The 57,195-nt window shown below is 73.1% G+C and carries 54 protein-coding genes and 1 tRNA gene (1 of these 55 only partly in view); 19 read left to right on the top strand and 36 right to left on the bottom strand.

Going from position 1 to position 57,195, the window contains the following annotated elements; translation table 11 throughout:
• From ACFQ46_RS13510 to argS, 19 genes are all read right to left on the bottom strand, one after another.
• A protein-coding gene (locus tag ACFQ46_RS13510; RefSeq protein WP_380259938.1) for a F0F1 ATP synthase subunit delta crosses the window boundary here: on the bottom strand, positions 1 to 448 show its 5' portion. 383 nt of this gene lie to the left of the window's left edge; 448 of the gene's 831 nt are visible here — the first part of the coding sequence; the start codon lies at positions 446 to 448; its stop codon lies beyond the left edge, outside the window.
• Positions 445 to 1,014 (bottom strand): F0F1 ATP synthase subunit B, encoded by a 570-nt coding sequence (locus ACFQ46_RS13505; protein WP_380259937.1) that lies wholly within the window; start codon positions 1,012 to 1,014, stop codon positions 445 to 447. The genes ACFQ46_RS13510 and ACFQ46_RS13505 overlap by 4 nt, the downstream gene beginning before the upstream one ends.
• Before the next feature lie 45 nt (positions 1,015 to 1,059).
• Positions 1,060 to 1,281: an ATP synthase F0 subunit C gene (gene atpE, locus ACFQ46_RS13500; RefSeq protein WP_380259936.1), complete on the bottom strand. Its 222-nt coding sequence runs from the start codon at positions 1,279 to 1,281 to the stop codon at positions 1,060 to 1,062.
• A 65-nt stretch (positions 1,282 to 1,346) separates the two neighbouring features.
• On the bottom strand, positions 1,347 to 2,135 hold the full coding sequence (gene atpB, locus ACFQ46_RS13495; protein ID WP_380259935.1) for a F0F1 ATP synthase subunit A: 789 nt from the start codon (positions 2,133 to 2,135) through the stop codon (positions 1,347 to 1,349).
• Positions 2,136 to 2,223: 88 nt separating this feature from the next.
• On the bottom strand, positions 2,224 to 2,463 hold the full coding sequence (locus ACFQ46_RS13490; RefSeq protein WP_380161464.1) for a hypothetical protein: 240 nt from the start codon (positions 2,461 to 2,463) through the stop codon (positions 2,224 to 2,226).
• Entirely contained in the window at positions 2,460 to 2,897 is a 438-nt protein-coding gene (locus ACFQ46_RS13485) for a hypothetical protein (RefSeq protein ID WP_380259934.1), read from the bottom strand. Before ACFQ46_RS13485 ends, ACFQ46_RS13490 begins: the two co-directional genes overlap by 4 nt.
• Positions 2,898 to 3,043: 146 nt before the next feature.
• The gene (locus ACFQ46_RS13480) at positions 3,044 to 4,228 is read right to left on the bottom strand and encodes an MraY family glycosyltransferase (RefSeq protein WP_328292248.1); all 1,185 of its coding nucleotides are present in this window, start codon (positions 4,226 to 4,228) and stop codon (positions 3,044 to 3,046) included.
• Entirely contained in the window at positions 4,225 to 4,965 is a 741-nt protein-coding gene (locus ACFQ46_RS13475; RefSeq protein WP_380259933.1) for an L-threonylcarbamoyladenylate synthase, read from the bottom strand. The genes ACFQ46_RS13480 and ACFQ46_RS13475 overlap by 4 nt, the downstream gene beginning before the upstream one ends.
• 67 nt (positions 4,966 to 5,032) lie before the next feature.
• The gene (gene prmC, locus ACFQ46_RS13470; RefSeq protein ID WP_380259932.1) at positions 5,033 to 5,893 is read right to left on the bottom strand and encodes a peptide chain release factor N(5)-glutamine methyltransferase; all 861 of its coding nucleotides are present in this window, start codon (positions 5,891 to 5,893) and stop codon (positions 5,033 to 5,035) included.
• A gap of 20 nt (positions 5,894 to 5,913) precedes the next feature.
• Positions 5,914 to 6,990, bottom strand: coding sequence for a serine hydrolase domain-containing protein (locus ACFQ46_RS13465; RefSeq protein ID WP_380259931.1), 1,077 nt, complete (start codon positions 6,988 to 6,990; stop codon positions 5,914 to 5,916).
• 4 nt (positions 6,991 to 6,994) lie between these two features.
• Positions 6,995 to 7,480 carry an ArsR/SmtB family transcription factor gene (locus tag ACFQ46_RS13460; RefSeq protein WP_380259930.1) on the bottom strand — a complete coding sequence of 162 codons (486 nt, stop codon included), beginning with the start codon at positions 7,478 to 7,480 and terminating at the stop codon, positions 6,995 to 6,997.
• A gap of 62 nt (positions 7,481 to 7,542) precedes the next feature.
• The gene (gene prfA / locus ACFQ46_RS13455) at positions 7,543 to 8,610 is read right to left on the bottom strand and encodes a peptide chain release factor 1 (protein ID WP_380259929.1); all 1,068 of its coding nucleotides are present in this window, start codon (positions 8,608 to 8,610) and stop codon (positions 7,543 to 7,545) included.
• A 93-nt stretch (positions 8,611 to 8,703) separates the two neighbouring features.
• Positions 8,704 to 8,919, bottom strand: coding sequence for a 50S ribosomal protein L31 (gene rpmE, locus ACFQ46_RS13450; protein ID WP_328292254.1), 216 nt, complete (start codon positions 8,917 to 8,919; stop codon positions 8,704 to 8,706).
• Between the two features lie 136 nt (positions 8,920 to 9,055).
• Positions 9,056 to 11,224, bottom strand: a complete 2,169-nt coding sequence (gene rho / locus ACFQ46_RS13445; protein ID WP_380259928.1) for a transcription termination factor Rho — start codon at positions 11,222 to 11,224, stop codon at positions 9,056 to 9,058.
• Positions 11,225 to 11,569: 345 nt separating this feature from the next.
• Entirely contained in the window at positions 11,570 to 12,508 is a 939-nt protein-coding gene (thrB, locus tag ACFQ46_RS13440; RefSeq protein WP_380259999.1) for a homoserine kinase, read from the bottom strand.
• Positions 12,509 to 12,570: 62 nt separating this feature from the next.
• Positions 12,571 to 13,662 (bottom strand): threonine synthase, encoded by a 1,092-nt coding sequence (gene thrC / locus ACFQ46_RS13435; protein WP_380259927.1) that lies wholly within the window; start codon positions 13,660 to 13,662, stop codon positions 12,571 to 12,573.
• The gene (locus ACFQ46_RS13430; RefSeq protein ID WP_328292258.1) at positions 13,662 to 14,969 is read right to left on the bottom strand and encodes a homoserine dehydrogenase; all 1,308 of its coding nucleotides are present in this window, start codon (positions 14,967 to 14,969) and stop codon (positions 13,662 to 13,664) included. Before ACFQ46_RS13430 ends, thrC begins: the two co-directional genes overlap by 1 nt.
• Positions 14,970 to 15,053: 84 nt before the next feature.
• Positions 15,054 to 16,445 (bottom strand): diaminopimelate decarboxylase, encoded by a 1,392-nt coding sequence (gene lysA, locus ACFQ46_RS13425; RefSeq protein ID WP_380259926.1) that lies wholly within the window; start codon positions 16,443 to 16,445, stop codon positions 15,054 to 15,056.
• Positions 16,446 to 16,459: 14 nt separating this feature from the next.
• Positions 16,460 to 18,124 (bottom strand): arginine--tRNA ligase, encoded by a 1,665-nt coding sequence (argS, locus tag ACFQ46_RS13420; RefSeq protein ID WP_380259925.1) that lies wholly within the window; start codon positions 18,122 to 18,124, stop codon positions 16,460 to 16,462.
• A 117-nt stretch (positions 18,125 to 18,241) separates the two neighbouring features.
• On the opposite strand from argS, the gene ACFQ46_RS13415 reads away from it, so the two are divergent.
• Together ACFQ46_RS13415 and ACFQ46_RS13410 are read left to right on the top strand one after the other, a co-directional pair.
• Positions 18,242 to 18,313, top strand: a tRNA-Arg gene (locus tag ACFQ46_RS13415).
• 132 nt (positions 18,314 to 18,445) lie between these two features.
• Positions 18,446 to 19,135, top strand: a complete 690-nt coding sequence (locus ACFQ46_RS13410; RefSeq protein WP_380259924.1) for a SprT family zinc-dependent metalloprotease — start codon at positions 18,446 to 18,448, stop codon at positions 19,133 to 19,135.
• Positions 19,136 to 19,145: 10 nt separating this feature from the next.
• On the opposite strand, the gene ACFQ46_RS13405 is transcribed toward ACFQ46_RS13410, so the two are convergent.
• Both ACFQ46_RS13405 and ACFQ46_RS13400 read right to left on the bottom strand, forming a co-directional pair.
• A complete protein-coding gene (locus ACFQ46_RS13405; RefSeq protein ID WP_380259923.1) occupies positions 19,146 to 19,637 on the bottom strand; it encodes a glutathione peroxidase in 492 nt (163 codons plus the stop codon).
• Between the two features lie 37 nt (positions 19,638 to 19,674).
• Positions 19,675 to 20,727, bottom strand: a complete 1,053-nt coding sequence (locus ACFQ46_RS13400; protein WP_380259922.1) for an FAD-dependent oxidoreductase — start codon at positions 20,725 to 20,727, stop codon at positions 19,675 to 19,677.
• 126 nt (positions 20,728 to 20,853) lie between these two features.
• On the opposite strand from ACFQ46_RS13400, the gene ACFQ46_RS13395 reads away from it, so the two are divergent.
• Positions 20,854 to 21,363 (top strand): phosphoribosyltransferase, encoded by a 510-nt coding sequence (locus tag ACFQ46_RS13395; RefSeq protein ID WP_380259921.1) that lies wholly within the window; start codon positions 20,854 to 20,856, stop codon positions 21,361 to 21,363.
• On the opposite strand, the gene hrpB is transcribed toward ACFQ46_RS13395, so the two are convergent.
• The 3 genes from hrpB to ACFQ46_RS13380 are packed head-to-tail and all read right to left on the bottom strand — an operon-like array spanning position 21,355 to position 26,347.
• Positions 21,355 to 23,856 carry an ATP-dependent helicase HrpB gene (gene hrpB / locus ACFQ46_RS13390; RefSeq protein WP_380259920.1) on the bottom strand — a complete coding sequence of 834 codons (2,502 nt, stop codon included), beginning with the start codon at positions 23,854 to 23,856 and terminating at the stop codon, positions 21,355 to 21,357. The genes ACFQ46_RS13395 and hrpB overlap by 9 nt on opposite strands.
• A gap of 4 nt (positions 23,857 to 23,860) precedes the next feature.
• On the bottom strand, positions 23,861 to 24,691 hold the full coding sequence (locus tag ACFQ46_RS13385; RefSeq protein WP_380259919.1) for a hypothetical protein: 831 nt from the start codon (positions 24,689 to 24,691) through the stop codon (positions 23,861 to 23,863).
• Between the two features lie 24 nt (positions 24,692 to 24,715).
• The gene (locus tag ACFQ46_RS13380) at positions 24,716 to 26,347 is read right to left on the bottom strand and encodes a DEAD/DEAH box helicase (protein ID WP_380259918.1); all 1,632 of its coding nucleotides are present in this window, start codon (positions 26,345 to 26,347) and stop codon (positions 24,716 to 24,718) included.
• A gap of 286 nt (positions 26,348 to 26,633) precedes the next feature.
• Between ACFQ46_RS13380 and ACFQ46_RS13375 the strand changes: the two genes are divergently transcribed.
• Genes ACFQ46_RS13375 through ACFQ46_RS13360 form a run of 4 tightly spaced genes read left to right on the top strand, consistent with a single transcriptional unit; the run spans position 26,634 to position 30,655 of the window.
• Complete coding sequence (locus ACFQ46_RS13375) at positions 26,634 to 27,704, top strand: FecCD family ABC transporter permease (RefSeq protein WP_380259917.1); 1,071 nt, start codon at positions 26,634 to 26,636, stop codon at positions 27,702 to 27,704.
• Positions 27,705 to 27,724: 20 nt separating this feature from the next.
• The gene (locus tag ACFQ46_RS13370; protein WP_380259998.1) at positions 27,725 to 28,798 is read left to right on the top strand and encodes a FecCD family ABC transporter permease; all 1,074 of its coding nucleotides are present in this window, start codon (positions 27,725 to 27,727) and stop codon (positions 28,796 to 28,798) included.
• Complete coding sequence (locus ACFQ46_RS13365) at positions 28,798 to 29,706, top strand: ABC transporter ATP-binding protein (RefSeq protein ID WP_380259916.1); 909 nt, start codon at positions 28,798 to 28,800, stop codon at positions 29,704 to 29,706. The genes ACFQ46_RS13370 and ACFQ46_RS13365 overlap by 1 nt, the downstream gene beginning before the upstream one ends.
• 10 nt (positions 29,707 to 29,716) lie before the next feature.
• Positions 29,717 to 30,655, top strand: coding sequence for an NAD(+)/NADH kinase (locus ACFQ46_RS13360; protein WP_380259915.1), 939 nt, complete (start codon positions 29,717 to 29,719; stop codon positions 30,653 to 30,655).
• A 27-nt stretch (positions 30,656 to 30,682) separates the two neighbouring features.
• Here the strand turns inward: ACFQ46_RS13360 and ACFQ46_RS13355 are convergent, their stop codons facing one another.
• Positions 30,683 to 31,552 carry a hypothetical protein gene (locus ACFQ46_RS13355; RefSeq protein ID WP_380259914.1) on the bottom strand — a complete coding sequence of 290 codons (870 nt, stop codon included), beginning with the start codon at positions 31,550 to 31,552 and terminating at the stop codon, positions 30,683 to 30,685.
• Between the two features lie 119 nt (positions 31,553 to 31,671).
• On the opposite strand from ACFQ46_RS13355, the gene ACFQ46_RS13350 reads away from it, so the two are divergent.
• Positions 31,672 to 32,034, top strand: a complete 363-nt coding sequence (locus ACFQ46_RS13350; RefSeq protein ID WP_380259913.1) for a PRC-barrel domain-containing protein — start codon at positions 31,672 to 31,674, stop codon at positions 32,032 to 32,034.
• Between the two features lie 51 nt (positions 32,035 to 32,085).
• On the opposite strand, the gene ACFQ46_RS13345 is transcribed toward ACFQ46_RS13350, so the two are convergent.
• From ACFQ46_RS13345 to ACFQ46_RS13325, 5 genes are all read right to left on the bottom strand, one after another.
• Positions 32,086 to 33,138, bottom strand: a complete 1,053-nt coding sequence (locus ACFQ46_RS13345) for a hemolysin family protein (RefSeq protein ID WP_328292274.1) — start codon at positions 33,136 to 33,138, stop codon at positions 32,086 to 32,088.
• Complete coding sequence (locus ACFQ46_RS13340) at positions 33,135 to 34,493, bottom strand: hemolysin family protein (protein ID WP_328292275.1); 1,359 nt, start codon at positions 34,491 to 34,493, stop codon at positions 33,135 to 33,137. Before ACFQ46_RS13340 ends, ACFQ46_RS13345 begins: the two co-directional genes overlap by 4 nt.
• 188 nt (positions 34,494 to 34,681) lie before the next feature.
• Positions 34,682 to 34,897 carry a hypothetical protein gene (locus tag ACFQ46_RS13335; protein ID WP_380259912.1) on the bottom strand — a complete coding sequence of 72 codons (216 nt, stop codon included), beginning with the start codon at positions 34,895 to 34,897 and terminating at the stop codon, positions 34,682 to 34,684.
• Between the two features lie 125 nt (positions 34,898 to 35,022).
• Positions 35,023 to 36,849 (bottom strand): putative bifunctional diguanylate cyclase/phosphodiesterase, encoded by a 1,827-nt coding sequence (locus ACFQ46_RS13330; protein WP_380259911.1) that lies wholly within the window; start codon positions 36,847 to 36,849, stop codon positions 35,023 to 35,025.
• Positions 36,846 to 37,739: an alpha/beta fold hydrolase gene (locus ACFQ46_RS13325; RefSeq protein WP_380259910.1), complete on the bottom strand. Its 894-nt coding sequence runs from the start codon at positions 37,737 to 37,739 to the stop codon at positions 36,846 to 36,848. The genes ACFQ46_RS13330 and ACFQ46_RS13325 overlap by 4 nt, the downstream gene beginning before the upstream one ends.
• A gap of 210 nt (positions 37,740 to 37,949) precedes the next feature.
• Here ACFQ46_RS13325 and ACFQ46_RS13320 point away from each other — a divergent pair, with 210 nt between their 5' ends.
• On the top strand, positions 37,950 to 40,259 hold the full coding sequence (locus ACFQ46_RS13320) for a putative bifunctional diguanylate cyclase/phosphodiesterase (RefSeq protein WP_380259909.1): 2,310 nt from the start codon (positions 37,950 to 37,952) through the stop codon (positions 40,257 to 40,259).
• A 1-nt stretch (position 40,260) separates the two neighbouring features.
• On the opposite strand, the gene ACFQ46_RS13315 is transcribed toward ACFQ46_RS13320, so the two are convergent.
• Positions 40,261 to 40,974: a haloacid dehalogenase type II gene (locus ACFQ46_RS13315; protein WP_380259908.1), complete on the bottom strand. Its 714-nt coding sequence runs from the start codon at positions 40,972 to 40,974 to the stop codon at positions 40,261 to 40,263.
• A 226-nt stretch (positions 40,975 to 41,200) separates the two neighbouring features.
• Between ACFQ46_RS13315 and ACFQ46_RS13310 the strand changes: the two genes are divergently transcribed.
• Positions 41,201 to 41,356: a hypothetical protein gene (locus tag ACFQ46_RS13310; protein WP_328292282.1), complete on the top strand. Its 156-nt coding sequence runs from the start codon at positions 41,201 to 41,203 to the stop codon at positions 41,354 to 41,356.
• A 95-nt stretch (positions 41,357 to 41,451) separates the two neighbouring features.
• Here ACFQ46_RS13310 and ACFQ46_RS13305 read toward each other — a convergent pair whose 3' ends face one another.
• A complete protein-coding gene (locus ACFQ46_RS13305; RefSeq protein ID WP_380259997.1) occupies positions 41,452 to 42,267 on the bottom strand; it encodes an alpha/beta fold hydrolase in 816 nt (271 codons plus the stop codon).
• Positions 42,268 to 42,277: 10 nt separating this feature from the next.
• A complete protein-coding gene (locus ACFQ46_RS13300) occupies positions 42,278 to 43,723 on the bottom strand; it encodes a GuaB1 family IMP dehydrogenase-related protein (protein WP_380259907.1) in 1,446 nt (481 codons plus the stop codon).
• 117 nt (positions 43,724 to 43,840) lie between these two features.
• On the opposite strand from ACFQ46_RS13300, the gene ACFQ46_RS13295 reads away from it, so the two are divergent.
• The 4 genes from ACFQ46_RS13295 to ACFQ46_RS13280 all read left to right on the top strand — a co-directional run bounded on the left by ACFQ46_RS13295 (position 43,841) and on the right by ACFQ46_RS13280 (position 50,487).
• Complete coding sequence (locus ACFQ46_RS13295) at positions 43,841 to 44,608, top strand: response regulator transcription factor (protein ID WP_380259906.1); 768 nt, start codon at positions 43,841 to 43,843, stop codon at positions 44,606 to 44,608.
• Between the two features lie 122 nt (positions 44,609 to 44,730).
• Entirely contained in the window at positions 44,731 to 45,780 is a 1,050-nt protein-coding gene (locus tag ACFQ46_RS13290; protein WP_380259996.1) for a sensor histidine kinase, read from the top strand.
• Positions 45,781 to 45,869: 89 nt separating this feature from the next.
• Positions 45,870 to 49,712, top strand: a complete 3,843-nt coding sequence (locus ACFQ46_RS13285; protein WP_380259905.1) for a multifunctional oxoglutarate decarboxylase/oxoglutarate dehydrogenase thiamine pyrophosphate-binding subunit/dihydrolipoyllysine-residue succinyltransferase subunit — start codon at positions 45,870 to 45,872, stop codon at positions 49,710 to 49,712.
• A gap of 172 nt (positions 49,713 to 49,884) precedes the next feature.
• Positions 49,885 to 50,487, top strand: a complete 603-nt coding sequence (locus tag ACFQ46_RS13280; RefSeq protein WP_328292287.1) for a GDSL-type esterase/lipase family protein — start codon at positions 49,885 to 49,887, stop codon at positions 50,485 to 50,487.
• A 16-nt stretch (positions 50,488 to 50,503) separates the two neighbouring features.
• On the opposite strand, the gene ACFQ46_RS13275 is transcribed toward ACFQ46_RS13280, so the two are convergent.
• Positions 50,504 to 51,145, bottom strand: coding sequence for an ATP-binding cassette domain-containing protein (locus tag ACFQ46_RS13275; RefSeq protein ID WP_380259904.1), 642 nt, complete (start codon positions 51,143 to 51,145; stop codon positions 50,504 to 50,506).
• Positions 51,146 to 51,251: 106 nt separating this feature from the next.
• On the opposite strand from ACFQ46_RS13275, the gene ACFQ46_RS13270 reads away from it, so the two are divergent.
• The 4 genes from ACFQ46_RS13270 to ACFQ46_RS13255 all read left to right on the top strand — a co-directional run bounded on the left by ACFQ46_RS13270 (position 51,252) and on the right by ACFQ46_RS13255 (position 55,721).
• Complete coding sequence (locus ACFQ46_RS13270) at positions 51,252 to 52,937, top strand: alkaline phosphatase D family protein (protein ID WP_380259903.1); 1,686 nt, start codon at positions 51,252 to 51,254, stop codon at positions 52,935 to 52,937.
• 101 nt (positions 52,938 to 53,038) lie between these two features.
• The gene (locus ACFQ46_RS13265) at positions 53,039 to 53,974 is read left to right on the top strand and encodes an ABC transporter substrate-binding protein (RefSeq protein WP_380259902.1); all 936 of its coding nucleotides are present in this window, start codon (positions 53,039 to 53,041) and stop codon (positions 53,972 to 53,974) included.
• Complete coding sequence (locus ACFQ46_RS13260; protein ID WP_380259901.1) at positions 53,971 to 54,933, top strand: amino acid ABC transporter permease; 963 nt, start codon at positions 53,971 to 53,973, stop codon at positions 54,931 to 54,933. The genes ACFQ46_RS13265 and ACFQ46_RS13260 overlap by 4 nt, the downstream gene beginning before the upstream one ends.
• Positions 54,930 to 55,721, top strand: coding sequence for an amino acid ABC transporter ATP-binding protein (locus tag ACFQ46_RS13255; RefSeq protein WP_380259900.1), 792 nt, complete (start codon positions 54,930 to 54,932; stop codon positions 55,719 to 55,721). Before ACFQ46_RS13260 ends, ACFQ46_RS13255 begins: the two co-directional genes overlap by 4 nt.
• On the opposite strand, the gene ACFQ46_RS13250 is transcribed toward ACFQ46_RS13255, so the two are convergent.
• Entirely contained in the window at positions 55,709 to 56,539 is an 831-nt protein-coding gene (locus ACFQ46_RS13250) for an alpha/beta fold hydrolase (RefSeq protein WP_380259899.1), read from the bottom strand. The genes ACFQ46_RS13255 and ACFQ46_RS13250 overlap by 13 nt on opposite strands.
• A 52-nt stretch (positions 56,540 to 56,591) precedes the next feature.
• Between ACFQ46_RS13250 and ACFQ46_RS13245 the strand changes: the two genes are divergently transcribed.
• Entirely contained in the window at positions 56,592 to 57,062 is a 471-nt protein-coding gene (locus ACFQ46_RS13245; RefSeq protein WP_380259898.1) for a hypothetical protein, read from the top strand.
• Positions 57,063 to 57,072: 10 nt separating this feature from the next.
• Here the strand turns inward: ACFQ46_RS13245 and ACFQ46_RS13240 are convergent.
• A partial coding sequence (locus tag ACFQ46_RS13240; RefSeq protein ID WP_380259995.1) for a Fe-Mn family superoxide dismutase occupies positions 57,073 to 57,195 on the bottom strand: 123 nt, incomplete at its 5' end.

Here is a 57,195-nt window from a genome sequence, read left to right as displayed (position 1 = left end):
TGCGGTCGGCCAGCGCGTCGCGCAGGGCCGCGTTGCCGGCGATGGTCCGCGAGAACCGGAAGAGCTCGTCCTCCAGCGCGTCCAGGTGCCCCGACTTCTCGGCCTGGGTGACGACCGCGACCACGGCGAGCCGTTCGGTGGCGTCGGACAGGTCGCGACCCGCCGTCCAGCGGGCCGAGGCCAGCGCGACGACGGTCTCGAGAGCAGCCGGGGTGATCCGGCCGGACAGCGTGCGGCGGACGAAGTCCGCCTTGGCCGAACCCTCGCGGGAGGGGTCGGTCAGCGCCCGGCGCAGGCCGACCGAGGAGTCGAGCAGGCTGGTGACGGCGAAGAGGTCCTCACCGGTCTTGCCCGCGTCGGCCCCTTCGGCCGCCAACTGCTGGTCGAGCACACGCTGCGCGGCGGCGAGGCTCGCCTTCGCGACGCCGGAGTCGAGCTCACCACTCATCGGGAGGTCACTCCCGACTCGTTGCGCTCGAGGTCGGCCAGGAACCGGTCCACGACACCGCTCTGACGAGCGGTGTCCTGCAGCGACTCCCCGACGATGCGACCCGCGAGGTCGGTCGCGAGGCGACCGACTTCCGCGCGCAGCTGCGCCGTGGCCTGGACGCGCTCGGCCTCGATGGTCACGCGCGCCGCGGTGGTGATGCGTTCGGACTCGGCCTGAGCCTGCTCGCGCATCTCGGCGAGGATCTGCGCGCCCTGCTGGCGCGCCTCCTCACGGATGCGGTTGCCCTCGACGCGGGCGTCGGCGAGCTGAGCCTTGTACTCGGCGAGAGCGGCGGCAGCTTCTTCCTGCGCCCGCTCCGCCTTCTCGACGTTGCCCTCGATGGCGGCACGCCGTTCCTCGTACATGGCCTCGAGGCGCGGGACGATCTTCTTGGCGACCACCGCGTAGATGATGATCGCGAAGATGATGCCGACGATGAGCTCGCCGAGGTGCGGCAGGATCGGGTACGTCGGGTTGCCCTCGACGACCTCTTCACCAGCGGCAGCGAAGGCTGCTACGAGCACGATTCCTCCTTCGGACTCAGTGGGGCGGACGGGTCCTGACCGAGATCAGGACGGCGCGTTGCCCGAGAACACGAAGGCGAGGGCGATGCCGAAGATCGCGAGCGCTTCGGCGAGGACGAACCCGAGGATGGCGATGCTCTGGAGCATGCCGCGGGCTTCGGGCTGACGGGCGGCGCCGTTGATGTAGGCCGCGAAGATCAGGCCGATGCCGATGCCCGGGCCGATGGCGGAGAGACCGTAACCGACGATGGCGAGGGAGCCGTACATGGTCCTCTGTCATTCCTTTCGTAGCCGGTGCGCACGTTCGCGCCCCGGGGTCTGGGTGGGGCGGTTCAGTGCTCGTCAGCGAGGGCGCTGGCGATGAAGGAGGCGGCGAGCATCGTGTAGACGTACGCCTGGAGGAACTCGACGAAGAGTTCGAAGAGGGTGAGGACGAAGGCCATGACGATGGTCGGGATGCCGACGATCTTCAGCCCGATCCCGCCGTCGATGAACATGTACTCCGCGCCGGAGATGAAGAGCACCAGGATGAGGTGACCGGCGAACATGTTCCCGAAGAGTCGCAGCGTGATCGTCACCGGCTGGATCACGAGGATGGAAAGCACCTCGAGGAAGAACACCAGCGGGATGATCGGCTTGGGCAGCCCGTGCGGCACGACGCCGGCGAAGTAGGCGGCGAAGCCCTTCTTGCGGATGCCCACGACGTGGTAGGTCAGGTAGAGCATGATCGTCAGCGCCAGCGGGAAGGCGATGCGCGACATCGTCGGGTACTGGATCGGCGGGATGACGCCGAACAGGTTGTTGACGAGGATGATCGAGAAGAAGGTGAAGAGCAGCGGGACGTACTTGCGGAAGTCCTTGCTGCCGATCCACTCCCGGGCGATCGAGTTGCGCACGAAGCCGTAGGCGGCCTCGACGACCATCTGCTTCTTGCCCGGCACGACGGCGAGGCGCTTGGTACCGGCGAGCAGCAACCAGATGATCAGCACGGCCGACAGCGCGAAGACGATGGCCGGACGCGTGATCGCGAACGGACCGCTCCCGATCAACGGCTGCCAGAACATCTCCGCGTCGGGCGCGGTGTAACCGTGCTCGGCGGCAGCCAGCAGGGGCAGGCTCACGTCAACTCCTCCGTGCGAACTTCATCGTGGGTACGGGGCCGGAGTGCCGGCCGCGTGGCCCCCTGAACAGTGATCGGGCGTCTCGCGGTCAGTGCGTACCGTACCGGAGCCACACGTAGTACAAAGTCAACGCCTTGCCGACGACGAGGCCGATTCCCACGATGAAGTGGGTTCCGAGCAGGTGGTCGAGACCCCAACCCGCCATCGCGCCCATGAGGGCACCGGAGATCAGGTACGACGTGATGCTCCAGGCGATCTTCTCGGTGATGCCGTTGCCCGCGTCCGTGGGCATGGCCGACGGCGCGTCGGAGGGCTTGGCGAGGCTCACTTCTCGACCTCGTCCGTCATGAAGATGGGGATCCGCAGCTTCATGAAGCCGCGGAGTTCGGCGGCCAGCCACACGACCGCCGTGATGATGACGGTGAACCCCAGCGCGGGACCGGAGATCCCGTCGACCCGGGTGAGCAGCAGCATCGCGATCCCGAGCAGGACCACCTTGACCGAGTAGACGACCATCGCGGTCATCATGATCAGCTGCGGGCGAGACCGCGTGACCTTGCGCATGACCACCAGGCGGGCTCCGAAGAACCCCACGACGATGGCCCCGCCGATCAGCGCGGAGAGCCCCGAGGCGCTCCCCTGCCAGATCCAGGCGACGACGACGCAGACCAGAGCAACCGCACCCGACACCGCGGACGCGCGGCGAAGCAGGATGCCGAAGGCCTCGGCGGCCTGGACTCCTGCGTCGGTGCTGGTGCTCAAAGGTTTCTCTTCCGTCGTCGGCGGGTCGTCCGGTGGGACAGGCTCACTGGCGGCAACCCCGGGTTGTTGGTCACGTTCCGGGGAGACTTCGTGAAAGCTATCACGAGCGGAAGGGTCTCCTACGTCACGTCGTGGACCGTCCGCGCTCACGTGCGGGAAGTCTCGGACGTGGGTGCCGCAACGGCACTCTGCGTGGGTTCCTCGTCGCTCACCGTCGGGTTCACGGGGTCCACCGTCCGTCGGTTGCGTCGCCAGTACACGGGCAGGAACGTCAGGGCCAGCACGACGCAGCCGGCCGCGAAGGCCACGGCGAAGGCCTGGGTCAGCGGGAGGAAGGCCGAGGAGGCCACCCCGAAGCTCAGGAACGCCGCCCACGAGTACATGACGAGGACGGCGACGCGGTGGGAGTGGCCGAGCTGCAGCAACCGGTGGTGCAGGTGCTTCTTGTCGGGGTGCCAGAACGCCTTGCCCGCCCGCGTGCGGCGGACCACGGCCAGGACCATGTCGCTGAACGGGACCAGCAGGACCGCGATGGGCAGCAGCAACGGGAAGAACGCGGGCGCGATCTTCTCGCTGGCCACGGCCTCGGGATCGACCGTGCTCGTCGCCGCGATGGTCGAGCTGGCCATCAGCAGACCGAGCATCATCGACCCGGAGTCACCCATGAAGATGCGCGCCGGGTGGAAGTTGTGGGGCAGGAAGCCGAGGCACACCCCCACGGTGATCGCGGCGATGAGCGTGGCGAGGGAGGAGAAGTCGTCGGGCGCGCTGCCCCGCTGCAGGGCGTAGGAGTATCCGAAGAAGGCGATCGAGCCGATCCCGACGATGCCGGCGGCGAGACCGTCCAGGCCGTCGACGAAGTTCACCGCGTTCACTGACACGAGCACCACCAGGATCGTGATGATCATCATGGTCCGGCCCGAGAGCAGGGTGACCCCACCGATCGGCAGCTGCAGCAGGCTCACGCCCTGCCAGCCCATGATCCCGGCGGCGAGCACCTGACCGGCCAGCTTGGTGACGGCGTCGAGCTGGACGATGTCGTCGGCGACGCCGACGGCACAGACCACCCCGGCGCCGACGAGGACCCACAGCGGTCCGGGGTCGGCGTGGAAGACGCGGGAGAGGAACGGCACCTGGCTCGCCACGACCAGGGCGGCGACCATCCCGAAGAACATCGCCACCCCGCCCATCCGCGGCACGGGCACCGAGTGCACGTCGCGGTCACGCAGCGGGGTGATCGCGCCGACGCGCTGGGCGAGGCGCCGCACCAGGGGTGTCGTCAGGTACGTGACGGCCGCGGCCACGACGATGACGAGGAGGTAGGCCCTCATCCGCTCGTCTGCGGTGCGCTCGCTCCGGTTCCCTCGGTCTCGAGCTGAGGCTCGGGGTCAGCCTCGGGATCGGCGTTGCTGTCGGGCTCGTCGAGCTCGGCCCAGCCCTTGGGCACCGCGGCGCGCAGCTCCGCCTCCGAGATCGCCCCGACGCGCAGGACCCGCAGCGGTCCGTCGGAGGCGTCGACGATCGTCGAGGGCGCCCCCTTCGTCGCCGGACCGCCGTCGAGGTAGACCCGGACGGACTCCCCCAGCTGCTCGACGGCCTCGGTGACGAGGTTCGCGGCGGGGTGGCCGGAGAGGTTGGCGCTCGAGACGGCCATCGGGCCGGTGCGCTTGAGCAGCTCGAGGGCGACGGGGTGCAGCGGCATCCGCAGCGCGACCGTGCCGTTGGTGTCCCCGAGGTCCCAGCTCAGCGAGGGCTGGGCGCGGCAGACGATGGTCAGGGCACCGGGCCAGAACGCGTCGATCAGCTCGCGGACCGCGAACGGGATGGACGACGCCAGGCCGTCGATGGTGCGGGTCTCGGGCACGAGGACGGGTGGCGGCATGTTGCGTCCACGTCCCTTGGCCTCGAGCAGGCGCTGCACCGCGGCAGGGTTGAACGCGTCGGCGCCGATGCCGTAGACGGTGTCGGTGGGCAGCACGACCACCTCACCGCGCTTCACGGCGTTGTGCGCTGCGGACAGACCGCGCTCTCGGATGACGGGGTCGGCGCAATCGAACGGGGGCCTCACACGCAGGAGTCTCCCACTGTCGGCCACGGGGAGGACGACAGCGGCGGGATCGGCGGGGTGTCGACGCTCAGCGACGACGGGCCGTGGTCGTGCGGGGACGGCCGGTGAGGTCGCGGTGGCTGCCGACGTCCTGCCACAGCGACGCCGAGAACATCTCCCGCGCCGAGCGTTCCTGCACCTCGGCGTGCTCGACCACCACGTAGCCCCCGGGCCGCAGCAACCGGGCCGCGGCCGCCACGACCCGGCGCGGGACGAGCAGTCCGTCGTCGCCGAGGCCGTAGAGCGCGATCTCCGGATCGTGGCGCGCCACCTCGGCGTCGACGGGGACCGCACCCGGCGGGACGTAGGGCGGGTTGCTCACGACGACGTCCACCTCGCCGTCGAGGTCGGCGAAAGCGGACGCGGCGTCCCCTTCGCGCAGGTCCACCCGCGGGGCGAACTCGTCGACGTTGCGCCGCGCCCAGGCGTGCGCCATGGGATCGAGCTCGACGGCGTGCACGGCGCACCGCGGCACCTCCGTCGCGACGGCCAGGGCGATCGCGCCGGACCCGGTGCAGAGGTCGACGACGGTGGGGAACTCCCCCGCCGCCACCAGACGCCTCGTCTCGTCGACGGCGAGCTGGGCGACGGTCTCGGTCTCGGGGCGCGGGACGAACACCCCGGGCCCGACGTGCAGGTCCAGCTCGCGGAACCCGGCGCGGCCCGTGAGGTGCTGCAGCGGAACGCGCTGCTCGCGCTGGTCGAGCAGGTGCTCGAAGGTCCCGGGCTCGACGCTCTCGCGCAGCGCGAGGAGGACCCCGAGGCGGGAGCGGTCGACGCGCAGCGCGTGGGCCAGGAGGACCTCGGCGTCCGCGCGGGCGGACACCACCCCCGCGGTGGCCAGTCGCTGCTCGGCGTCGCGCAGCAGTTCCCTCACGTCGCTCGGCACGTTCCGACCCTACGGGCAGGTCAGACGTCGATCCCGAGCAGCCGGAACGCGATCGTCTGGGTGTCCACGCCGGCCGACCCGCTGGGCGAGGTGACCGCGACCCAGCGGCCGGAGGAGGGTTCGAGCCAGATCGAGCTCTGGACCCCGTACGTCGCCCCGTTGTTGCCGAGCAGCGTCCGACCGTCGACCTCCGCCGGGAACCAGCCCCACCCGGCCAGCGCGGCCGAGCCGGGCACGTCGCCGGAGACCGCCGCGGCGGCGAGCCGCCCCAGGTCCGCAGCGGTGGAGTAGACGCCGATCCCCGCCGGGACGCTGCCCGTGGAGCTCCAGGGGGTGGTCCGCCGCCCGTCGGCAGCCCGTTCCAGCGCCCGACCGGCGGGGAGCGGGTCCGGCGCGGCGACGGTGGCGGTCATCCCCAGCGGCGCGAGGACGCGGTCGGTCAGCAGCTGCGGGTACGGGGCACCCGCCCGCACGGCCAGCGCCTGCCCGAGCAGGGCGTACCCGAGGTTGGAGTAGGAGAACTCCCCGCGCGGCGTCCGCAGCCACGTGGAACCGGCGTCGGACAGCAACGACCCGGGGGTGTCCCACTCGTACGGATTTCCGTAGGTGAGGTTCGTGACGAGGCTCCGCAGCTGCGCGCGGGTGCTCAGGCGCGGCAGACCCGACGTGTGGGTGGCGAGTTCGGTCAGGGTCGTGACCGCCAGTTCTCCCGGGAGACCGGGGTAGAGCTCCCCCAGCGTCGTCGCGGGGGTCACCTCCCCCCGCTCGACGGCGTCGGCGAAGAGCAGACCCGTCATCGACTTGGTGACCGAGCCGATCTCCTGCGGCGTGGTGGCGGTGAGGGGACGACCCGGCGAAGCCTCCCCGATCGCCGCCTGCGCCGACGTCAACCGGTCCCCCGCGGCCGCGGCGAACCCCTGACCCGGGAGGTCCCCGACGGCGAGCCGCAACCGCCGGGCGAGCGCGGGATCCCCCGTGCTGTCGGCCGTGGGCGTCGGTGGTGTCGCCGGGGTGAAGGCGCTCAGACCGGCGACGAGCGCCGCCGCGAGGACGACGAAGAGGGTGGGACGGGAACGGCGTGACACGTTGAGGGGCATGGGGTCATCTCAATCCGGCCGTGGCGAGCAGGGTCACGAGCGGGACGACGCGCGCCGGCGGGACGTCGTAGACGCCCCGCCCCGAGGTGGCCAGCCAGCCTTCGGCGACCAGCTGACGCAGGTGGTGGTACAGCTGCCCGGACGTGCCGAGCCCCTCGGAGAGTTCCGCGACGGTGCGTCCGCCGTGCAGCACCCGGTGCAGCAGCTGCAGGCGGACGGGGTGCGCGAGCGCGGACAGCACGGCGACGGCCCCCGTCGGGTCCGCCGCAAGCAGGGAGGAGACCTCGACGGTCTCCTGCCACTCGTAGTGCGCACCCGTGGGCAGCGTGAGGCTGCCGGTGAAGAGGACGTGGGACCGTCCCTCCGCCCGCCGCTTCAGCTCGCGCAGCGCCCAGAACTCATCGGTCTCGCGCAGGTCCGCACCGTCGGCCACCCGGGCTTCGAGGGCCGCGATCCGCTTCTCGAGGACGTCCCACCGTTCGTCGTCCATACGCAAATCCTACGCACTTCCGTACTCAGTGCAAGAGATCCGTAGTCACATCTCGCGGGGTGTCAGACGTCGGAGACGGCGAGCTGCGCGGCTTCGTCGGCGTCGATGGCCGACTGGATGACCGGGTCGAGGTCGCCGTCGAGGACGGTGTCGAGGTTGTAGGCCTTGAAACCCGTCCGGTGGTCGGCGATGCGGTTCTCGCCGTAGTTGTAGGTCCGGATGCGCTCGGAGCGGTCGACGGTGCGGACCTGGGACCGGCGCGCCGCGGAGGCCTCGACGTCGGCGGCCTCCTGGGCCGCGGCGTGCAGGCGGGCCCGCAGGATCCGCATCGCGGACTCCTTGTTCTGCAGCTGCGACTTCTCGTTCTGGCAGCTGGCGACGACCCCCGTCGGCAGGTGCGTGATGCGGACGGCGGAGTCGGTGGTGTTGACGCTCTGCCCGCCCGGGCCGGAGGAGCGGAAGACGTCGATGCGCAGGTCGTTGGCGTCGATGGTGACCTCGACCTCCTCGGCCTCCGGCATCACGAGGACCCCGACGGCGGAGGTGTGGACGCGGCCCTGGGACTCCGTGGCGGGGACGCGCTGGACGCGGTGGACCCCGCCCTCGTACTTCAGCCGGTGCCAGACCCCTTCGGCCGCCGCGCCGCGCGTCTTCAGCGCCACCGAGACGTCCTTCCACCCCCCGAGGTCGCTGGGGGTGCCGTCGATGACCTCGGTGACCCAGCCGTGCTTCTCGGCGTAGCGCAGGTACATCCGCAGCATGTCGGCGGCGAACAGCGCGGACTCCTCCCCGCCCTCCCCCGCCTTGATCTCGAGGATCACGTCGCGGGTGTCGTCGGGGTCCTTCGGCAGCAGCAACCGGCGCAGCCTCTCGGCGGCCTCGTCCGCGGCCTCCTGCAGCGCGGGCAGTTCGGCGGCGAAGGCGGCGTCCTCCGCGGCGAGCTCGCGGGCGGCCTCGGCGTCGTCGAGCGCGGTGCGCCAGGTGGCGTGCGCCTGGACGACCGCCCCCAGCTCCGCGTAACGGCGCCCGAGCGTGCGGGCCAGTCCGGCGTCGGCGTGCACGGACGGGTCGGCCAGCCGGCGTTCCAGCTCAGCGTGCTCGTCGAGCAGTGGGGTCACGGCTTCGAACACGCAGGAGCTCCAGGGGTCAGGGGCGGACGGGAACGCGACAGCGCCGGCCCCTCCGCGTCTCGTGGAAGCGGTGGGACCGGCGCTGAGGTGATGCTACTTGGCGTCCTTCTTGCCGTAGCGCTGCTGGAAGCGCGCCACGCGGCCACCGGTGTCGAGGATCTTCTGCTTGCCCGTGTAGAAGGGGTGGCAGGCGCTGCACACGTCGGCGCGCATCTCGCCGCTCTTCTCGGTGCTGCGGGTGGTGAACGTCGCGCCGCAGGTGCAGGTGACCTGGGTCTCGACGTAGTCCGGGTGGATTCCGGCCTTCATGGTGATCTCCTCATAGCGCTCAGTCGGTGCCGGGTCGCCGTTCGTGCTGGCGTGAGCCGGTACCTGCGGTGTCGAAGCAGTCTCCCACAGGAGCCGCCGGGTAGTGGAACCCGGCGGCCCCGGAGAGCATTCCCGATCAGTCCTTGTTCACCAAGGGGGTCGAGCTCTGGACCTGCTGCAGGAACTCGAGGTTGCTGCGGGTCTTCTTGAGGCGGTCGAGCAGGAGCTCGATGGAGGCCTGCGCGTCGAGCGCGGTGACGACGCGACGCAGCTTCCAGACGGTCGCCAGCTCCTCGCGGGACATGAGGATCTCCTCGCGACGGGTACCGGAGGCCGGCACGTCGACCGCGGGGAAGATGCGCTTGTCCGCCAGCTGGCGGGACAGGCGCACCTCCATGTTCCCGGTGCCCTTGAACTCCTCGAAGATGACCTCGTCGGCCTTCGAACCCGTCTCCACCAGGGCGGAGGCCAGGATCGTCAGCGAGCCGCCGTTCTCGACGTTGCGGGCCGCACCGAAGAAGCGCTTCGGCGGGTACAGCGCCGAGGCGTCGACACCACCGGAGAGGATCCGGCCGCTGGCGGGCGCCGAGATGTTGTAGGCGCGGGACAGGCGGGTCAGCGAGTCGAGCAGCACGACGACGTCGTTGCCGAGTTCCACGAGGCGCTTGGCCCGCTCGATGGCGAGTTCGGCGACCGCGGTGTGGTCGGCGGCGGGACGGTCGAAGGTGGAGGCGATGACCTCACCCTTGATCGTCCGCTGCATGTCGGTGACCTCTTCAGGACGCTCGTCCACGAGCACGACCATGAGGTGGCACTCGGGGTTGTTCGTCGTGATGGCGTTGGCGATGGCCTGCATGACCATCGTCTTGCCGGCCTTCGGCGGGGCCACGATGAGGCCGCGCTGGCCCTTCCCGAGCGGCGACATCAGGTCGATGATGCGCGTCGTCAGGACGTTGGGCTCGGTCTCCAGGCGCAGACGTTCCTGCGGGTAGAGCGGCGTGAGCTTGGCGAAGTCCGGCCGGTTGCGGGCCTGCTCGGGCGGGGCACCGTTGACGGTGTCGACGCGGACGAGCGCGTTGTACTTCGACCGCGCGCCGGTCTGCTCGCCCTCGCGGGGCTGACGGACGGCACCCGTGACGGCGTCGCCGGGGCGCAGGTTGTTCTTCTTCACCTGGCCGAGCGAGACGTACACGTCGTTCGCGCCGGCGAGGTAGCCGGAGGTGCGGATGAACGCGTAGTTGTCGAGGACGTCGAGGATCCCCGCGACGGGCAGCAGGACGTCGTCCTCGTTGACCTGCTCGTCGATCTCGGGAGCGCCGGGTGCGCCCTCACGGCCGCCCCGGCGACCCTTGCGGTCGCGGTAGCGGTTGCGACGGCCACGACGGCCACCGGCCTCGTCGTCGTCGTAGCCCGAGCCGGGGCCGTTGGTCGACGCCGCCTGGGGTTCGGGACGGTTCTCGGTGCGCTCGGGACGGTCGGTGCGCTCCTGGCGCTCCGGACGGTCGGTGCGCTCGGAGCGCTCCACGCGCGGCTCGCGGTCCGCCCGCGGTTCGCGGACTTCGCGGTTCTCGCGCGGCTCGCGGTCCACCCGCGGTTCCGTGCGGGCCTCGGACCGGGCGCGCTCGGGGCGCTGCTCGGCCTCGGGGGCGCTGTTCTCGCCGCGGCGGGGCATGTTCGGCAGCTCGACCTGCTGGTCGGGCTCGCGCACCCGGTCACGACGGGCCCGCTCGCGGCGGGACAGGCGCGGGGTGCCGTCCTGGGACTCGGTGCGCTCCTGGCGCTCCGGGCGGCTCTCGCCGCGAGACCCGACGAAGTCGTCCAGCGTCGGCTCGTTGCGCGTGGCGGGCACCTCGACGGCCGGCTGCGCGGGCGCCTCGGACGGCACGGGAGCAGCGGGCTCGGCGACCGGCGGAGCACCGGCGGAGGAGCTCGCACGACGGGACCGTGTCCGCGGCGGGCGGGTGGCGGGAGCTTCCTCCGCCACGGGGGCCTCGACCGCAGCAGCGGCGGGGACCTCGGGTGCCGCAGCGGCGACCGGGGCCTGCGGCGCACTGGCCTGGGTGGTCTGGGTGCTCGTCTCGGCGGCGGCGGCCGGACGGCCCCCGCGCTGCGGCACGACGGACTGGTGCTCGCGGATGGCCGCGAGCAGGTCCACCTTGCGCATCCGGGCGGTGCCCGAGATGCCGAGTTCCGCGGCGAGCGACTGCAACTGCGGCAGTCGCAGGGCGGAGAGGCTGCCGGTACGGCGCGCAGGCGCGTCGGCGGTCGCGCCGTCGGTGGCAGCGATGTCTGTGGTGTCGGTCACGAAGGTCCTTCCCCCTCGTCGGAGCGACTGACCTGCAGAGCCGGCCGAACCGGGTCCGGGGTGTCGCGATGACTGCCCGATCGGGCAGGAATGGGAATCCACGGTCGCGCGGAGGGGCGCACATCAGACGTGGAGACGCGCTCGAGAGCAGGGAGGAGATGAAACTGCAGACGACCCGACAACGAGGTGCGAAGTGGGTACGACTCCAGTGCCCTGCCCGTGAGTGCTGTCCACGACTCTAACACCGTGGGGCCGCCAGACGTTCCACGTCCCCCGTTCGGACGCGTCGGCGGGTCGTGCGCACGAACCGAGCCGACGTCTGTACCCGTTGTCCCGCAGCGCGTCTCAGTCCACGCGCCACTGCACGCCGCGCTGGTGCACGGGGCGGTCGTGCACGTCCCAGCCTCCCCGCGACGCCGCGATGCGCTCGACGTCGGCCACCCGGTCGGCTGTCGTCAACGTCAACGCGCTGGGCCCGGCCCCGGAGACGACACCCGCCAGTCCCTCGGCGCGCAGGGCGGCGAGGAGCTCAGCGGTGCGCGGCATCGCGGGTGCGCGCTGCGCCTGGTGCAGGCGTTCCTCGGTCGCGTCGAAGAGCAGCGACGGGTCCGAGGTCAGGGCGTGCACCAGCAGCCCCGCACGACCCGCGGTCAGCGCGGCGTCGGCGTGCGGCACCGTGGCGGGCAGCAGCGCCCGGGCCCGCGACGTCGCGAGCTCCTCGGCGGGCACGCAGACCACGGCCCGCACGTCGGGGTGCACGGGCAGGCGGACCGAGGAGACGGCGTCCGGGTGCGTCGGGTCCTCGCCCCGCGTCCAGGCGATGGTGAACCCGCCGTGCACGGCGGGGGCGGCGTTGTCGGGGTGCCCCTCGCGGCGCGTCGACTCGGTCAGCAACCGCTGCCGGGTCTGGACGTCGCTCTCCTGCACGACCCCGGCGGCGCGCAGCAGGGCGCGGGCCGCGGCAAGGCCGGCGACGATCGCCGAGGCCGACGAGCCCAGACCCCGGCCGTGCGGGATCACGTTGCGGCAGAACAGGTCCAGCCCGGGAGCGGAGAAGCCGGCGGCGGCCAGCTCCTCGAGCAGGACCCGCGCCACCAGGTGCCGGCCGTCGGTGGGCAAGGCCTCGGCGCCCTGGCCCTCGACGCGCACCCGGACCCCGGGGGCCCCCACCTCGGCGCGCACCTCGTCGCACAGGTCCAGAGCCAGGCCGAACGCGTCGAACCCGGGGCCCAGGTTCGCGCTGGTGGCCGGGACCTCGACGAGGACGGCCGTGCCCACGGGCAACGGGGTGAGCGCACGCGTCCGGGTGGGGACGGACGCCCGTGGGGAGGTCGACACCCGCGCGCTCAGACGTCCAGGCCCATGGCCCGGGCGATGGTGACGGCGTCCGGCTGCACCCGGACCGGCTGCACGGCGTGCCGCTTGCCGTCGGCACCCTCGCCGGCGAGCTCGAGGGCCCACTGGGGGTCCTTCAGGCCGTGCCCGGTGACGGTGATCACGATGGTCTGGTCCGGTTCGACCTCGCCGGCCTCGATCGCGGCGAGCAGGCCGGCGACACCGGCGGCGGACGCCGGCTCGACGAACACGCCTTCGCGAGCCGAGAGCCAGCGGTGCGCGGCGAGGATCTGGTCGTCGGTGACGGCGCCGATGCGCCCGCCGGAGCTGTCGCGGGCGGTGGTCGCCCCTGTCCAGGACGCGGGGTGACCGATGCGGATCGCGGTCGCGATCGTCTCGGGCTCGTCGACGGGGTGACCGTTGACGATCGGCGCGGCGCCGGCGGCCTGGAAGCCCCACATCTTCGGGGTCTTCGTCGCGATGCCGTCGGCGGCGTACTCGGTGTAGCCCTTCCAGTACGCCGTGATGTTGCCTGCGTTGCCGACGGGCAGCACGTGGATGTCCGGGGCGTCACCCAGGACGTCGACGACCTCGAAGGCGCCGGTCTTCTGCCCCTCGATGCGGTACGGGTTGACCGAGTTCACCAGCTCGACGGGGTAGGCCTCGGCGAGCTTGCGGGCCTGGGTCAGGCACTCGTCGAAGTTGCCGTCCACCTGCAGCAGGGTCGCTCCGTGGGCCACGGCCTGCGAGAGCTTGCCGAGGGCGATCTTGCCGTCCGGCACGAGCACGGCGCAGCGGATGCCCGCGGCGACGGCGTAGGCCGCCGCCGAGGCGGAGGTGTTGCCGGTGGAGGCGCAGACGACGACCTCGGCCCCGAGCTCCTTGGCCCGGGTCATGGCCATCGTCATGCCGCGGTCCTTGAAGGAACCTGTCGGGTTGCAGCCCTCGACCTTGAGGTAGACCCGGCCCTTGGCCTTCTCCGACAGCACCAACGCTGGCACGAGCGGTGTGCCGCCCTCGCCGAGGGTGACCACCGGGGTCGAGTCGGTCACCGGCAACCGGTCCCGGTACTCCTCGATGAGTCCCCGCCACACGTGCGCCATCAGGCGTCCCCTCCTTCGACCCGCAGCACGCCGGCCACGGAGTCCACGATGTCCAGCTGCTCGAGCTCGTCGACGGTCGTCGACAGGGCGGCGTCGGGTGCGCTGTGCGTCACCACGACCAGGACGGCACGACCGCCGTCCTCGGTGGGCACCTGGCGCTGCTGCACGGCCTCGATGGAGACGTCGTGCTTGGCGAAGACGCCGGCCACCTGGGCCAGGACGCCCGGCTTGTCGGCCACGTCGAGGCGCACGTGGTAACGCGTCACGGTCTCGGACATCGGCTGGACGGGGAGCTGGGCGTAGGCCGACTCCCCCGGCCCGCGACCCCCGACGACCTTGTGCCGCGCCACGGCGACGACGTCGCCCATGACCGCGCTGGCGGTGGGCTGACCACCCGCGCCGGGGCCGTAGAACATCAGCTGACCGGCGGACTCGGCCTCGACGTAGACGGCGTTGAACGCGCCGCGCACGCCGGCGAGCTGGTGCCCGCGCGGCAGCATCGCCGGGTGCACGCGCACCGAGACGGCCTCGTTGCCCTCGGCGTCGACGCCGCGTTCGCAGATGGCCAGCAGCTTCACGACGCAGCCCTGGAGCTGGGCGGCCCGCACGTCGGCGGCGCTGACCTCGGTGATCCCCTCGCGGTGGACGTCGTCGAGGCTGACGCGGGTGTGGAAGGCCAGCGAGGCCAGGATGGCGGCCTTGGCGGCGGCGTCGAAGCCCTCGACGTCGGCGGTCGGGTCGGCCTCGGCGTAACCCAGGGCCTGCGCCTGCTCGACGGCCTCGGCGAAGCCCATGCCGGTGGTGTCCATCTGGTCCAGGACGTAGTTCGTCGTCCCGTTGACGATGCCGAGCACGCGGGTCACGCGGTCACCCGCGAGCGACTCCTTCATCGGGCGCAGCAGCGGGATCGCCCCCGCGACGGAGGCCTCGTAGTAAAGGTCGACGCCGTTCTTCGCCGCCGCCTCGTACAGCGTGGGGCCGTCGGCGGCGAGCAGCGCCTTGTTGGCCGTGACGACCGAGGCGCCGTGCTCCATCGCGCGCAGGATGAGCCCGCGGGCGGGTTCGATCCCGCCGATGACCTCGATGACCACGTCGGCGCGGGTGACGAGCTCCTCCGCGTCGGTCGTGAACAACGAGGGGTCGATCGGGAGACCGCGGTCGCGGCCGAGGCGGCGCACCGCGATCCCCACGAGCTCCAGCGGTGCACCGACGCGCGACGCGAGTTCGGCGGACTGCGTGCTCAGCAGTCGCGCGACCTCGGTGCCCACGACACCGCACCCGAGCAGCGCGACCTTCACCGGCTCCACCGCAGCAGTCCCCTCAGTTCGTCCAGCACGTTCCGGCCCCACCCTCTCACCTGCGCCGGACCGGGCGGTCCGGGCGACCGCCGCTCACCCGGCATCGAGCGCGAGCAGGTCCTCGGGCGTCTCGCGGCGCACCAGGACCTTCGCGGCCCCGTCGCGCACGGCCACGACGGCCGGGCGGGGCACCTGGTTGTAGTTGCTCGCCATGCTCCGGCAGTAGGCCCCGGTGCCGGGGACCGCGAGCAGGTCGCCCGCCGTGGTGTCCTCGGGGAGGAACTCGTCCCGCACGACGACGTCGCCGCTCTCGCAGTGCTTCCCGACGACGCGTGACAGCACGCCCGTGGCGGTGGAGGCGCGCGAGGCGACGGTCGCGGAGTAGTCCGCGTCGTAGAGCGCGGTGCGGATGTTGTCGCTCATGCCGCCGTCGACGGAGACGTAGCGACGACGGGTGCCGCCCTCGAGCTCGACCTCCTTGGTCGTGCCGACCTCGTAGAGGGTGAACGTGCTCGGCGCCGCGATCGCGCGACCGGGTTCGACCGAGACGCGCGGGACGGCGATGCCCTGCACGAGGCACTCACGGGCGACGATCTCGGCGAGGCGGCCGGCGATCTCCACCGGCTGCAGCGGTTTGTCCTCGGAGGTGTAGGCCACCCCGTAGCCGCCACCGAGGTCGATCTCGGGCAGCTCCACCCCGTGGTCGCGTTCGACCTTCTGGTGCAGTTCGAGCAGTCGACGGGCCGAGACCTCGAACCCGCCCATGTCGAAGATCTGCGAGCCGATGTGGCTGTGCAGGCCCAGCAGGTGCAGCTCCGGACGGGCCAGGATCTTCGCGACCGCGGCCTCGGCCCGGCCCGAGGCCAGCGACAACCCGAACTTCTGGTCCTCGTGGGCGGTCGCGATGTAGGAGTGCGTGTGCGCCTCCACCCCGACGGTGATGCGCAGCATGACGGGCGCGACGACACCGCGCTCGCGGGCCATCTCGGCCACGAGGTCGATCTCCGCGAGGGAGTCCAGGACGATGCGCCCCACGCCGGCCTGGAGGGCGGCGGAGATCTCGGCGCGCGACTTGTTGTTGCCGTGCAACGCGATCCGGCCGGGCAGGATCCCGCCCCGGAGGCCGAGGTCCAGCTCTCCGGCGGAGGCGGCGTCGAGGTGCAGCCCGTCCTCGGCGATCCAGCGGGCGATGCCCGTCGCGATGAACGCCTTCGACGCGTAGTAGACGTCGGCGCCGCCGCAGAGGTCGGCGAAGGCGTCGGCGAAGGCGTCGCGGAAGGCGACCGCCCGGGAGCGGAAGTCGAGTTCGTCGACCACGTAGAGCGGCGTCCCGTAGGTCCGGGCGAGGTCACCGACCGCGGTGCCCCCCACGTGCAGGGCCCCCGCCTCGTCGCGACCGACGGTGCGCGCCCACAGCTGCGGGAGCAGTTCGTTGACGTCCGCGGGCGGCGTGAGCCAGGCCGGGACGACGGCGATGTTCGCCACTCAGATCCTCTCCATCACATGCGGTCCGGCGCCGAGACACCGAGCAGGGTCAGGCCGTTGGCCAGCACCTGCCGGGTGGCGTCGTTGAGCCACAACCGCGTCCGGTGGACGTCGGTGACCTCTTCGTCGGCGCGCGGGGTCACCCGGCACGCGTCGTAGAACTTGTGGAACCGCCCGGCGAGCTCCTCGAGGTAGCGCGCCACGCGGTGCGGTTCGCGCAGCTCCCCCGCCCGGGCCACCACGGCGGGGAACTCCGCGAGGGCGGCCAGCAGCAGCGACTCGGTCTCGTCGGTCAGCAGCGAGGGCTCGAAGGCGTCCTCGCGGCGCACCCCGGCGGTGGCCGCGTTGACCGCGACGTTGGCCGTGCGGGCGTGGGCGTACTGGACGTAGAAGACCGGGTTGTCGTTGCTGCGCCTCGTCAGGACGTCGAGGTCGATGTCGATGCTGGAGTCCACGCTGGAACGCACCAGCGAGTAGCGCGCGGCGTCGACGCCGACGACCTCCACGAGGTCCTCCATCGTCACCACGGTCCCCGCCCGCTTGCTCATCCGCAGCGGGACGCCGTCCTTGACGAGGTTCACCATCTGGCCGATGAGGATCTCGAGGTTGACGCCCGGGGTGTCCCCGAACGCGGCGCACATCGCCATCATCCGGTTGACGTAGCCGTGGTGGTCGGCCCCGAGCATGATCACGCAGCGGTCGAACCCGCGCTCGCGCTTGTCGAGGTAGTAGGCGAGGTCCCCGGAGATGTAGGCCGGGTTGCCGTCGCTCTTGAGGACGACGCGGTCCTTGTCGTCGCCGAAGTCGCTGGTGCGCAACCAGGTCGCACCGTCGGACTCGTAGATGCGGCCCAGGTCGCGCAGCTTCTGCACGGCGCGGTCGACGGCCCCGGAGGCGTGCAGGGAGTCCTCGTGGAAGTACACGTCGAACTCGACGCCGAACTCGGCGAGGCTCGCCCGGATCTCGGCGAACATGAGCTCCACGCCCTCGCGGCGGAAGGTCTCCTGCTGCTCCTCGCGCGGGAGGTCCATCGTCCCCGGCACCTTCGCCACCACCGCGGCGGCGATATCGGAGATGTAGCCGCCGCCGTAGCCGTCCTCGGGAGCGGGTTCGCCGTTGGCGCGGGCCAGCAGCGAGCGGGCGAAGCGGTCGATCTGGGCGCCGTGGTCGTTGAAGTAGTACTCGCGGGTGACGGTCGCGCCGCCGGCCTCGAGGACGCGGGCCAGGGAGTCGCCGACGGCGGCCCAGCGGGTCCCGCCGAGGTGGATGGGGCCCGTCGGGTTCGCGGAGACGAACTCGAGGTTGATCCGCTCCCCGCTCGGGGTGGCGGCACGGCCGAAGGCCGCACCGGCGGTCACGACGCCGCGGGCCAGTTCCCCGGCGGCCGCGGCGTCGAGGGTGATGTTGAGGAAGCCCGGACCGGCGATCTCGACGGCCTTGACGCCCTCGACGGTGAGCAGTCGCTGCTGGACCAGCGTGGCGACGTCGCGCGGGGGCACGCCGGCCTTCTTGGCCAGCTGCAGGGCGACGCTGGTCGCCCAGTCCCCGTGGTCGCGGTTCTTCGGACGCTCCACGCGGACCTCGGCCGGCACGTCGGCGGGGTCGAGGGACAGCTCTCCGGCGGTCACGGCCGCGGTCAGGGCGTCCCTCAGGGCAGCTGAGAGCTCGGCGGGAGTCACGGGGGTCAAGCCTACCGGCGTGTGGCGTCCCCCCGGTCCGCCCCGTTCGGCGCAGGGGGTCCGGGGCGTGGTCGGAGCGGGCCCGGAGGCGCTGGTAGTGTTCGCAGGGCACCGCGGGCCCCCGTAGCTCAGCGGATAGAGCATCGCCCTCCGGAGGCGTGTGCGCAGGTTCGAGTCCTGCCGGGGGCACAGCAGCAGAGGACCTCGCACTGACGTGCGGGGTCCTCTTCGTCGTTCTGATGCGTCGTTCCAGCCGCCGAGCCGGTCGTGTCGGAGCTCCGTGCTCGGATGCCTCCCCGGGTCGAGGGAGAGGATGCGCGGGTGGACGTGGAGGACGCGGTGGTGGTGGCGCGGGGGCTGCTCGCCGAACACGGACTGACCGGCTGGAGCGTCGTGCTGGACCGCGCGAAGACGCGGGCAGGGGTGTGCCGGGCGGACCGGCGCGAGATCGGGCTGAGCGCGCCGCTGACCGCGCTGCACTCGCCCGAGGAGGTCCGGGACACGATCCTGCACGAGATCGCGCACGCCCTGGTGGGTCCGCGCCACGGTCACGACGCGGTGTGGCGGGCGACGGCCCGACGCATCGGCTGCTCGGCCCGGCGACTGTCCTCCGCGCCCCGGCCCGACGGCCCCTGGTCGGGGACCTGCCCCGCAGGGCACGTCGTGACCCGTCACCAGCGGCCGAGCCGGGTGGTGGCGTGCGGGAGGTGCGCGGGGGGTTTCGACCCGGCCAACGTGCTGCGCTGGAGCCACCGCGGCCGCGAGGTCCCGCTGACGGAGATGACGCCCGGCTACCGGCAGGAGTGGAGCCGCCTGCAGGCCGGTCCGTCGTCTCCCGTTGCGCCGCAGCACCTGTCCGTGGGCACCGTGGTGCAGGTCGGCGGCGCCGGGAGGTTCGCCGGAGCCACCGGCCGCATCGTGAAGCTCGGTCGGACCCGGTACCACGTGCAGGTCGGAGGCCGCGTGCTCACCGTCCCGTTCCCGCTGGCGCAGCCGGTGCGGGGACGGTGAGGGAAGGAGGTCAGGCGGGGAGCTGGGCCTCGACGGCGGAGCGCAGGGCGGCGTCCTCGGGCGTGGTCCGCGAGCGGAACCGACCGACGACCTCACCCGCGGGCGAGACGAGGAACTTCTCGAAGTTCCAGGCCACGTCGCCGGCGGCGCCCTCGGCGTCGGGGACGTCCACCAGCGCGGTGTAGAGCGGGTGGCGCTCGGCGCCGTTGACCTCGACCTTGCCGGTCATCGGGAAGGTGGTCCCCCAGGTCGCGGAGCAGTACTCCGCGATCTCCTCCTCCGACCCGGGCTCCTGGCCCTTGAACTGGTTGCAGGGCACTCCGAGCACGGTGAACCCGCGGTCGCCGTACTCCTTCTGGAGGTTCTCCAGCCCCTCGTACTGCGGGGTGAAACCACAGCGGGAGGCGACGTTCACGACGAGCACGGCCTTGCCGGCGAACTGGGCGGTGTCGAGCGCGCCACCGGTGAGCGAGGTGAGGGGGGTGTCGAAGGGCGAGGTCATGGCCGGAACGTACCCCGCGGTCGGCGACCGCCGGTCCTCACCGGCCGGCGAGGACCTCGCGGACGGCCTCACGGGCCGCCCGGCTCGCGCCGATCGTGCTGGCCGAGGGTCCGTAGCCGACGAGGTGCAGCCGCGGTTCACGGACCGCGCGCGTGCCGTCGACGAGGATGCCGCCGCCCGGTTCCCGCAGCTTCAGGGGGCGCAGGTGGTCGACCGCGGGCCGGAACCCGGTGGCCCACAGGATGACGTCGGCGGCCTGCTCGGAGCCGTCGGCCCAGCGGACCCCGTCGGGGACGACGCGGGCGAACATGGGGTGGCGCTTGAGGACGCCGCGGTCGCGCAGCGCCGCGACCTCCGGGGTGAGCAGCAACCCGGTCGCCGAGACGACCGAACCGGGCGGCTCCCCCGCCGCCACCCGCTGGGCCACGACCTCCACGGCCGCCCGACGGGCCTCGACGTCGAAGTCGTCGCGGAAGTCCGGTTCGCGCCGGGTGACCCAGGTCGTGGCGATCCCCAGACCGGAGAGGTCCTCGAGGTGCTGGACGGCGGAGATCCCGCCGCCGACGACGACGACGTGCTGCCCCAGGAAGTCCCGCGGGCCGGGGTAGTCGGCGGTGTGCAGCTGCCGGCCGCGGAAGGTCTCACGCCCGGGGGCGGTGGGCCAGAACGGTTTCGTCCAGGTACCGGTGGCGTTGATCACCGCACGGGCGGCGAAGCTGCCCGCCGTGGAGTCCACGACGAGGCGGGCCCCGGCCGGTCGCACCTCTTGCACGGCGACGGGTCGACGGACCGGCTGCCCGAGCCGGAGCTCGTACTCGGCGAAGTAGGCGGGGACGACCTCGCGGGCCGGTGCGGTCGGGTCGACGGCCCCCAGCGGGAAACCCGGCAGGTCGTGGACGCCGTTGACGCGATCCATGGTCAGGCCGGACCAGCGGTGGCGCCAGGCGCCCCCCGGTTCGTCGTCGGCGTCGAGGACGACGTAGCCGCGACCCGGGTCGAGCCCGGCCCGGTCGAGGAAGAAGGCGGCCGAGAGCCCGCCCTGCCCGGCACCGATGACGACGACGTCGACCGTCGACAGCGCGGGGCTCACCCGCCACCCACCCGGTCTCGAGTCGTCACAGTCAGTGATCGTATGCGCCGGGGCCCGTTCTGCGCTCGCCATCGGCCCGGGCAGCGGCGCCCGGGCCGGGTGAGGGGGTCGACTAGCCTTTCCCCGGTGACGTCCGACGCCTCCGCCCGCGAAGTGCTCACCTGGTCGACCTTCGGGGAGGCCGTGCGGGAACTCGCCTCCACGATCGCCGCCGACGGGGACTACCGCCCCGAGGTGATCCTCGGCATCGCCCGCGGCGGGCTGCCGCTGGCCGCCGGGCTGGCCTACGCGCTCGAGGTCAAGGAGACCGCGACCATCAACGTCGAGTTCTACACCGGCGTCGACTCCCGCCTGCCCGAACCGGTCGTGCTGGCCCCCTCCGTGGACCTGGCCGAACTGGCCGGCCGCGAGGTCCTCGTCGTCGACGACGTCGCCGACACCGGCCGGACCCTCGCCGTCGTGGTGGGGATGTGCGCCGACGCCGGGATCAGGGCCCGTTCCGTCGTCGTCTACCGCAAGCCCACCACCCGGCTGGCGCCGGAGTACTCCTGGCGCGAGACCGACCGGTGGATCGACTTCCCGTGGTCCTCGGAGGGGCCGGTCCCCGAGGTCGCGCGGCGCTCCGCATCAGCCTGAGCGGGGTTTCGTCCGCGCGGTCGGGACGGCGGTGAGCGGGTCCTCCGGCCAGGGGTGCTTGGCGTAGCGAGCCCGGTTCTCGGCCCGGACCGACGGGTAGACGTTGCGCCAGAACGACTCCAGGTCGGCGGTGACGGCCAGCGGCCGACCGGCGGGTGAGAGCAGGTGCAGCACCACGGGCACCCGGCCCTCGACCAGGCGTGGCGTGGCCGTCCACCCGAAGGCCTCCTGCAGCTTCAGGGCGAGCACCGGGGCGGCCGGGTCGGTGTAGTCGAGTCGCACCGACCGCCCGCTCGGCACGGGCAGGTCCACCGGGGCGAGCTCGTCGAGGCGGGCGGCCTGCGGCCAGGGCAGCTGCGCCCGCAGGGCTACGACGACGTCGATCCGGGCGAGGTCGCGCCGCGAGCGGACACCCGCGAGCTGGGCGCCGAGCCACTGGTCGAGGGTGGCGAGCAGGCGCTCGTCGCCGAGGTCGGGCCAGGGACCGCCCTGCGCGGCGCGGCAGCACGCCACCCGGGAGCGCAACGACGCCGCCCCCGCCCCGAAGGACAGCAGACGCAGCCCCTCCCGGCGGATCCCGGCAGCGACGGCCGCGGCCACGAGCTCGGCCGGCGGGTGCGGCAGCGGCCGGGCGGCCAGTTCCACCGCCCCGACCCCCTCGACCCGGCGGGCCACGACGTCCCCGTCGCGCCAGACGACCTCGTCACGGACCTCGACCCCCACGACGGAACGGGCGAGGTCCTCGGTCAGCGGCGCCGCCGAGCGGACGCGGGCGGCGGCCCGCCCGGGGGCGCGGTCGGCGACGGCGACCGCGAGCCACGGGGCGGCGCGCAACCCGCTGCCCGGGGCGACCTCGACCCCCGTCCCGCCCGTCGTCGCGTACGCCACACCGTCCGGGGTGCGTTGCCGGGCAACGCGTTCCGGGTGGGCGAGGGCGACGACGACCGCCGCCGCGAGGTCGCGGGGCAGACCGGCGGAACCGCCGCGCCCGGACGCCGGGGGCGTCGAGGGCACCGAGGAGCGCAACCGGGACACCTCCCGCCGCCACACCGGGTCCCCCTCCGCCGTCCGCCACGACGCGACGAGGTCGTCACCGCCGCGCAGCAGCGCGTCCTCCGAGAGCAGCGCGACGACCTCGGCCGCCGTGCGGGGCCCGACCCACCCGGCCCCGTCGAGCAGGGCCCGGGCCAGGCGCGGGTGCAGCCCGACCTCGGCCATCGCCCGGCCCGAGGGGGTGATCCGTCCGCCCGCGAGCGCCCCCAGCCGTTCCAGCGCCTCCCGGGCCGCCGCGAGCGGGCCGGCGGGCGGCGGGTCGAGCAGGGGCAGCCCGTCGGTGTCGCCCCAGCCCGCCGTGAGCAGCGCGAACCCGGTGAGGTCCGCGGTCGCGATCTCCGGTGGGGTGTGGGCGAGCAGCAGTCCGTGGTCGGCGGCGGACCAGGCGCGCAGCACCGTGCCGGGGGCCTCGCGGGCCGCGCGACCGGCCCGCTGGTCGGCCGAGGCGCGCGAGACCCGGACCGTGTCGAGACCGCCGAAGCCCCGGGCGTGGTCGATGCGCGGGACGCGGGCGAGTCCCGCGTCGACGACGGTCCGGACCCCCGGGACGGTCAGCGACGACTCGGCGACGGCGGTCGAGAGCACGACCCGACGTCGGGGACCGGGCCGCAGCGCGGCGTCCTGCTCGGCCCCGGACCGGCCGCCGCTGAGCTCGACGAGGTCGACGTCCGCGAGGGAGGCGCTGCGCTGCAACCGGTTGATCACCGCACGGATCTCCCCGGCCCCCGGCAGGAAGACCAGCACGTCACCGTCGCGTTCCAGGGCCCGCCCCACGAGCCCGCCGACGTGGTCGAGCAGCGCCGGGTCGACGCGCAGGCCCTCGGGCGGTCGCACCGGCCGCGGCGGCGGGCACCAGGACACCTCGAGCGGGTGGACGGGTGCGGTCGCGGTCACGACGGGACCGTCCAGCAGTGCGGCCAGGCGCGGCACGTCGAGGGTGGCCGAGGCGGCCAGCAGCCAGAGGTCCTCGCGGAGCAGGTCCCGGGCCTGCAGGGCGAACCCGAGCGCGAGGTCGGCGTCGAGCTGTCGTTCGTGGACCTCGTCGAGCAGGACGGTGGCGACACCGGGCAGTTCGGGGTCGTGCAGCATGCGCCGCAGCAGCAGTCCCGTGGTGACGACCTCGACGCGGGTGTTCGCGGAGACCTTGCGCTCACCGCGGACCGCGTAGCCCACGGTGGCCCCGACCGGCTCGCCCAGCAGCGAGGCCATCCGGGCCGCGGCCGCGCGGGCGGCGACCCGACGGGGTTCGGCGACGACGACCTTCCCGGTGCGCGCGTCGGCCAGCGCGAGGGGCACCAGCGTCGTCTTGCCCGTGCCGGGCGGAGCCTGCAGGACGGCGGTCCCCCGGGAGCGCAGCGCGTCGATCAGTTCGGGCAGGACCGCCGCGACGGGCAGGGCCGAGAGCAGGTGGTGGGGGATCGACGGGACGAGGGGCGGCACCCGCTCATCCTGCCCGCCGTGACCGCACCCCTCGGAGCAGCACCCGCCGGAGCGGCACCGCCCCCAGGGCGAGCCCGACGACGACGAGCGCGACGACCTGACGGCCCCCCAGGACGGGTCCGTGGCCGACGTCGACGTAGCCCCCGAGCTCGAGACCGGCGAGGCGCTCGAAGTGGTTGCGGGCCCCGGGGAAGAAGAAGTCGTCGACGCCGTAGGCGACCGGGAAGCCGGCCGGGCCGGCGAGCAACGTGGCGACCGCCCACTGCGGTCGGTGGTGCGACTCGTGCTCGGCGAGGTTCGCCGCGTCGGAGGGGACCGTGGGGAAGCGCGGGGAGATCACCATGTCCCCGAAGTTCACCGTGCGCTTGCCGGCCACCGCCTTCGAGACGACCCCGACGTAGTAGTCGGCGGCCGCGTAGCGGCACACGGTGAGCCCGCGGGCGTCGGCGTAGAGCATGGCCAGGCCCGTCTCGGGCCAGGTCGCGACCTTCTGCGCGAACAGCGACGGCGTGAGGTCGGGAACGTCGGCGGTGGAGCCCCACTCCTCCCCCGGCGGCGCGGCGCAGACGGGAGCGGCACCGAGGTCGGTGACGCTGCGCCAGGCCGTGCCGAGCAGGATCGAGGTGACGGCCAGTCCGGCGACGACCCCCTGCAGGATGCGGACCGCCGCCGGCCGGACCGGCGCGTGCCGGCCCTTGAACCACCACCAAAGGGCCCCGAGCACACCGGCGACGAGGAGCCAGAAGAACAGGTGGGCCGCGGCGCGGCTGTGGGGGTGGCTGTAGCCCCACCAGCTGGGCGACCCCGGCCTGCCCACCCCACCCGTCCCGCCCACCTCAGCAATCTAGGGCGGGAAGCCTCAGTTCGCCGGACCGCCCGTGGCGGGTCCGCGACCGTGACCACCGCGACGGCGACGGCGGGGAGCCCCGGTCGCCTCCGCGGCGGGTGCCGCGCCCCGACGGGCCGCGGGCTGGCGCGTCGGGGTCTTGGCCCGACGCTGCGGCTGGGGCTGGGCCGGGGCGGTCGGCACCGGCGAGTCCGCCGGGTCGACGTGCGCCGCGGCCGGGCCGACGAGACGGCCGACGAGCTCGTGCTGGGCGGAGACGTTCGTCCACTGCGGCGAGATGCCGGCCTGGCGGGCCAGGGTCCGGACGTCACCCCGCTGGTCGGGCGTCGCGACGGTCACGACGAGACCACCGGCACCGGCGCGGGCGGTGCGCCCGGAGCGGTGCAGGTACGCCTTGTGCTCGGTCGGCGGGTCGACGTGCACGACGATGCTGACGTCGTCCACGTGGATGCCGCGGGCGGCGATGTCGGTGGCGCAGAGGACCTTCACCGAACCGTCGGAGAACGCACCGAGGTTGCGCTCGCGGGCGTTCTGGCTGAGGTTCCCGTGCAGGTCCACGGCGGGGATCCCGCTCGCGGTCAGCTGCTTCGCGAGCTTCTTGGCCGCGTGCTTCGTCCGCGTGAAGAGGACCGTGCGGCCCTCCCCCGCCGCCAGTTCGCGCACCAGGGAGTTCTTCCCGTCGGCGGCGACCTCGAGGACGTGGTGCTCCATGGTCGAGACCGGCGCGACGGCCGGGTCGACGGAGTGCACGACGGGCTCGGAGAGGTAGCGCTTGACCAGGACGTCGATGCCGTTGTCCAGCGTCGCCGAGAACAGCAGGCGCTGACCGACCACGGGGGTCGCGTCGAGCAGGCGCTTCACACCGGGCAGGAAGCCCAGGTCGGCCATGTGGTCGGCCTCGTCCAGGACGGTGACCTCGACGGCATCGAGCTGGCAGTGCCCCTGGCGGATGAGGTCCTCGAGCCGGCCGGGGCAGGCGATGAGGACGTCGACACCGTCGCGCAGCGCGTTGACCTGCGGGTTCTGCCCGACGCCACCGAAGACGACGGTGGTGCTGAGGCCGAGGGCGTGGGCCAGCGGCGTCACGGTCGCCGACACCTGGTTGGCGAGCTCGCGGGTCGGGACCAGGACGAGCGCGCGCGGGCGCTTGCTGCGGCGCGGGCGGGTCGAGGCGGCGAGACGGGTCACCAGCGGCAGCGCGAACGCGATGGTCTTGCCGCTGCCGGTGCGACCGCGACCGAGGACGTCGCGACCGGCCATGGAGTCGGGCAGCGTCGCGGTCTGGATCGGGAACGGGCTGACCACGCCGGTGCTCGCGAGGACGTCGACGAGGGGCTGGGGGACGAAGAGGTCGGCGAAGCTGCGCCCGTCCTCGACGATCTCCACGGCCGTGTCGGAGAAGCCTTCGGCCCCGCTCGAGGCCTGGACGGGGCGCTGGGCCGGGACGCGCTCGGCGGGCGCCTGACGCGGGGCCTGGTTCGCGCTCTGGTTCGGGTTCTGGCGACTGCGGGACTGCTGCGCGGCCTGGTCGGTCGCGGTGCCCGAACCGCTGGCGCGACGACGCCGGCGCGGCGGCGGCACCGAACCCTCGGTGCGGGGGGTGGAGCTGGACGTGCGGGGGCCGCGGGACGCGGACGAGTTCACAAGGAGCCTCTCGGGGACGGACACGACGGGAAGTGGCCGTGGTGCCCGACCACACCCGCCGGCCCGGAGGCCGTGCGAGGGACCTGCGCTCCGGCCCCTGGGGCTCGGTGCTGAACACTCGACCGCGGACGCACTGGCGTCCGCCGACGACCATCTTACCGACCGTCGCCCCCTCCCATCGGCAGCGCCCCCCGCGATCACAGGGAGGGAGCGTCACGATCCGGGTTCGCACGGGGTCGGGGACACACGTTTCGGGCCCGAGGGTGGAGAGGCTAACCTCACTTCCGTGTCCACCTCGTCCACCTCCACGAGTGCACCGCCGCCGGCGGCCGCGCGCACCGGGCCGGCTCCGGCGAAGCGGCGGGTGAACCGCCCGCTCGCCCTGCTCCTCGCCTGCGCCCTGCTCGGCCTGGCCGTGCTCGCGAGCCTCGCGATCGGGTCGCGCGAGATCCCGCTGGGCACCGTCCTGCGCGCCCTCACCGACGGCAGCGGTGGCTCCCAGGACGTCCTCGTCGTCCGGGAGCTGCGGATCCCCCGCACGCTCCTCGGCATCGTCGTCGGCGCCGCCCTGGGCCTGTCCGGGGCGCTCATGCAGGCGTTGACGCGCAACCCGCTCGCCGACCCGGGCCTGCTGGGCGTGAACTCCGGCGCCGCCGCCGCCATGGTCACGGCGCTCGCCGTGTTCGGCCTGACCTCACGCCTGCAGCTGGTCTGGGCCTCGATGCTCGGCGCCGCGGTCGTCTCGGTCGCGGTCTACCTGCTCGGCGCCACCGGCCGGGGCGGGGCGACCCCCGTCCGGCTCGCCCTGGCCGGCACCGCCATCTCGGCCGCGCTGTACGCCTACACCAGCGCGCAGGTGCTGCTCGACACCACGACCTTCGACCGGTTCCGGTTCTGGCAGGTCGGCTCGCTGGCCGGGCACGACATGACGACCTTCTGGCAGATGCTGCCGTTCTTCGCGGTCGGGATCCTGCTGGCCCTCACCCAGTCCCGGGCCCTCAACGCCCTCGCGCTGGGCGAGGACTCGGGGCGGGCGCTGGGTGCGAACGTCACCCGGACCCGGGTGCTCACGGCGCTCGCCGTCACCCTGCTCTGCGGGGCCGCCACGGCGACCGCGGGCCCCATCGCCTTCGTCGGTCTCGCCGTACCGCACGTCGTGCGCGCCCTGACCGGACCGGACCAGCGCTGGGTCCTCCCCCTCTCCTGCGTCGTCGCGCCGGCGCTGCTGCTGTTCGGCGACGTCCTGGGCCGGATCGTGGTCCGGCCCGGGGAGCTGGAGGTCAGCATCGTCACCGCCGTGCTCGGGGCGCCCGTCCTCGTCGCGCTCGTCCGGCGTCGTCGGCTGGCCCAGCTGTGAGCGCGGGGACGTCGGAGAGACTGGCGAGCGTGCCCCCGCTGCGGACCGCCGACCAGGCCCGGAAGGGTCGCACCGTCCGGGCCGGCCGCGGGATCTCGCTGCGGATCGAGGGACGCAGCCTGCTGGTCTGCCTCGGCCTGCTCGTGGCGCTCGCCGGCGTGGTGACGCTCAGCCTCACCACCGGCGACTACCCGATCTCGGTGCCGGACGTCGTCCGCACGCTCCTCGGCCAGGGCAGCCGGGCGGACGGGTTCATCGTGCTGGGTCTGCGGCTGCCGCGGGTCGTGACGGGGCTGCTCGTCGGTCTCGCCCTCGGGATGGCCGGTGCGGTGTTCCAGCTCGTCACGCGCAACCCGCTCGGGTCCCCCGACGTCATCGGCTTCACCTCCGGCGCCGTGACCGGGGCCCTCGTCGTCCTGCTGGTGATCGGCGGCAGCGGCAGCCAGACCGCGTTCGGCGCCCTGATCGGGGGCGGGGTGACGGCCGTCGCCGTCTACCTCCTCTCCCGCCGCGGCGGGGTCCAGGGCTACCGGCTGATCCTCGTCGGGATCGGCGTCACCGCGGTGCTGCAGGCCGTCAACGACTACCTGCTGACCCGCTCGCGCGTCGAGGACGCCCAGCAGGCGCAGGTCTGGATCACGGGGTCGCTCAACGGCCGCGGCTGGGAGCAGGCGACCCCGTTGGGCCTCGGACTGGCGGTCCTGGTCCCGCTCGCGCTGCTGAGCAGCCGTTCGCTGACCATGCTGGACCTCGGCGACGACGCGTCGCGCGCCCTCGGGGTGGACGTCGGCCGCACCCGGTCGACCGTCCTGGTCGTCGCCACCGCCATGACGGCGCTGGCCGCGATGGCCGCGGGCCCGATCGCCTTCGTGGCCCTCGCCGCGCCGCAGGTGGCCCGGCGACTGACCCGCGCCGTCGGGTCCGGACTGGTGGCCGCGGGGCTCACCGGGGCGCTCATGGTGCTGGTCAGCGACTTCGTGGCGCAGCGCCTCTTCGCGCCGACCCAACTGCCCGTGGGGGTGGTGACCGGCGCCGTCGGTGGCCTCTACCTGGCGTGGCTGCTGGCCACCCAGTGGCGACGGGGCCGCGGCTGATGACCCCGACTGCGAGAGAACGGAACGACGTGACCCGGAACCGTCTGCGCGGCGAGAACCTGACCCTCGCCTACGACGATCGCACCATCACCGAGGACCTGGGGATCGAGATCCCCGACGGGTCCTTCACGGTCATCATCGGCCCGAACGCCTGCGGCAAGTCCACGCTGCTGCGGGCCCTGGCCCGGATGCTGAAGCCCCGGAAGGGCACCGTGTTCCTCGACGGTGAGCAGATCCACTCGCTGCCCAGCAAGGAGGTCGCCCGCCGGCTCGGGCTGCTGCCGCAGACCGCGACGGCCCCCGACGGCATCACCGTCGCCGACCTGGTCGCCCGCGGCCGCTTCCCGCACCAGAAGTTGTTGCGGCAGTGGTCGAAGGACGACGAACGCGCCGTCGACGCGGCGATGGCCTCCACCCAGGTCAGCGACCTCGCCGAGCGCAGCGTGGACGAACTGTCCGGCGGGCAGCGCCAGCGGGTCTGGATCGCGATGGCCCTGGCCCAGGAGACCCCGATCCTGCTGCTCGACGAGCCGACGACGTACCTCGACATCGCCCACCAGATCGAGGTCTTGAACCTCTGCGCGCGCCTGCACGAGGAGCAGGACCGCACGATGGTCGCCGTCCTGCACGACCTCAACCACGCCACCCGCTACGCGACCCACCTCGTGGCGTTGAAGGAGGGCCGGGTCGTGGCCCAGGGCGACCCGAACGAGATCGTCACCAGCGAGCTCATCGAGGACGTGTTCGGCCTGCCCTGCGTCGTCATCCCCGACCCCGAGACGGGCACCCCGCTGGTCGTCCCCCGGGCCCGGACGAGCCGGCTCGGCCAGGACGCCGCCACCCGCGGCCACGTCGCCGGGTCGCCCGAGGCACGCCCTGCCGGACGTGTCGGGGGCGCAGGCGTTTAGCGTGTCGGGGATGCAGCCCGCAACGGTCGGACGACTCGGCCTCGTCGTCCACCCCGTGCGCGACACCTCCGCCGAGGCCGACCTCGTGGTGGCCTGGGCCGCGGAGCACGGCAAGGAGGTCGTCGGGCTGCGGACCGACGTCACCCGGCTGCCCGCGGGAGTCCTCGGGGTGGGCGAGGACGAGTTCGCCTCCACCGTCGACGCCGTCGTCAGCCTCGGCGGGGACGGCACGATGCTGGGCGCGCTGCGCCTCGTCGTCGCCCGCGGGGTGCCGGTGCTCGGGGTGCACCTCGGTCACCTGGGGTTCCTGGTCGAGCTCGAGCCCCGCGAACTGCCCGGCGCGCTGGAACGCATCGCCGCCGGGGACTTCACCGTCGAACCGCACCTGTGCCTGCGCACCGAGCTGCGGACGGGCGACACCCTCGAGCAGGCCGTGGCCTTCAACGACATCGCCCTGGCCCGCACCCCGGGGCGGGGGACGGTGACGGCCGCGCTGTCGGTCGCCGGCCAGCGCATCGGCTACCTGCGCTGCGACGCGATCGTCCTCGCGACCCCGACGGGCTCGACGGCCTACAGCTACGCCGCCGGCGGGCCGGTCGTCTCCCCCGGCGCCGACACCCTGCTGGTGACGCCGGTCGCGCCGATGTCCGGCATCGCCCGGCCCATCGTGCTCGGGGTGGAGGAGACCGTCCGGATCGAACTGCTGGAGTCCTCCGGGCCGCCCGTCGTCGAGATCGACGGGATCGCCTCCGGGGAGCTGCTGCCGGGGTCGGTCATCGAGGTCCGCGCCGAGCGCGACGCGGGGCACGTCATCCGCTTCGACGCCGCGGGCCACGGGCGCCGGTCCCGGGTGAAGCTCAGCCTGCTCGACCTGCCGCTGCTCCCGGACGAGATGCTCGAGCTCGTCCCCAAGGAGATGCGGCCCAACGAGTCCACGCGTTCCCGCTGACCCGCGCCGCGGCCTCCCCGGCCCGCCTCAGCCGGCGGTGGGGTCGGTCGTGGGGATCCCGCTGGGCCGGCTGAGGGCGGCGTCGGAACTGTCCGAGGTCGGTGTCGCCACAGCGGCGTCCTGCTGAGCGGTCGCCTCGCCCGAGGACGAACTGCTCGAGGAACTGCTGGACGACGACCCGCTGCTGGTCGGTGACGAGGAACTCGTCGCCGTGCTCCTCGAGGTCGGGTCGTCGGTGGCGGTCCCGGAGCTCATCGGGTCGTCGGTGGCCGTCGCGGTGCTCGTCGCGGTGTCGGTGCTGGTCGCGGTGTCCGTGCTCGTCGCGGTCTCGGTCGGCGACGGGGTCTCGGTGGGGGTCGAGGGCGTGTTGGTGATCTCGTTGCCGAACAGCCCGGGGTTCACCGTGGCCGTCGACCCCTGGCGCTCCGCGGCGACGCTCTGCCCGCTCAGCTGCTCGAAGACGAAGATCCCGCCCACGCTCAGCACGAACGCCACGACCCCGAGGAGCACCGCGTGGGCCGGCCGGAACCGCTTGCGGGGCGGGGGAACCGGCGCCGGAGGCGGTGCCGGGTCGTCCTCGCCGGGTACGGGCGGGGCCGGGTTGTCGGGGTGCTCGTCCTGGGCCGGGGGCACCGGGGAGGGGCCGGGGTGGCGCCCTCGCGCGCGACGGGCGGCCTCCGCGAGCCGGGCCCGGCTCACGTTGAGGTAGTGCCCGTAGATCGCGGCGGCCGTCGAGGCGATGACGCTGCCCATCGCCGCGCCGACGAGGGTGCCGTAGGAGCCGAGGCTCTTCAGCCCGGCCAGCAGGAACGCCGAGGTGACGGCCGCGAGGGCGCCGCCGGCGATCTGCGCCCAGTTGATGGTCAGGGTGGTCCGCTCAGGGGTCTGTTCGCTCATGCCGTGACCCATCGTCCCACCCGGTTCCGGTGGGTCCTGGCAAGCCCCGGGGTGAGTCCTGTGAAGGCTCGGCCCGCCCCCCGGTAGCGGTCGTGATCGCCGTCGGCCAGAGTGTGGCCATGAGCATCCTCGTCCAGGACCTGAACCAGTGGAAGGGCGCTCCCGTCCTCGACGTCAGCGACGCGAAGATCGGCACCCTCGCCTCGGTCTACGTCGACGCGGCCACCGACGAGTGGCTGTTCGCCTCCGTGGAGACCGGTCTGATGGGCTTCAAGAAGGCCGTCCTGATCCCGTTGGACGGTGCGGCCGTCGGTCGCCACGACATCCGGGTCGCGTTCTCCAAGGAGAACGTCAAGGCCGCCCCGTCGTTCGGCACCGACGAGGAGCTCGGTCCCGACGACGAGCCGAAGATCTACGTCCACTACGGGATGGACTACGTGCCGCTGGACACCCCCAGCGGCCGCCGCCTCGCCCGCCGCTGACGCCCCTGGTCCGTGGTCCCGCGGTGAACGACTGCGGGACCACGGACCGGCTCACACCCGGGCGCGCTGCATGGCGTCGCTGACCTCGCCGACGAGCTCCTCGAGGACGTCCTCGAGGAAGACGATGCCGGTGACGGTCCCGGCGGCGTCCACGACCCGCGCGAGGTGGGCGCCGCTGCGGCGCATGGACGCCAGGGCGTCCTCGACCTCCTCGGCGTCCCCCAGGGTGCCGAGCTGACGGATCCGCTTCTCGGGCACGGCCTGGTGGTACCGCTCCGGGTGCTCGTGGGGGTCGGCGTAGAGGATGTCCTTGAGGTGCAGGTAGCCGTGCAGCTCCCCGTCGTGGTCCAGCACCGGGAAGCGCGAGTACCCCGTCCGGGCCACGAGCGCCTCGACGTCGGCCGGTGACGCGCCGAGCGAGAGCGTGCGCAGCTGCGCGAACGGGACGGCGATGTCGCCGACCGTGCTCTCGGAGAACTCCAGGGCCCCGGCCACCAGACCGCCGCTGTCGTCGAGGGTCCCCTCGCGGCGGCTCTCGGCCACGATGGACTGCACCTCCTCGACGGTGAACGCGCTGGCGACCTCGTCCTTGGGTTCCACGCCCAGCGCCCGCAGGGCCGCGTTGGTCAGGCCGTTGAGGGCGCGGATGACGGGGCCGATGACGCGCCCGAGGGTCACGAGCGGCGGCGCGAGCAGCAGCACCGCGCGGTCGGGACCGGCGATGCTGAGGTTCTTCGGGATCATCTCGCCGACGACGACGTGCAGGTACGTCACGATCGAGAGGGCGATGACCAGCGAGACCGGGTGCAGCAGGAACTCCGGCAGGTGCACCGCGTGGAACAGCGGCTCCAGCAGGTGCGCGAGCGCCGGTTCGGCGACCGCACCGAGGCCCAGCGAGCACAACGTCACGCCGAGCTGGCAGGTGGCCAGCATGAGCGAGACGTGCTCCATGGCCACCAGGGCGGAGCGGGCCCGGGCGCTGGTCTGGGCCAGGGGTTCGATCTGGCTGCGCCGGGCGGAGAGGACGGCGAACTCGGCACCGACGAAGAACCCGTTGCCCAGCAGCAGGACGACGGCGAGGAGCAGCGAGGCCTGGGCGCTCACCGGGCACCTCCCGCGGCGATGCCGGCGTCGGCGGCCTGGACGGCGTCCGCCAGGGTGATCTGGCGGGTGCGCAGGCGCAGCCGCTCGACGCGGCGGCCCTCCATCCGCGCGACGCGCAGGACGGCGCCGTCGAGCTCGATCTCGTCGCCGACGGTGGGGATCCGGCCGAGGCGGGACATGACGAACCCTCCGAGGGTCTCGTAGGCGGGGTCGTCGGGGACCTCGACCCCGGTGGCGTCGCGGACCTCGTCGGGTCGGGCCAGACCGGGGACGGTCCAGGACGCGTCGCGGTGCTGGCGCAGGCCCCCGCGGTCGCGGTCGTGCTCGTCGGAGACGTCGCCGACGATCTCCTCGATGAGGTCCTCCAGGGTGACGACCCCGGCCGTGCCGCCGTACTCGTCGACGACGATCGCGAGCTGCAACCCCTTCTGCCGCAACTGCACCAGCAGCGGTTCGAGGGTGAGGGAGTCCGGGACGCGGCGCGCGTCGGCCATCAGCGCGGCGGCCGGGACGTCGTGGCGGCGGTCCGGCGGGACGGCGACGGCGGCCTTGACGTGCACGACGCCGCGGATGTCGTCGTCGTCGTCCCCGGTGACCGGGAAGCGGGAGTGGCCCGTCGTCCGGGCGCGGGAGACGACGTCGGCGGCGGTCTCGTCGAGGCGGATCGCCTCCATCCGCACCCGCGGGGTCATGACGTCGGCCGCGGTCTGGTCCCCGAAGAGCAGGGACCGGCTGATGAGGTTCGCGGTCCCCTCGTCGAGGGTCCCCATGTCGGCGGAGCGGCGGACGAGGGCCGCGAGCTCACGCGCGGACCGCGCGCCGGAGAGCTCCTCCTGGGGTTCGACCCCGATGCGGCGCAGGAACCAGTTCGCGCTGCCGTTGAGGACCTTCAGCAACGGCCCGGTGGCCCAGGTGAAACCGCGCTGGAGCGGGGCGACGACGCCGGCCGTCGCGAGGGGGACGCTGAGGGCGAGGTTCTTGGGGATGAGTTCCCCCACGACCATCGAGAACGCCGCCGCGACGACGACGCTGACGACGCCCGCGACGGAGTCGGCGAGCGTCTCACCGAGGCCGAGGGAGGTCAGCGGCCCGTTCAGCAGAGAGGCGAGCGAGGGTTCGGTGAGGTACCCGACGAGCAGGGTGGTGAGGGTGATCCCGACCTGGGCGCCGGAGAGCTGGGTGGAGAGCGTGCGCAGCGCGGGGAGGACACCGGCCGCGCGCTTGTCGCCGTCCTCGACGGCCTTCTCGACGGTGAACCGGTCGAGGGTGACGAACGCGAACTCGGCCGCGACGAAGACCGCGGTGCCGAGGGTGAGGACGACCCCGACGAGCAGGAGGAGCCATTCGGTCAGCACGGGTGGTCCCCGCACGGCTCTCCGGGCGACGCCGGGTGTGGATGGTGACTGGTACTGGGAGGGTCGGAATCGACCCGGGCATCTGAACTCATGGCACTACGAAGCGTAGACGAGGGACCCCCGGCCCGCGGCTGGAGCGGCGGGGCGGATTCGCGGTCACGGCCGGGAGCCGAGAGGCCCGGAGGCGGCTAACCGGCGTCCTCCGGCTCCCGGGAACGCCGGACGTACCAGGCGGCGAGGAAGTAGAGCCCCGCGACGGTGAAGGCGATCTTGACGAGCAGCACGAAGGGGCCGCCGTCGTGGGTCACCGTCCACGCCAGCGCGGCGAGGGCCAGGTACACGATCCCGGACCGCTTGGACTGCTCGAGGGTCTTCGTCGCCCGCCACCACGGTTGTCGCGCCATGACGACAGTGTGGCGCGTGCCCGGGGCCGCGACGACCCCGCGACGGTGCGGCTCCCCGCGACGGGACCCCGAACCGGGCTCGACGCGGTGGTCGACGTGGTGGTCGACGTGGTGGTCGACGCCGCTCAGGGGTGGGCGCCCGCGGGTCGGGGCCGGCTGAACAGGTACCCCTGCGCCAGGTCGCAGCCGAGCTCGAGGAGGACGTCGCGCTGCTCGGCGGTCTCGACCCCTTCCGCCACGCAGTCCAGCCCCAGGGCACGCGCGAGGTGCACGCAGGCCCCCGCGATCGCCCGGTCGGCGGGACGCTCGACCAGGGACTCGACGAAGGAGCGGTCGATCTTCAGCTCGTGCACCGGGAAGCGCTGCAGGTAGGTCAGGCTGGCGTAGCCGGTGCCGAAGTCGTCGATCGCGATCCGGACGCCCAGGGCCGCCAGGGCGCTCAGCGTGATCTCGGCCGCGACCGGGTCGGTCATCAGCGCCGTCTCGGTGATCTCCAGGACCAGTTGCGAGGCCGGCACGCCGTGGCGGGCCAGCGCCGAGGTCACCAGGAGCATGAGGTCGGGGTCGCTCAGCTGCCGGGCCGAGATGTTGACGCTCATCTGGACGCCCGCGCCGCTCGAGGTCCCGGCGCTGGACTCCGCAGTGGACTCGGCGGTGGACTCCGCGGTGGACCCGGCGTTCCACACCGCGGCCTGCGCGACCGCGGTGTCGAGCACCCAGGCGCCGATCTCGCGGATCAACCCGGCGTTCTCGGCGACGTCGATGAACGCGGCCGGGCCGAGCAGCCCCCGGGCGGGGTGCTCCCACCGGATCAACGCCTCGACCCCGGTGGTCACCCCGTCGACGAGGCGGACGCGGGGTTGGTAGTGCAGACGCAGCTGCCCCTCGGCCAGGGCCGCACGCAGTTCCTGCAGCAGCCGCAGACGGTCCGCAGTCGCGTCACCGGCCTGCGGGTCGTGCACGGCCCAGCCGCTGCGGCCGTTGTCCTTGACCCGGTACATCGCGGTGTCGGCCCGGCGGAGGACGTCGTCGGCCGCTCGCGCGGCGTGCCCGTCGGTGGGCAGGGGGTCGGCGAAGGCGATGCCCGCGCTCGCGGAGAGGACGACCTCCACCCCGTGAACGACGACCGGTGCCGCGAGCTCGGCCAGCAGGCGGCGGCACAGGGCGACCGCCTCGTCCTCCTCGCGCAGGTGTTCCAGGACGACGAACTCGTCCCCGGCGAAGCGCGCCACGACCGCGCTCTCGCGCACCGCGGCCCGCAGCCGAGCGCCGAGCACCTTCAGCAGTTCGTCGCCGCCGGCGTGCCCGACGCTGTCGTTGACGGCCTTGAACCCGTCGAGGTCCAGGAACAGCACCGTCGCTCGACCCGGCTCGTCCCCCGCGGCGCCGAGAGCGTCGGTCAGGACCGCCTGCAGGCCGGTGCGGTTCAGCAGGCCGGTCACGGGGTCGTGGTGGACCAGGTGCTGCAGGTGGCGTTCGGCGGCGGCCCGCCGGGCCTCGGACGTCTCCGCCGTCCGCTTGGACGCCAGCAGCTCCTGCTCGTAGCGGCGGCGTTCCCGGGCGGCGAAGAGGGCGATCAGGACCGGCCCCGCGCCGGCGGCAGGGGTGCCTGCGTGGTCCAGGGAGGTCGCGCTCAGGAACGCCGCGTGCCGGACGCCACCCGCGCCCAGGACCTGCACGGCGCTCTCGTCGACGCGTCCGGTGGTGGTCAGCTTCGGCAGGCTGTGCGTGGTCCACACGATGCGGTCGCCGACCGGCAGCAGCCGGGCGAACACCGTCCCGACGACGTCCTCGCGCGACAGCCCCGACCACGCCGTGAAGGTGTCGTTCGCCGCCAGGACGAGACCGGTCTCGGGGTCCAGCACGAGGTGGGCGCACGGGGAGCGGCGCCACCACAGCGCTTCCGGCCCGGTGACCGGTTCGATCCAGGTCGCGAGCGCGCGGTCGGTCACGACGGCTGCCCGGAACGGGTCGCGCCGGACGCGTCGTGGCGACCGTGGCGGTCCAGGTGCGCGCGGAGCGCGGCGGCGGTCTCGGCCGGCGCGCTGATGTGCGGGCAGTGCCCGGTGGCCCGCAGCGCCACGAGGTGACCGCGCGGCAACGCCGCGGCCACCGCGGCCCCGACCTCCTCGGGGGTCAGGGCGTCGTGGCGGCACTGCAGCACCAGCGTCGGCTGGTCCACCCGTCCCAGCACGTCCCGGGAGTCGCTGAGGAAGATGGCGCTCGCGAAGGTCGCGGCGGCGTCCGGGTGCGTGCCGAGGAAGCTCTCGGTCAGCTCGGCCTCGAGGTCCGGGGAGCCGGGGGTGCCCATGACCACCGGCGCCATCGCCGCGGACCAGGCGTAGTAGTTGCTGTCCAGGGACTCCAGCAGTTCGTGGATGTCCTCCAGGCTGAAGCCGCCGATCCAGCCGCTCGCGGGGTCGTCGACGTAGCGGGGGGAGGGCGCGAGCAGGGCCAGGGAGGCGAACCGGTCCGGTTGGGCGGCCGCGGCCAGCAGCGCGATCATCGCGCTGACCGAGTGGGCGACCACGTGCACGTCGCGCAGGTCCAGCGCCGCGCAGACCTCCAGCAGGTCCTGGGCGTACCCGCCCAGCTCGGCGTGGCGCTCGTGGTCGAAGTCGGTCAGCCGGGTGCTCCCGGAGCCGGCGTAGTCGAACAGGACGACCCGGTGGTCCTCGAAGAAGGGCAGCAGCCGCGTCCAGGCCAGCTGACCGGCACCGAACCCGTGGGCCAGCAGCAGCACCGGCCCGTGCGGGTCCCCGACCTCGGTGACGCAGTGCCGGGCCAGGACGGCGGCCGCGTCGGGCACCGTGGCCACCGGTGCCGGCGGCGTGCTCGGCACGACGTGACCGGCACGGCGGGGCAGGACCGTTCGCGCGGGGTGGTCGGGAGGGGTGGTCGGGTGGTGCACGGGAACCTCACGAGTGGTTGGACGTCGAGGAGTTGTCGGCCGGAACCAGCCGGCGGTTGAGCCCCGGGACGGCCGGACCCTCCGATCGGCCGACACGCTCGAAACGCTTCAGCACCCTGCTCCGGCGGCCGACGATCCACCGTGATCGGTGACGCGAGCCAGCCTGCGGATCGGACGACCCGGCTCCTGCTGCTGGTCGTGGCGGCGGTCTGCCTGGCGGCGCTGATCGTGCCGCAACTGCGCACACCCGTGATGCTCGTGGCCGTCTGGACCGCTCCCCTGCTGGTCCTGCGAGGTCGCCACCGGCACCACCGGGGCGCCTGGCCCTGGACGGTCGTCGCCGCGATGCTGACCGCCTGGGCCGGGGGTTTCACGGCCGGGGAGGTGCTCGGCCGGCACCACCCCCTGGTCCTGGTCTGCATGGGGACGGGTCAGGTCCTCGGCGTCGTCGTCGTCGCCCACATGGCGCAGCTGGCCGCCCGCCACCGCGGCCGCGCGGGCGCGAGCAGTCCGGGCGCTGCGCTCGACGTCGTCGTCGTGGTGGCCGTGCTGGTCACCGTCGCCGCCCAGCTCGCCACGCTCGGCACGATGACCCCGTACTTCGTCCTGGTGGCCGGCGTGGACATCGTCCTGCTGGGTGCCCTGGTGAAGTTCGTCGTCTCGAGCACCGGCCTGGCCCCGGCCTCGCACCTGCTGCTCGCCGGGGGGTTGCTCTCCCTGACCTACGACCTCTCCACCGCGGTGGAGAACAGCCGGCTGGCGGAGGCCGGCAGCGCGCAGGGGCTGCTGGGAACCCTCGCGGTGCTGGCGCCGGCGTGCGCCGCGACGCACCCGAGCATGCGGGCGGTCTTCGATCCCGCCACCTTCACCCGCCGCCGGTCCGCCTCCACCGCTCTGCTGGGCCTGCTCCCGCTGGTCCTGGCCCCCGCCGCCCTCGCCTGGATCACCACCGCGCACCACGGCGGTGGGGGCGGCGCGACGCGTGGGCTGCCGCCCTGGGTCATCCCGGTGACCGGCGCCCTCGTGGCGGGCCTGTGCCTGGTGCGCGCGGCCCGCGTGCTGAGGGCCACCGAGCACCTCGCCGAACGCGACCCCCTGACCGACCTCGCGAACCGCCGTGGGCTGGCCCGGGCGCACCAGCAGCGGAGCACACCGGTCGGCCTGCTGCTGCTCGACGTCGACGAGTTCAAGCAGGTCAACGACACCCACGGCCACGACGTCGGCGACCTGCTCCTCCTCGCCGTGCGCGACCGGTTGCTGGCCGCCACCGCGGGCGACGGCGTCCCCGCCCGTCTCGGTGGCGACGAGTTCGTCGTCCTCACCGCACCTGCTCACCTGGACGCCGTCGCGGACCGGCTCCTGCACGCCCTGCGCGCCCCGCTCGTCGTGGGAGCCCTGCAGATCCGGGTCGGGGTGAGCATCGGTCTCGCCACGACGGGGACCACCGGGGCGCTCCCCGCCACCGCCGACCTCGCCGAGCTGCTCACCCACGCCGACATCGCCATGTACGCCGCCAAGACCGCCGGTGGTGGACGGGCCGCCACCTTCCACCCCGACATGCGGGCCGAGGTCAGCGCCCGCTACGCCCTGAGCAACGACGTCCGCCAGCTGCTGGCGCAGGACCCCGACGTCGGTCACCTCGAGGTCCACTTCCAACCGGTCGTCGACCTGCTCAGCGGCGACGCCGTCAGCGCGGAGGCGCTGATCCGGTGGCGCCACCCGGTGCTCGGTCTGCTCGCCCCCGACGCCTTCCTGGGGTTGGTCGGGAGCAACGACCTCGACACCCAGCTCGACACCGCGGTCCTGCGCGCCACCGTCCACCACCTGCGCCGGTGGCAGGACGAGGGCCGCCCCGTCCTGCCGGTCAGCGTGAACATGACCGGTGCGAGCCTGGACGACCCCGCTCTGGCGACCAGCGTCCTGGCGGTGCTGGCCGACGCCGGGGTGCCCACCAGCTCGGTGCGCCTCGAGATCACCGAGCAGGACGAGGTCGCCGGTGCCGGTCCCGCCGCCACCTCGCTGCGCGCACTGCGCGACGCCGGGATCCTCGTCCTCCTCGACGACTACGGCACGGGCTACACCTCGCTGGACTACCTGCGCCGCTTTCCGATCCAGGTCCTCAAGCTCGACCGGTCGCTCGTCAGCGCCTCCCCCCGGCCGGACGCCGACGCGACCGGGACACCACCGCAGGGCGACGTGCTGGAGCGCTCCGAGATCGTGGCGGCCGTCACCGCCATGGCCGGCCACCTCGGGCTGCAGGTCATCGCCGAAGGCGTGGAGACCACCGCGGAGCGCGACGAGCTCCTCGCGCTCGGCATCCGCTACGCCCAGGGCTACCTCTTCTCCCGCCCCGTCCCCGCCGCGGACTTCGCCGCGCGGTACCTGACCCACCGCGACGGGTCCACCACCCGCCCGCCGGCGGCTGCCGAGGTGTCGTCGACCGCCGGGTGACTCACCGCTCCCCGGCGGCGAGCCGGGCCCGCAGGTCCACCAGACCCCTCGCGTGCACCCGGGGGGAGGCGAACGACGCCGGGTACGGGGTGCCGCGGCGGTCGATCCAGGCGGTGCCCAGCCCCGCCCGCGCCGCCCCGTCCACGTCCCACAGGTGCACGGCGACGAGCAGCGACTCCTCCGCCCGGGCCCCGCTGACGCGCAGGACGTGCTCGTACGCGGCGGGCGCCGGCTTCCACACCCCGACGTCCTCCACCGACAGCACGGCCTCGAACTCCTCCCGCACGCCGGCCGCCGTCAGCAACTGCTCCCCCACCCGGACCGAGCCGTTGCTCAGGGTGAAGAGCCGGTGGCCGTCCGCCCGCAGACCCCGGACACCGTCGACGACGTCGGGGTGCAGGGGCAGTCGGCCCATCCCGTCCAGCACGTGCTCGACCGCGCTCTCCAGACTGCCGTCCAGACCCGCGGCCGGGTCCTCCCAGAGGTCGACGTCGTGCAGCAGGGTCCGCAACGCCTCGGCGCCCAGCTGCGCGAAGGGACGCGCGTCCCCCACCGCGCTCAGGGCGAACCCGTCGCGCAGCACGGTGGCGAACCAGAGCGGGGCCCGGTGCGCGGGAGCGCCCACCGCGAGGAACCGCTCGGCCAGCGGCGCGAGGTCGGAGAGCGTCTCGTTGACGTCGAAGACGATCACCGAGGGGGACGGGGTCGGGCTCACAGGGAACTCCTTCACCGGGGACACCGGAGTCATCCTCCGGCCGGCGGGCCCCGCGCGCTCGCGGCGGTAGCCGTCGCACATCTCCGTGCTCGGGCGATCACCCCGCGTCGCAGTTCCGGGCGATGGGGTGAATCAAGCGCTCAGAGACGTCCGTACGGCGTCTCAGTTCGCCGATCCGGCGCCCACGCGGTCTGATCAAGGCTCATCCCCCACCTGGAGGCACCACATGATCATCCTGGGCATCGTCCTTCTCATCGTCGGTCTGCTCGCCAAGATCTCGATCCTCACCACCATCGGGGTCGTCCTGCTCGTCATCGGCGCGGTCCTGGCCATCCTGGGCGCGGCCGGGCGTGAGATCGCGGGCCGCAAGCACTGGTTCTGAGGTTCCACCGCCCGGGCGAGGGCTGACGACCGAGGGCTGACGACGAGGTGCCGGACGACGGTGACGGCAGCCTCGCCCGGTCACCGCAGCAACCCTCAGAAGAGGGTGTCCCCCAGCAGGAACGTCTCGATCGGCGCGACGCAGCGCCGCGCGGCGCGCAGCAGGGAGTCGTGGCCGCAGCCGCCCGCGACGAGCGCGGTCGCGGTCGGGACGGCCTCGGCCATCGCGAGCGCCGCAGTGCCGAAGTGCTCGGGGCTCCTCTCCCCGAAGAGCAGCAGGGCGCGGGCGGGCAGACCGGCGTAGACGTCGGCGGGGCCGTCGAACTGCAGCCCGGCGCGGGTCTCGGCGAGGACCTGCGGCAGCCGGGCCGCGGTGGAGCGTCCCCACTCGGTCCGGGCCAGCACCCCGCCGAGCAGTCGCTGCACCCGCTCCGACCGCACGGCCTGCGAGGAGGACCGCAGGTGGCGGTCCAGGTGGGCCAGGGCGAGGTCGGGGGAACCGGTCGCGAGCGCACGGGCGGCCTGCTCGAGGGCTTCCTCGGGAACCGACCCGTCGATGGGCAGGACGGCGTCGTAGACGGCGACGCGGTCGATGCTGCGCTCCAGCAGCCCGGCCGTGGCGAGCAGGGCGACGAGACCGCCGAGGCCGTGGCCGAGGACGAGCCTCGCTCCGGTGCGGGTCAGCAACGATCCGAGCAGGGCGACGTCGTCGGCGACGGCGTAGCGCTCCCCGGCGCGGCCGACGGCCTCGCGGTCGTAGCGGTGCACGGTGAACCGGGCGCCGAGGCGGTCGGCGAGCTTCGCGTAGTCGGCCGACCCGCGGACGCCGTGCACGAGGACGAGACCCGGTCCGGTGCCGGAGGTGACGACGTCGACGGGCGAACCGTCCGCCCGCCGCACGCCTTCGAGCATCACGGGGAGGTCACCACCCCGCAGGCAGCGGACGACCCTCGTCGTACCCGGCGGAGGACTGGATCCCGACGACGGCGCGTTCGGCGAACTCGGCGACCGAGCGCGCGCCGACGTAGGTGAAGGAGGACCGCACGCCGGAGGTGATCTGGTCGAGGAGGTCCTCGACGCCGGGGCGGGCGGGGTCCAGGTGCATGCGCGAGGAGGAGATGCCCTCCTCGAAGAGTCCCTTGCGGGCACGCTGGAACGGGGTGTCGGCCCGGGTGCGGGCGGCGACCGCGCGGGCCGAGGCCATCCCGAAGCTCTCCTTGTAGGCCCGGCCGGCGGCGTCGTGGGCGAGGTCGCCGGGGCTCTCGTGGGTCCCGGCGAACCAGGAGCCGACCATGACCTGGCTGGCCCCGGCGGCGAGGGCGAGCGCGACGTCGCGCGGGTGCCGGACCCCGCCGTCGGCCCAGACGTGCCCGCCGAGCTCGCGCGCCGCGGCGGCGCACTCGAGGACGGCGGAGAACTGGGGGCGTCCGACGCCGGTCATCATCCGGGTCGTGCACATCGCGCCGGGGCCGACGCCGACCTTCACGATGTCCGCGCCGGCCTCCAGCAGGTCGCGGACGCCCTGGGCGGTGACGACGTTGCCCGCGACGACGGGGACCTGCGGGTCGAGGCCGCGGACGGCGCGCAGCGCCTCGAGCATCTTCTCCTGGTGGCCGTGCGCGGTGTCGACCACGATGGTGTCGATCCCGGTGTCCAGCAAGGCCTTCGCGGTGGCCGCGACGTCGCCGTTGATGCCGACGGCGGCGGCGATCCGCAACCGGCCGTGGGCGTCGAGGGCCGGGGTGTAGACGGTGGAGCGCAGCGCGCCGGTCCGGGTGAGGGCCCCGACGAGGACCCCGTCGCGCACGACGGGGGCGAACCTGCGGCGGGAGTCGTGCAGCGTGGCGAAGGCGGCCTCGAGGTCGGCCTCGGCCACCGCGGCCTCGATGCTCACCGGTTTCGTGCTCATGACCGTGCCGACCTGGGTGAAGCGGTCGACGTCGGCGCAGTCCGCGGGGGTGACGACACCCAGCACGTGCCGGTCGGCGTCGAGCACGACGGCGGCGCCGTGGGAGCGCTTGGGCAGCAGGTTCAGCGCGTCGGCGACGGTGTCGTGCTCGTGCAGCACGACGGGGGTCTCGAAGACGGGGTGGCGGCCCTTGACCCAGGCGACGACCTCGGCGACGACGTCGAGGGGCAGGTCCTGCGGCAGGACGGCCATCCCGCCGCGGCGGGCGATCGTCTCGGCCATCCGGCGCCCGGACACGGCGGTCATGTTGGCGACGACGACGGGGATCGTCGTCCCGGTCCCGTCACCGGTGGCGAGGTCGACGTCGAGCCGGGAGGTCACGGTGGACCGCGACGGGGCGAGGAAGACGTCGCTGTAGGTGAGGTCGTGCTCGGGCCGGGAGCCGTCGAGGAAGTGCACGGGCACAGCCTAGGCCGACCCCTCCCTCGCGGAGAGCCTGTGCAGGCCTCGTGCACACAGCGGGCGTCCGGGCCGCGTCCGGGTTCGGCAGCGCCCGGCCGTCCTACCCTGAGCGGTATGAGCATCGGAACCACGTCCGCACCCCAGGGCGGGCAGGGCCAGCAGCCGCCGCGGACGGCCGTCGTCGTCGAGGACGAGCCCACCATCGCCGACGCCGTCGCGCGCCGCCTGCGCGCGGAGGGCTACACCGTCGAGACCGCCGGGGACGGCCCCAGCGGCGTCGAGCTGTGCGAGCGGGTGAACCCCGACGTCGTCGTGCTCGACGTGATGCTCCCCGGTTTCGACGGGCTCGAGGTCTGCCGCCGCGTGCAGGCCGCCCGTCCGGTGCCGGTGCTGATGCTCACGGCCCGCGACGACGAGACGGACAAGCTCGTCGGCCTCGGCGTCGGGGCCGACGACTACATGACGAAGCCGTTCTCGATGCGCGAGCTCGTGGCCCGCGTGAACGGCCTGGTCCGCCGGGTGGAACGGGCCCGCGCCCTCGTCGGCGCCCCCGCCCCCTCGGCGGAGGCCATGCGCTTCCCCGTCTCCGACGGCGAGCTGGAGATCGACCGCGCGCAGCGCCGGGTCCGCCGCGCGGGCGCGGAGGTGCACCTGACGCCGACGGAGTTCGACCTGCTGGTCTGCCTGGCGGAGTCCCCGCGCACGGTCCTGACCCGCGAGAAGCTGCTCGAGGAGGTGTGGGACTGGGCCGACGCCTCGGGCACCCGGACCGTGGACAGCCACGTGAAGGCGTTGCGCCGCAAGCTGGGCGCCGACCTCGTCCGCACCGTCCACGGTGTCGGCTACGCCTTCGAGCCCACCGGCGGTCAGGAGACCTCGTGAGCTCCCGGACGCCCGAACCCCTGCAGGGCACCGGCCTCACCGGTCCGATCCCGATCACCGGCGCGGCGCACGACGCCCGCGCCGGTGCGGCCCGGACGGCGACGCGCCGGCCGTGGCCGGACGTGCGTCCGCTCGACCCGGTCCACTCGATCAAGACGAAGCTGGCCGTGCTGGTGGGGGCCTCGGTGACGGTGGCCGCCCTGCTGGTGTGGGGCGGGCTGCGGCTGGTGGAGATCCACATCGGGCCCCGCTACACCCTGCCCATCGCCATCGTCGTGACCCTCGTCTTCACCCAGGTGCTGGCGCGGGGCATGACGTCCCCCCTGCGCGACATGACGGCCGCGGCCCGCGCGATGGCCGGGGGTGACTACTCCCGACGGGTCCGCTCCACCTCCAACGACGAGGTCGGCGAACTCGCCGACGCGTTCAACCGGATGGCCGAGGACCTCGAGGCCGTCGACCGCGAGCGCCGGGAGCTCGTCGCGAACGTGAGCCACGAGCTGCGGACGCCGGTGTCGGCGCTGCACGCGGTGATGGAGAACCTCGTGGACGGGGTCTCGGAGCCGGACCACGAGACGTTGAACACGGCACTGGCCCAGACCGAGCGCCTGGGCCGGCTGGTGGAGCAGCTCCTGGACCTGTCCCGCCTGGACGCGGGGGCGGTGTCGCTGGACCGCGAGGACCTGGCTCTGGAGCCGTTCCTGGGTCAGGCGACGCGGGCGATGTCGATGACGGGCCGCGACGTGCAGTTCGTCCTGGACGTCGAGCCGCGGGGGCTGGACGTCTACGTCGACTCGGCGCGGTTGCACCAGGTGGTGGCGAACCTGCTGGACAACGCGTCGCGCCACTCCCCGCCCGGCGGCAAGGTGTTCGTCTCGGCGCACCCGGTGGGTGACGCGGGGCAGGTGGTGCGGATCAGCGTGCAGGACCAGGGGCCGGGGATCCCGGACGCCGACCGCGAGCGGGTGTTCGAGCGGTTCCAGCGCGGGAGCGCGCGCACCGACGGCGGGACGGGACTCGGGCTGGCCATCGCGCGCTGGGCCGTGCAGTTGCACGGCGGGACGATCCGGGTGGCGCCGACCCCGGAGGGGGGCGGGTGCCGGATCGACGTCAACCTGCCCAGGGTGACCAATGCTTCACCGGGTGTGACCAAAGCCGCAGCGTCGAGCTGAGGGCGGGCGGCGGGCGCATACCACACGGGGATAGGGTGGAGCAGCGCCCGCAGTCGGATGACAACCTTGAGGAAGAAGGCGACAACGCCGTGCCTCCACAGCCCTCGCACCACGAGGACAAGATCGCAGCGACGTTCGGCCCGAACGAGTGGCTCGTCGACGAGCTGTACGAGCAGTACCTGGCCGACAAGTTCTCCGTCGACGAGGCGTGGTGGGAGTTCTTCGCGGACTACTCCCCCGCGGACAGCCCCGCAGGCACCACCCAGGCCGCCCCGGCCGGCGCGAACGGCACGAGCAACGGGCACGCGAACGGCGCCACGAGCACGACCCCCGCGGTGAGCGCTCCCGCGAAGACCTCGCAGTCCCCCGCCGCGACGGATCCCGCGACGAAGGCCCCCGCCGTGAAGACCCCCGAGCCGGCGCCCGCACCGAAAGCCGCCGAGAAGGCGGTCGAGCAGGCGGTCGTGGAGCCGGCCCCGCAGCCGACGAAGACCGAACCGAAGGTCGTGACCAAGGACGTGTCCGTCACGGACAACGCACCCGCAGCCCCCCGCACCGACACGGTGACCCCGCTGCGCGGCCCCGCCGCGCGCGTGGTGAGCAACATGGAGGACTCCCTCGAGGTCCCCACCGCGACGAGCGTGCGCGCGATCCCGGCGAAGCTGCTGGTCGACAACCGCATCGTCATCAACAACCACCTCAAGCGCGCCCGGGGCGGGAAGGTCTCCTTCACCCACCTCATCGGGTTCGCCGTCGTCGAGGCGCTGGCGACGATGCCGTCGATGAACGCGGCCTACACGACGGACGCCAAGGGCAAACCAGCTGTGCTGCAGCCGGCCCAGGTGAACCTCGGGATCGCCATCGACCTCCCGAAGCCCGACGGCACGCGGCAGCTGATGGTGCCCGCGGTGAAGGACTCCGGCGGCAAGAACTTCTCGGAGTTCTGGACCGCCTACGAGGACGTCGTGCGCCGCGCGCGCGGCGGCAAGCTCACCGCGGACGACTTCGCCGGCACGACGATCAGCCTCACGAACCCGGGCACGATCGGGACGGTCCACTCCGTCCCGCGCCTGGTGAAGGGCCAGGGCGCGATCATCGGCGTCGGAGCGATGGAGTACCCCGCGGAGTACCAGGGCGCCAGCGAGGAGACCCTGACCCGCCTCGCGGTCAGCAAGGTCATCACGCTGACCTCGACCTACGACCACCGCATCATCCAGGGCGCCGGCTCGGGTGAGTTCCTGCGGATCGTGCACGCGAAGCTGCTGGGCGAGGACGGGTTCTACGACCGCGTCTTCCAGGCGCTGCACATCCCCTACCAGCCGATCCGCTGGACGCCGGACATCTCGATCAGCCACGACGACCAGATCAACAAGACGGCCCGTCTCGTCGAGCTGATCCACGCCTACCGGGTGCGCGGTCACCTCATGGCCGACACCGACCCGCTGTCCTACGAGCAGCGCATCCACCCCGACCTCGAGATCGAGACCCACGGCCTGACGCTGTGGGACCTCGACCGCGAGTTCCCCACCGGGGGTTTCGGCGGCAAGGCGCACATGAAGCTGCGCGACGTCCTCGGGGTGCTGCGCGACTCCTACTGCCGCACCGTCGGCATCGAGTACATGCACATCCAGGAACCGGACCAGCGCAAGTGGATCCAGGACCGGGTGGAACGTCCCTACGCGAAGCCGTCGGCGGCGGAGCAGCTGCGGATCCTGCGCCGCCTCAACGCGGCCGAGGCGTTCGAGACGTTCCTGCAGACGAAGTACGTGGGGCAGAAGCGGTTCTCCCTCGAGGGCGGCGAGTCCGTCATCGCGCTGCTGGACGCGCTGCTGTCCCGCGCGGCGACGAACGGCATGGACGAGGTCTGCCTCGGGATGGCCCACCGCGGTCGCCTCAACGTGCTGACCAACATCGCCGGCAAGAGCTACTCGCAGGTGTTCCGCGAGTTCGAGGGCATGCAGGACCCGCGCACCGTCCAGGGTTCCGGGGACGTGAAGTACCACCTGGGCACCGAAGGCACCTTCACGGGCGAGGACGGCGAACAGACGAAGGTCTACGTCGCCGCGAACCCCTCCCACCTCGAGGCCGTCGACCCGGTGCTCGAGGGCGTCGCGCGCGCCAAGCAGGACCGGATCAACATGGCGGGCAAGACCTTCCCCGTCCTGCCGGTCCTCATCCACGGTGACGCGGCGTTCGCCGGTCAGGGTGTCGTCGCCGAGACGCTGAACCTCTCCCAGCTGCGCGGCTACCGCACCGGTGGTTCCGTCCACGTCGTCATCAACAACCAGGTCGGGTTCACCACCGCCCCCGCGTCCTCGCGGTCCTCGGTGTACTGCACCGACGTCGGCCGGATGATCCAGGCGCCGATCTTCCATGTGAACGGCGACGACCCGGAGGCCTGCGTCCGGGTGGCGCAGCTGGCCTTCGAGTTCCGCCAGACGTTCGAGAAGGACGTCGTCATCGACATGGTCTGCTACCGCCGCCGCGGTCACAACGAGGGCGACGACCCCTCGATGACGCAGCCGCTGATGTACAACCTCATCGAGAAGAAGCGCAGCGTCCGCAAGGGCTACACCGAGCAGCTCATCGGCCGCGGCGACATCTCCGTCGAGGACGCCGAGGAGGCGCTGCGCGACTACTCCGCCCAGCTCGAGCGCGCCTTCGCCGAGACCAAGGAGTCCAAGTCCGGTCCCGTCGACGGCGACAGCCGCGGCGGGCTGGAGAAGCCGGCCGCGCAGGAGGCCGACGCGCGGACCCCCGCCCGGACCCACCCGACGGCGGTGGACGCGGCGGTGCTCAAGCACATCGGTCAGGTGCAGTCGAACCCGCCCGAGGGGTTCACCGTCCACCCCAAGCTGCGGCAGCTGCTCGACAAGCGCGAGCAGATGTCCACCGACGGCGGGATCGACTGGGGCTGGGGCGAGCTGCTCGCCTTCGGGTCGCTGCTCATGGAGGGCACCCCCGTCCGCCTCGCCGGCCAGGACTCCCGCCGTGGCACGTTCGTCTCGCGCCACGCCGTCCTCACCGACCGCGTCACGGGCGACGAGTGGACCCCGCTGCTCTACCTGGGCCGCGAGGGCCAGGAGCAGGGCAAGTTTTGGATCTACGACTCGCTGCTGTCCGAGTACGCCGCGATGGGCTTCGAGTACGGCTACTCGGTCGAACGTCCCGACGCGCTCGTCCTGTGGGAGGCGCAGTTCGGCGACTTCTTCAACGGCGCGCAGACGGTCATCGACGAGTTCATCGTCGCGGGCCAGCAGAAGTGGGGCCAGCACTCCTCCGTCGTGCTGCTGCTGCCGCACGGCTACGAGGGCCAGGGCCCGGACCACTCCTCGGGTCGCATCGAGCGGTTCCTGCAGATGTGCGCCGAGGACAACATGACCGTCGCGGTCCCCTCGACCCCGGCGAGCCACTTCCACCTGCTGCGCCGTCAGGCCTACGCCCGTCCGCGCCGCCCGCTGGTCGTCTTCACCCCGAAGTCGATGCTCCGGCTGAAGGCCGCGCAGTCCTCCGTGGAGGACTTCACCTCGGGGACCTTCCAGGAGGTCATCGACGACCAGGGCGGGCTGGACCCGGCCGAGGTGACCCGGGTGCTGATGTGCTCGGGGAAGGTCTACTGGGACCTCCTCGCCGAGCGCACCGCGCGCCAGGACACGACGACGGCGATCGTCCGCCTCGAACAGCTCGCGCCGCTCCCGGTCGACGAGGCCGTCCGCGTCCTCGGGCAGTACCCGAACGCGGAAGCGGTCTGGGTGCAGGAGGAACCGGCGAACCAGGGCGGTTGGTGGCACGTCGCGATGGGTCTCTTCCCGTCGCTGAACGCGAAGCTCCGTCTCGTCTCGCGTCCCGCCTCCGCCTCTCCGGCCGCCGGTTCGGCCAAGCGCCACCAGGCCGAGCAGCGCCAGATCGTCGAAGAGGCGTTCAACCGCTGATCGCGGCGTCCGCGGCGAACCCCGTCACCCCTCGTGGGTGGCGGGGTTCCGCGCGTGGTGCCCGGCGAGCGCAGCGGGGTCCCCGGCAGCGACTATCCTCGGCCTGCCCCGCCAGTCATTCGTGGCACGACCCCCTGATGAGGAGCACCACCCGCGTGAGCGAGGACCTGAAGTGAACGGCCGCTACGACGTGCGGGTGTGCCTCGTCGGCGACGAGTTCGTCACCGGTGTGGGCGACCCCCGCGCCCTCGGCTGGGTCGGCCGCGTGTCGGCCCGCACCCCGCGCGACGACCGCGACATCACCCTCTTCCCGCTCGGCGTGCCGGGCGAGACGACGACGGACCTGAACAACCGCTGGCGCGAGGAGACCTCGCGCCGCTTCGTCGGCGGCGACGAGCACCGCCTCGTCGTCGGCCTCGGCCACGCCGACCTCGACGCCGGGACGACGCTGGCCCGCAGCCGCCTCAACCTGGCCAACGTCCTCGACGAGTGCGAGGCCCGCGGTCTGCCGACCCTCGTCGTCGGCCCGACGCCGGTCTCCGACGCGGAGCGCAACGAACGCATCGGTGACCTCGCCGACGCCTTCGCCGACGTCTGCGCGCGCCGCCGGATCTCCTACGTCGACACCTTCTCCCCGCTCGCCGAGCACGAGGACTGGTACGCCGACCTCGCCGCCTCCGACGGGATCCACCCGGGCCAGGCCGGCTACGGGCTGCTGGCGTGGCTGGTGCTGCACAGCGGGTGGTACGACTGGCTGGGCGTCCCGCAGCCGTGACGGCTTACGCGTCGACTCACAGGACCCGGCGCCAGTAGCGCTGCGGCGCATCGAGGAAGAAGCGCCAGTCCTTCACGATCGCCAGGTCCTCCCAGTCGACGCGGGTGAGGCCCTGCTCGTCGACCTGCAGGATGCGGGCGCCGGGCAGGGCCGTCAGCACCGGTGAGTGCGTCGCGCAGAGCACCTGCTTGCCCTCCGCCGCCATCTGCGCGAACGAGGCGCCCAGGACGAGGGAGTTCCGGAACGACAACGCCGACTCGGGTTCGTCGAGCAGCAGCATCCCGACCGGACGCATCCAGGGGGCGCCGACGACGTCGAGGAACGACTCCCCGTGGCTCATCTCGTGCAGGTTCGAGTGGGCCGGCGACCCGGCGTCGCGCAGGAAGCTGTAGAAGCGGTGCATCGTCTCCGCGCGGAGGAAGAACACCTCCCGGGCCTTCGCGACGCCGCGCACGACCTCCAGCCGGGACCCGAGGCTCGAGGCGTCCACGGCGGCCTCCGCCCGACCGGGGGCGTGGCGGCGCAACCCGCCCTCGGCGTGGACCTCGAGGGCCTCGGCGATCCCCTCGACCAGCGTCGACTTCCCCGCCCCGTTCTCCCCGACGAGGAACGTCACCCCGGCGGGCAGGTCCAGACCCTCGGTGAGCAGTTGTGTCACAGCGGGTATCGAGTCCGGCCACGCAGTGCCGTCGACCTCGGCATCCGGGCGACGGTGGACACGGCGTACGAGTCGCGGACCTCTCGGCATGGTCCAAGATTGCCCGGTGCCCCAACTCCTGCTCGGACCGATCCTGCGCCACGTCGATGCGACGGGAGCCACGGTCTGGGTGGAGGTCGACTCCCCCGGGTCCGTCACCGTCGACGTCACCCTGCCCGACGGCTCCACCGTGCGGGGCGGGGACCGGACGCTGAGCCTGCACGGACACCACTTCGCCCTCGTCGTGGTCGACGGGCTGCCGACGGGCCAGTCGCTGCCCTACACGGTCAGCGTCGACGACGTGGGCGTCTGGCCGCTCGTGGGGTCCTCGTGGCCCGCGTCGTGGATCAGCACCCCCGCGCCCGGGGACGAACTGCGCCTCGCCTTCGGGTCGTGCCGCCGCGCCGGGGACGACGGGGAGGAGTCCACGGCCCTCGTCGGGGTCGACGCGCTCTCCGCGCTGGCCCGGCGGATGGTCGACCAGCCCGAGACTCCGCGCCCGGACCTGCTGCTCTTCGTCGGTGACCAGGTCTACGCCGACGACCCCAACCCCGGGATCGTCGACCGGCTGCGCGAGCGCAACGAGGGCCGCCCCGAGGGGGCGCGCGAGGTCCGCGACGAGATCGGGGACTTCGAGGAGTACACCTGGCTCTACCACGAGACCTGGGGCCCGGAGGCGGTCCGCTGGCTGCTCTCGACGGTCCCGACCTGCATGCTGCTCGACGACCACGACCTGCGTGACGACTGGAACACCTCCGACGTGTGGCGTCGTCAGGTCAGCGAGCGGCCGTGGTGGGAGGACCGGGTCAAGGGCGCGTTCGCGAGCTACTGGATCTACCAGCACCTCGGCAACCTCTCCCCGAAGGACCTCGCGCAGGACCGGCTCTGGCGGGTGCTGCGCGACATCGAGGGCGACACCGAACGCGACGCGGTCCTCGACGAGTTCGCCGCGACCGCCGACGCGGACCCCGCCAGCGCGCGCTGGAGCTTCTCGCGCGACCTCGGCGCGACCCGCCTGGTGGCCATCGACTCCCGCTGCGCGCGCCGCCTCGACCCGGACGACCGCCACATCACCGACGCCCAGGAGTGGGAGTGGGTGCGCGCCCAGGCCCTCGGCGTGGACCGCGAGGAGCCGCTGCAGCACCTGCTGCTGGCCACCACGCTGCCCGCGTTCCTGCTGCACGGGATCCACCACGCCGAGACGTTCGACGCGGCCGTCGCCGACGGCCGCTGGGGCGCCCGGGCCGCGGCGTGGGGCGAGAAGCTGCGCCAGGCCGCCGACCTGGAGCACTGGGCCGCCTTCCACCGCTCGTTCGTCGAGCTGGTGACGCTGCTGGGCGAGGTGGGCCGGCGCGAGCAGCCCCCCGCGAGCGTCCTGCTGCTCTCCGGCGACGTGCACTGCAGCTACACCGCGCAGGTCCACGTCCCCGGGGTGGACGCGGGACGCACCGCGATCCACCAGCTGGTGATGTCGCCGTTCCGCAACCCGCTGGAACGCGGGATGAAGGTCGCCAACCGGATCCTCGACCGCGCGCCCGTCCGCGGGTTCATCCGCGGGCTGGCCCTGCTGGCCGGGGTGCGCGAGCCCGACGTGCGCTGGGACGTCGAGCACGGGCCGTGGTTCGACAACGGTGTGATGACCGTCGTGCTCGACCCCGACGGCCCCGCCGGGGTCGAGGTGGACCACGCCGGGCGCAGCCAGGGCCTGCCGCGCCTGCGCCGGACGCTCACCCGGTCGTTGCGCGCCGTGTGACAAGTGCGTTACGAACGGGCGCGGCACCGGACACGGTGCTTCGTCCTCCGGCCACGTGGTCCACACTGTGTCCGCTCGACACCCGCCAACGGAGGTTTCCCGTGCCCGTTCGTCCCACCGCCCGCCGCCCGTTCCTGGGGGCCCTCGGCGCCCTGGCCGTCCTCGGTCTGACCGCGACCGGCTGCGGGTCGGACTCGCTCTCGCCCAGCGACTCCTCCTCCTCCACCACCAGCTCCGCGGCCGCCAGCGCGACCGGCAGCGCCGACGCCGCGCTGAAGGCGATGCTGCCGCAGTCGGTGCAGGACTCCGGGACGCTGCGGGTCGGCACCAACGCCGAGTACGCGCCGAACGAGTTCCTCGACGGCGACACGGTCAAGGGCATGGACATCGACGTCCTCAACGCCGTGGCCGCCAAGCTGGGCGTCAAGGTGGAGTACTCCAACGCGAGCTTCGACTCCCTCATCACGGGCGTCACCAGCAACCGCTACGACATCGCCATCTCGTCGTTCACCATCAACGCCGACCGCCTCGCCCAGGTGAACATGGTCCAGTACTACAACGCCGGAACCCAGTGGGTCGTGGCCAAGGGCAACCCGGACGGCATCGACCCCGCCAACGCCTGCGGCAAGACCGTCGCGGTGCAGTCGAACACCACCCAGTCCGACGACGACCTGCCGGTCCGCACCAAGGCCTGCACCGACGCGGGCAAGCCCACCATCACCGTCCTGTCCTTCGACTCCCAGGAGGACGCGACGACCGCCGTCGTCCAGGGTCGCGCGGCCGCGATGCTCGCCGACTCCCCGATCTCGGCGTACGCCGTCAAGCAGACCGGCGACAAGCTGGAACTCGCCGGGGACATCTACGACGCCGCGCCCTACGGCATCGTCACCCCGAAGGAGCAGACCTCCGAGGCCGACGCGATCTCGAAGGCCCTCACCGCGATCGCCGCCGACGGCAGCTACGAGGCCGCGCTGGACAACTGGGGCGGCGCCTCGGGTGCGGTGACGGAGTTCCCGGTCAACCCCTCCGTGTCGTGAGCACGAACTCCTCCGAGGAACGCCCCGGACGGATCGACGCCGTCGAAGTCCGGCACCCCTGGCGCTGGGTCGCGCTCGCCGTCATCGCCGTGCTGGCGCTCATGCTGGTGCACCTGCTGGCGACGAACGAGAACTTCGACTGGCCCTTCACCCTCCAGGTGATGAACCAGAACATCGTCATCCGCGGTTTCCTGGTGGGGACGCTGTTCACCACGGTCGTCGCGATGGTCATCGGGATCCTCGGCGGGGTCCTCCTCGCGGTCCTGCGACTGTCCGACAACAAGGTCCTCTCCGGCGTCGCGTGGGCGTTCACCTGGTTCTACCGGGCCATCCCGCGCTACGTGCTGCTCTCGATCACCGGCGGCATCGGCGCGCTGTTCGCGACGGGGCTCTCGATCGGGTTCCCCTTCGACTTCCTGCTGACGCAGTGGTTCGGGACCCCGGACCTGCGGCTGCTGACCGTGAGCCAGACGACCCTGTACGCCCTGTTCGGTGGCGTGTTCGGCGGCATCGTCGGCCTCGGGTTGTCCGAGGCCGCCTACATGGCCGAGATCGCCCGGGCCGGGCTGCTCAGCGTCGACGAGGGCCAGCACGAGGCGGCCGCGGCACTGGGGATGTCGAAGCGGCTCTCGATGCGGCGCATCGTGCTCCCGCAGGCGATGCGCGTCATCGTGCCGCCCACGGGCAACGAGGTCATCGCCATGCTCAAGGACACCTCGCTGCTCGCGGCGATCCCCGTGCAGGCCGAACTGTTCTTCCGGGTCGGCCAGATCAAGAACCAGACCTACCAGGTGATGGCGGGCAACATGGCGGCCGTCCTGTACTACCTCATCGCGACGTCCATCCTCATGGTCGGCCAGTACTTCCTGGAACGCCGGTTCGGTCGCGGCTACGGCGGCCAGCCCCGCCGTCGCCCGGCCGCCGCGGGCGTCTCGCTGGGCCCGGGGGGTGCGAAGTGAGCACCCCCCTGGTGACCCCGCTCGTCAGGGCGCTGAACGTCTCGAAGGCGTTCGGCCACGTCGAGGTCCTCAAGGGCATCGACCTCGAGGTGAACTCCGGTGAGGTCGTCTGCCTGCTCGGGCCGTCGGGTTCGGGCAAGACGACCTTGCTGCGCTGCATCAACTCCCTGGAACGCATCGACGGTGGCCGGATCTGGGTCGACGGCGACCTCGTCGGCCTGGAGGAGCGCAACGGCCGGCTGCACCGGCTGACCGACAAGCGGATCGCCGCCCAGCGCCGCGACATCGGCATGGTGTTCCAGCGGTTCAACCTCTTCCCGCACCTGACCGCGCTGGAGAACGTCGTCGAGGCCCCCATCAGGGTCCGGGGTCTGAGCCGCAAGCAGGCCCACGAACGCGCCGACGTCCTGCTGGAACGGGTCGGCCTGGCCGACCGGGCGCAGAACTACCCCTCGCAGCTCTCCGGGGGGCAGCAGCAGCGGGTCGCCATCGCCCGGGCGCTGGCGATGCAGCCGAAGCTCATGCTCTTCGACGAGCCGACCTCCGCGCTGGACCCGGAACTCGTCGGCGAGGTCCTCCAGGTGATGCGGGAACTCGCCGCCGACGGGACCACGATGGTCGTCGTGACCCACGAGGTCACGTTCGCCCGCGACGTCGCCGACCAGGTCGTCTTCATGGACGGCGGGGTCGTGGTGGAACGCGGCACCCCGGCCGAGGTCATCGGGAACCCGAAGGAGGAACGCACCCGGACCTTCCTGGCCCGGATGCGCGCCCATCAGGACGACTGAGGCAGGACCCGGAAGAACTCCCGCAGGCTCGCGGCGACGAGTTCCGGGGCACCGGCGACTCCACCGGTGACGGACGACCGGTCCTCCCACACGACCCGACGGGCGTGCGGGAGGGCCGCCGCGAGCGCGTCCATCCCGGCGGGCAGCGGGGGACGGCTCCGCTCCCCCTGGGCCAGCAGGATCGGCAGGTCGAGGTCGGCCAGCACCGACCAGCGGGTGGTGTCGACCTCGTCGGCGGCCAGGGCCTCGAGGTCGTGGGTCCAGCCCACGGCCTCGCGGGCGGCGGCCACCGGGTCCGGGTCGGCCAGCGTCGACAACGCGGCCAGGACGGGTTCCGGGGTCAGGCTGACCTCCCGGGCGAACAGGTCGGCGGCGGCGCGGAAGTCGCGGTCGGCGACGAGGCCGCGGTAGCGGGTGAGGACCCCCGGCAGGTGCGGACCGACCAGCAGCAGCGGCGGCTCGATCACCGTCAGCGAGCGGATCCCCGCGGGTTCCGCCAGGGCCGTGTGCAGGGCGAGGCTCGCGCCGTAGCCGACCCCGACGAGGTGGACGTCGGACTCGGTGACCGCGCGGATCGTGGCCAGCAGGTCGTGGACGTCGTGCACCTCCTGGACGAAGGTGCGGGTGCCCCGCGCGTCGGGACTCGGTGGGTACCCGCGCCGCGCGCAGCGCCACACCTCGAAGTCGGGCAGTGCCCGGGCGAGCGGGGCGAAGGTGTGTAACCCGCCGCCCGACCCGTGCAGGGCGAGCACTGGTTCGCCGGTTCCCGTCCGGCGCACGGCGAGGCCGGCGATGCGGTCCGTCGTCAACGTGTCCACACGAGTGAGCGTGCCACTCCGAGGGCGGGGAAGCCTAGCCTGACGTGCTGAGATGTCCCCCGTGACGTCCTCCCCGCACCCCGTCCACCTGCGCGTGCCCCTCGGCTGGCGCCTCTACCTGGGGTTGTTCGGCGTCGTCTGGTTCGCCCTGCTGTCGACGTTCGCGGTCCAGGCCGTCCGCGGGGGGCAGCCCGGCGGGGTCGCGGTGATCGTCGTGATGTTCCTCGTCGGCGAGGCCCTCGTGCTCCGCTCGGTGCGGGCCCGGGCCACGACGTCGGGGTCCACGCTGACCGTCCACAACGTCCTCTCCACCCGCCGGCTGGAACGCTCGCAGGTCGAGAGCGTCCGCGTCGGGCGCCCCACGGGGAACCCGGCCCGGCTCGGTCAGGTCCTGACCGTGCTGGACCGCTCGGGCGGCCTGGTCACGATCGACGCGTCGATGCGCACGACGCTCACCGCCGGCGGCAGGCAGGCTCTGCAGGAGCAGCGCGAGGCCCTGGAGGCCTGGCGCCGCTCCCGCTGAACCGCAGCGGTCAGGGGACGATGAGGCCCACGGTCCGGGTGCGCGCACGCTCGAAGCGCGAAGCGGCGTCCGCCCAGTTCGCGACGTTCCACCAGGCCTTGACGTAGTCCGGCTTCACGTTCTTGTAGTCCAG

Origin of the sequence: Kineococcus sp. GCM10028916, from assembly GCF_042674865.1 — a bacterium.
GTDB lineage: Bacteria > Actinomycetota > Actinomycetes > Actinomycetales > Kineococcaceae > Kineococcus.
The sequence above is the reverse complement of the archived record's forward strand: the minus strand, read 5'-3'. Positions and strand labels throughout refer to the sequence as shown.

What these genes read in the sequence shown, in the direction of transcription:
- atpE (WP_380259936.1), bottom strand. Translation starts at nt 1,281, where the DNA reads ATGTACGGCTCCCTCGCCATCGTCGGTTACGGTCTCTCCGCCATCGGC.
- ACFQ46_RS13480 (WP_328292248.1), bottom strand. Translation starts at nt 4,228, where the DNA reads ATGAGGGCCTACCTCCTCGTCATCGTCGTGGCCGCGGCCGTCACGTAC.
- ACFQ46_RS13465 (WP_380259931.1), bottom strand. Translation starts at nt 6,990, where the DNA reads ATGCCCCTCAACGTGTCACGCCGTTCCCGTCCCACCCTCTTCGTCGTC.
- ACFQ46_RS13460 (WP_380259930.1), bottom strand. Translation starts at nt 7,480, where the DNA reads ATGGACGACGAACGGTGGGACGTCCTCGAGAAGCGGATCGCGGCCCTC.
- rpmE (WP_328292254.1), bottom strand. Translation starts at nt 8,919, where the DNA reads ATGAAGGCCGGAATCCACCCGGACTACGTCGAGACCCAGGTCACCTGC.
- thrC (WP_380259927.1), bottom strand. Translation starts at nt 13,662, where the DNA reads ATGGCGCACGTGTGGCGGGGACTCATCGAGGAGTACCGGGACCGGTTG.
- ACFQ46_RS13405 (WP_380259923.1), bottom strand. Translation starts at nt 19,637, where the DNA reads ATGACCTCGCCCTTCGACACCCCCCTCACCTCGCTCACCGGTGGCGCG.
- ACFQ46_RS13365 (WP_380259916.1), top strand. Translation starts at nt 28,798, where the DNA reads ATGACCCCGACTGCGAGAGAACGGAACGACGTGACCCGGAACCGTCTG.
- ACFQ46_RS13360 (WP_380259915.1), top strand. Translation starts at nt 29,717, where the DNA reads ATGCAGCCCGCAACGGTCGGACGACTCGGCCTCGTCGTCCACCCCGTG.
- ACFQ46_RS13355 (WP_380259914.1), bottom strand. Translation starts at nt 31,552, where the DNA reads ATGAGCGAACAGACCCCTGAGCGGACCACCCTGACCATCAACTGGGCG.
- ACFQ46_RS13350 (WP_380259913.1), top strand. Translation starts at nt 31,672, where the DNA reads ATGAGCATCCTCGTCCAGGACCTGAACCAGTGGAAGGGCGCTCCCGTC.
- ACFQ46_RS13335 (WP_380259912.1), bottom strand. Translation starts at nt 34,897, where the DNA reads ATGGCGCGACAACCGTGGTGGCGGGCGACGAAGACCCTCGAGCAGTCC.
- ACFQ46_RS13310 (WP_328292282.1), top strand. Translation starts at nt 41,201, where the DNA reads ATGATCATCCTGGGCATCGTCCTTCTCATCGTCGGTCTGCTCGCCAAG.
- ACFQ46_RS13305 (WP_380259997.1), bottom strand. Translation starts at nt 42,267, where the DNA reads ATGCTCGAAGGCGTGCGGCGGGCGGACGGTTCGCCCGTCGACGTCGTC.
- ACFQ46_RS13295 (WP_380259906.1), top strand. Translation starts at nt 43,841, where the DNA reads ATGAGCATCGGAACCACGTCCGCACCCCAGGGCGGGCAGGGCCAGCAG.
- ACFQ46_RS13245 (WP_380259898.1), top strand. Translation starts at nt 56,592, where the DNA reads ATGTCCCCCGTGACGTCCTCCCCGCACCCCGTCCACCTGCGCGTGCCC.